This window comes from Devosia sp. (assembly GCF_048261455.1).
Lineage (GTDB): Bacteria > Pseudomonadota > Alphaproteobacteria > Rhizobiales > Devosiaceae > Devosia_A.
Map to the genome: position 1 here is coordinate 56,337 of NZ_JBLXGA010000014.1, position 40,923 is coordinate 97,259.

The window sequence follows — 40,923 nt, forward strand, 5'->3', positions numbered from 1 at the left end:
ATGATGAGCAGCAGATAGAGCTGCGGGATGGCGCCATAGATTTCGAGAAAGCGCTGGCCGAGCAGATCGACCCAGCCACCGAAGAACCCCTGCGTGGCCCCGACGACGATGCCGATGACCGAGGAGACGGAACTGAGGATCAACCCGAACAGTACCGAAATGCGGAAGCCGTAGAGCACGCGCGCGAGGACGTCGCGCCCCTGATCGTCGGTGCCGAGCCAGTGATAGTTGCCGATGTTGCAATTGGCGTCGTCGACGCCGTCCGCGAACAGTCCGCAGCGCACCTCAGCGCTTTGCAGCCAGGAGGGCGCGGAAGGGACGGGGACCGACAGCGCCTCGTCGACGGTGCGATAGGAGTAGCGGATCGGCGGCCACAGCATCCAGCCATTGGCCTCGATCTCGTCGGCGATGAAGGGGTCACGATAGTTGGTGACGGCGAAAAAGCCGCCGAACTTTTCCTCGGGATAGTCGACGAGGACCGGAAAAAGCAGTTCGCCCTTGTAGGAGGCGAGCAGCGGCCGGTCATTGGCGACGAGTTCGGAGACCAGCGTCACCGCGAGGAGGATGAGGAAGATCCACAGGCTCACGACGCCGCGGCGATTGGACGAGAACACCTTGAGGCGGCGCTGGTTGAGCGGCGACAGGCGCGATTTCTTCGTATGCGGCACGCCGCGTCGCGTGTCGGCGGGTTCGGACACCGGCTGTGGGCTGAGGGTCGTCTGCATCAGACCTTCCGGCTCTCGAAATCGATGCGGGGGTCGATCCACATGTACATGAGATCGGAAATCAGCCCGAGCACCAGCCCGACCAGCGAGAAGATGTAGAAGGTGGCAAAGACCACCGCATAGTCGCGGTTGATGATGGATTTGTAGCCCAGGTACCCCAGCCCATCGAGCGAGAACACGGTTTCGATGAGCAGCGAGCCGCCGAAGAACGCGCCAACGAAGGCGGCTGGGAAGCCGGCAATGACCAGCAGCATGGCGTTGCGGAAGACGTGCCCGTAGAGCACGCGCTTTTCGGTGAGCCCCTTGGCGCGGGCGACCGTGACATATTGCTTGCGGATCTCGTCGATGAACGAGTTCTTGATCAGCAGCGTCGAGGTGGCGAAGGCGCCGAGCGCCATGGCGGTGATCGGCAGGATGATGTGCCAGAAATAGTCGAGGATCTGCTGCCACCACGGCAGGGTGGACCAGTTCTCGGAGACGAGCCCGCGCAGCGGGAAGATATCGAGGAAATTGCCGCCTGCGAACAGAACGATCAGCAGCACGGCGACGACGAAATCGGGCAGCGAATAGCCGACAATGACGATGGTCGAGGTGCTGACATCGAAGCGCGATCCGTCACGAACCGCCTTGGCGATGCCGAGCGGGATCGAGATGCCATAGGCGAGCAGCGTCATCCACAGCCCGAGCGTGATCGACACCGGCAGCTTCTGTATGATCAGGTCGATGACCGGAATGCCCTGCGAATAGCTGGTGCCGAAATCGAAGCGCAGGTAGTTCCACACCATGGTGAAGAAGCGCTCGAGCGGCGGCTTGTCGAAGCCGAACTGCTTTTCGATCTGCGCGATGATCTCGGGCCGCATGCCCTGAGCGCCGCGATAGCTGGAGGTATTGCCATCGGACGTCGTCGACTGGACGATGTTCTGGCCGGCAAAATCGCCTTCTTCATTGCCCATGATGGCCGATGAGGAAGACACCGACTGGCCCTGGATCTGCGCAATATAGTTTTCGACCGGGCCGCCGGGCGCGAACTGGGTGATGACGAAGGAAACGACAAGCATCCCGAACATGGTCGGGATGATCAGCAGCAGGCGACGCAGGATATAGGCGCCCAAATGGCGTCTCCACGGGTGGGGCAGGTTTTCCTAGACTAGCACCGTCACACTGTGACCGCTCTGTGACGATTCACCAACAGTTGAATGCCGGATCAGTTGGGGTGAACGAAGCCGATGCCGACGGCGTCTCCGGCGGCAAACACCCGGTCCCGGGCCAGCGGATAGGCGTCGTCGGGCAGATGCTCCAGCATCAGCGGCACCTTGCGCGGCAGCCGGGCGAGCTCGGTGAGATAGGTGCCGTAGTCGAGCACACCCTCGCCGATCTGGACCTCGTCGAGATGCACGGCCGCCTCGTCGCTGAGCCTTATGTCCTTGGCGTGGCACGAGACGATGTGTTCGCCCAGCGCGTCGAAACAGGCGCGGATGAGCGCGGCATTGTCCCAATAGGTCCGCGGCGTCATGATGATGTTGACCGGATCGAGATGTGCCGCGAAGGCCGGCCGATCGATTGCCTTGATGAGCCGCACATAGCTGTCGATGCTGTCGGGCAGCGAGTTCTGCATCATTTCGAGGGCGAACCTGGTGCGCGTCGGCTTGACCAGATCGATCAGATAGCGCGCGGTTTCGACCGCGGCATCGAAGGCCTCGTCGGAGAAATTGGCAGCGACCGGCCGGGCGTGCGCAGTGTCGTCCAGCGAGCCGATATAGGTGACGGCGCAACCGGCGCCGACCGCATCGGCGACCGCCAGCTTGTCCGCCGCATAGGCCAGGTTTGCCTTGCGCTGGGCCTCGTCGCGCGGCACGAGGCTGCGCCAGATGCCGATTTCGGCGAGCAGCACATCGGCATCGGCGAAGGCCCTGGTGAAGGCGGCGAGCGAGGCGGAATCGTCGGCCGTCAGCGTGGCGGGCACATAGGCGGCCGAATAGCCGAAATCGCGATGGGCGCGGGCGAAAGCGACTGGGTCGTCACTGCCGACGGGTAGGCCGTAGCCGCCGAGGCGTACCTTGGACATAGTGGTCATCACACGTGATTGCGCCAGGAGTGCTGCGGATTGTAGTCCAGCATCCGCCTGGCCTTGTTGATCGACAAAAGCGTGCCGTTTTCGCTCAGCGCCGTCTTGTGTTCGACACCGGGGAAGACCTCGGCCATCAGCGAGTCGTTCGAGCGCGACATGACGGTGTCGGCATTGGCGATGATGAAGGGTTCAAAACCCTTGAAGTCGGCCTCGAGGCCGCGCCGCACCGCCTGTGCCCCGTCGCGGGCATCGATATAGCCCCACAGGTTCCATTTGCGCGCATGCGCGTCGGAGTTGAAGCCGGGGAAGGCTGCGTAATCCTCGACATACATGACGTTGGAAAAGCGCAGCCCGACCATCTTCAGCTCGGGGTTCCAGCGGCAATATTGCGCCGCCATGGTCTCGTCGAGCAGCTTGCCGAGCGAATAGGCGCTCTCGGGGCGCGGGAAATACTCCTCATCCACCGGCACATAGGGCGGCGGCGTATCGAAAGGCAGGCCGAGCACGGTTTCCGACGAAGCGAAGACGACATTGGTGATGCCGGCGAGCTTGCAGGCTTCGAAGACATTGTAGCTCGAGGGCACATTATTGGCGAAGGTGCGCGCATTGGCGAACAGGCCCGGCGCCGGAATGGCGGCGAGATGCACCACCGCATCGAAGGGCCCGGATTTTTCGTCGACACCGCCGAGAATGGCCGTAGCGACTTCGCCGAAATTGCTGAGATCGATGCGGACCGTGGGACAGATTTTTTCGGCCGGCAGGGTCTGATCGAGATTGATGACCTCATAGCCATTGGTCACCAGATCCTTGAGCACGGCGCGGCCCAGCTTGCCGCTGCCGCCCGTCACCAGAACTTTCGTCACGCCACATCCTCCCGAATACGTCTTTGGCGGCAAACTAGCATGGTGGCGGAGGAGGTAAACGGGGGCAGGGCGGTTTGGCGGCTCGGGCATGCGATCGGCTGCCGGGCGCATGAACGTTTTCTGAATGCGCGGATCAGGACCGGTTCAAGCCCGGGGGGCGATAAGCGGATCAACAAATGCAATTCGGCACCCCGAAAGGACGCCAAGATGAACATGATCCACGAAAAGCTGCTGGTCGGTGTGCTTGCCGGCCTGATCGTTGCCAGCGCCGGCGCCTTCGCCGTGCAGCCCGCCAAGGCCGCTGGGTATAGTGTCGAAACCCCGGCCCACGTGTCCGGCGTCAAGTGGTGGGATGTGCTGAACGTGCGCAAGTGGCCCGCCTCCTACTCGCAGAAGGTCGGCGCTTTCGATCCCCATGAGAGCGTCTGGGTCGAGCGCTGCATCATCGCCCCGCAGGGCGGCTCGGACTGGTGCCTCGTGGAAAATGGCAATGCCCGCGGCTGGGTGAATGCCAGCTACCTGACCCTCGCCGACGACGACTGGGATATCTGAAACCTGCCGGCCCCGGCGTCTTTTGCCAGGCGCCAGGGAACGGCTGAACCTGCCCATGCATTATCGATTTGAACGACCTCCAAAATGAACAACTCTACGGCCCGCTGCTCCCCAGCGGGCCTTTTTCTTGCGTGCCGTTCGCGCAGGACGAAGGCCTTACGCGGCAGGCCGGCGATGGTGTAAAGCGGCAGCCGAACCTTCTTCCCGCATCAGCGAGACGCCCCCGATGACCGCCAATCCGATTCTTGCCGAGCAGACCCGCGGCAGCACTGTCGAGAACATCCACCGCGGTGCCTATGTGATCTGCGATGCCGACGGGACGGTAATTGCGTCGGCGGGCGATATCGCGCGCCCGGTGTTTCCGCGCTCGGCCATCAAGTCGATGCAGGCGCTGGCCATGGTGACCTCTGGGGCGATCGACAGCCTGGCACTGACCGACGCGGAACTGGCTCTGGCCTGCGCCAGCCACCATGGCGAAGACGTGCATGTCGACGGCGTCGCGGCCTTTCTCGACCATATCGGCCGGGGGCCGGCCGATCTCGAGTGCGGGGCGCATCCGCCGACCAACAGCGCTGCCCGCAAGGCGCTATTGGCGAGCGGCGGGGCGCCGACCGCGCTTCACAACAACTGCTCGGGCAAGCACTCGGGTATGCTGAGCGTCGCCAGGGCGCTGGGGATCGATGCGACCGGCTATGTGGAGCGCGACCACCCGGTGCAGGCGGCCGTGCGCAAGGCCATCGAAACCGTCATCGGTGCGCCGCTCAGCGAAGACCTTTGCGGCCGCGACGGCTGCTCGATCCCCACCTATGCAGCGCCGCTGCAAGGCTTTGCGCAGGGCTTCGCAAGAATGGCGACCGGCAAGGGGCTGCCCGACGATCTGGCGGCCGCCGCAAAACGCATTTTCGACGCCGCCACCAGCCATCCGTTGCTCGTTGCCGGCACCGGCCATCTCGATACACTGGTGATGGAGGCCTTCGGCGGCCGGGCGATGCAGAAGGTCGGCGCCGAGGGCGTGCAGTGCGGCGCGATCCGCGACAAGGGTTGGGGCTATGCGCTGAAATGCGACGACGGCAATATTCCGGCGAGCCAGGCGATGGTGGCGGGACTGCTGCTGCGCCACGCCGATCCCGACGCGGCCCAGCGCGACGTTCTCGAACGCTTCGCCCACCAGCCCCTGACCAATGTGCGCGGTTTCACCGTCGGCGAGATGCGCAGCGCCATCTAGGGGCTTACCCAAGCTTTTGGCGCATGCGAACGTCCTATCTTCGTCGGCCGCGTTGGGACGCGGCGAAAGGGAGGGAAGCCATGCGCCTGTCTGTCAGTCTGTTCGTCCTACCCGTGCTGAGCGGAATCGTCATCGGCGGAGCCGCCAGCGCGGGCGAGCTCTATGAGCCGATCGCGCTTGCCCCGGCCGTTGAGGTGCAGGCGCCGCCGGGGCTCGAGGCCGCCGCCGCCGACCTGATCACGGCAGTTGAGAAGGACGATGTTCCGGCCATCGCCGCGCTGATCGCCGATACCGTATTGACGGTCGATGGTGGGCTGGAACTGGGCCTTCCGCGTTTCACCGAGACGATTGGTCCCTTCGAGAGTGCTGAAGACAAGCTCACCGAACTCGCCTGGCGCACCGGAGGGGGCGTGCAGATGGCGTCGAGCCCCGACGACAAGACGCCCTACGCGATCTATGCCGAGCGCGACTTCATCAAATACGCGCTGACCGATGGGCGGGTGTGGGGCAGCGACCCGATGGTGCCGGACGCGATCTGTACCTATGGCTATCGCAGTTTCGACGTCGACGGCGTGGCGGCGCTGGCCGAGCATATGGGGATTTACAGTTCGTCGTTCTTCTATGTCGACGCGCCGACCCCACTGCACGCGGAAGCCGAGGCCGGCAGCGAGACCATTTTCACACTGGAACCTGACCGGCTCTATGCGCTCGATTACGAGACCGATGCCCTGGGCTACTGGATTGCCGTGCATCTGCCAGAAGGGGGCGTCGGCTTTCTGGATTACGACGTGATCGACATGCAAAAGCCCTTTGCCGTCGGCATCTGCTTTGATGAGACGGACGCCGGCTGGCAGATGGTGGCGCAGGTTTCGACCAGCCAGTGAGTGATGGCGCTCAGGCGTCCTTGGCGCCGTCCTCCAGCATCTGGTTGATCACGCTGCCCTTGGCTGCGCCGGAGAATGGCGTGAAATCGCCCGCACCGATCGCCGTCATGGCTTCGGCGATAGCGGCATGGGTGAGCCGGGCGATCATCGAGCCGGTGGAAATGCGGCGCACGCGGATCTCTGCGAGCCCGGCCACCCCGAGCGCGGCGATCGGCCCGGTGGCCAGCGCATTGACGGGGATCTCGACGGCACTGACCACGCGGCGGAGGGCCTCGGCGCTGCCCGGCACCGGCACATAGACAAGATCCGCGCCGGCCGCCTCGAAGGCCTTGATGCGGGCAATGGCTTCGTCGAGATCATATGCGCCGTTCATCACCCCGTCGGCGCGGGCGCACAGCATGAAGGGCCGCGCCAGCGATCGCGCAGCGTCGGCCGCGGCCGCGATGCGGTCGACCGCCAGTTCAAAGGAATAGGCCGGATGGCCGTCCACCATCTGCGTATCCTCGATCGAACAGCCGGAGAGCCCCGCCTCCGCCGCGAGACGGATGGTCTCGGCGACGCCATCGGGCGCATCGGCGAAGCCGTTCTCGAAATCGCCGGAGACGGGCAGGGCCGTCGCTGCGACGAGCTGCTCGGCATGGCGCAGTGCCTCGTCGCGGCTGACGCTGCCCATGTCCGGACGCCCAAGGGTGAAGGCCAGCGCGGCCGAACTGGTCGCCAGCGCCCGGGCGCCGGAAGCGGCCATCATCCGCGCCGAGCCGGCGTCCCAAGGATTGGGGATGACGAAGCACCCGGACTGGTGCAGCGCCGCAAAACCCGCGTGACGATCGGCAAGCATGGTCTCTCCCCCAGAATCATCTCTGTGCCAGGTTAGCGCAATCTCGGATCAGCCGGTGGCCGTTCCTTCCGACGAAACCGCCGACAATGGACGGCGGACGGGGACGCGGCCTAGGCTGGGGGCATCTGGGGGGAGATCATCATGCGCCTGTTCATCGCCACGCTCGGCACCGAGACCAATACATTCGCGTCCTTTCCGACCGGCATCGACGACTTTCGCAAGTGCCTGTGGGTCGAGGGGGATATTGAGAGCGTGCCGGGTTCGCCCTGGTCGTCGCCGGGCCAGATCTGGCTGAAGAACGGCCGCGCGGCCGGCTGGGACGTGGTGCAGAGCCTCTTCGCCTTCGCCAACCCGGCGGGCAATACGGTGAAGGGTGATTACGAGGCGATGCGCGATCGCATTCTCGATGATCTGAGGGCCGCCGGCGAGGTCGATGCGATCCTCGTTTATCTGCATGGGGCCATGGTGGCCGATGGCTATGACGATTGCGAGGGCGACCTCGTCCGGCGCATGCGCGAGATCGTCGGCAGCAAGACAAGGATCGGCGTTGAGCTCGATCTGCACGGTCATATCGACGAGGTGCTGGTCGATGCGGCGGACCTGATCGTCATCTACAAGACCTACCCGCATATCGACCACGCCGAACGGGCCGAGGACCTGTTCGCGCTGATGCGGCAGCTGCTGGCCGGTGAGATCGACCCGAAGATGGCGCTGTTCGATTGCCGGTCCATGGGGCTGTTCCCGACGACGATGGACGGGCCGATGATCGCGTTTTCGGACGCGATCATCGCGGCAGAGGGCAAGGACGGCATCCTGTCGCTGTCGCTGAACCATGGGTTTCCCTGGGCCGACGTGCCGCTGGCCGGCGCCAAGATGCTGGCCATTGCCGATGGTGACATGAGGATCGCCGAGGCGGCGGCAAAGCACTACGGCGAGTGGTTCTACAAGATCCGCCGAGAGGCGACGCTGCCGTTCACCCCGTTCGAGGACGCGATTGCGGCGGCACGGGAGACGGGCGACCAGCCGCTGCTGATCGCCGACACGGCCGACCAGATCGGCTCGGGCGCGCCCGGCGACACCACCCATGTGCTGCGGGCCTTTATCGACAATGGCATCCTCGATGCCGTCGTGGCGCCGCTGTGGGACCCGATGGCGGTCAAGATCTGCTTCCAGGTCGGGGTGGGGGCCAGGCTGCCCCTCAGGATCGGCGGCAAGTTCGAGCCCTATTCAGGCCCGCCGCTCGATGTCGAGGCGGAGGTGCTGTTTTTGAAGCGCGACGCCTTCCAGACCCATATCGGCGACGAAAAGATCGGCATGGGTGATGTGGCGGTGGTGCGGGTCGAGGGCATCGAGGTGCTGCTGACCGAGCAGCGGACCAACCTGTTCTCGCTGAGCCTGTTCACGCTGCATGGCATCGACTGGGAGGCCAAGCAGGTCATCTCGATCAAGAACCTTTACAAGCACAAGGACCTGTTCGTCGGGCGGGTGCGCGAGCAATTGTTCGTCGCGACGCCGGGGACCTCCAATCCGGACTGGAGCCAGCTTCCGTTCAAGCGGCTGCCACGGCCCATCTGGCCGCTGGATGAGGACCCGCTGGGTCTCGACGCCTAGGGATCTGGTTCAGCCGCCGAGGCTGATGTGGGGGTAGCGGCCGATATCACGGCTGAGATCGGCGCTGACCACCCTGTCGCCATCCATGGCGACCAGGGGGTTGGTGACCCCCGCGCCAAGCACATTGCCGCTGATAGTCACCGGACCCGGTGGCGGATCGGCAGTGACGCTGACGGCGATGCCCGTGGTGCTGGCGGTGACGGCATTGCCGGTGACCGCGAGATTGCGCACCTCGCCCTGACCGGCGCGAATGCCGATGCCGGGGACGGCATCGACGCTGTTGCCGCTGATCGTCGTGTCGATGCTGGCGGCAATGCCGAAGGGCGCGCGGGATGTGCCCTCAGGCGCGGGGCGGATGTTGCGCACCACATTGCCCGTGCAACTGCTCAGCCGGCCATCGCCATTGGCCGAGCCGATCAGGATGCCAGACGCCGCGCCATCGACGACATTGCCCGAGATCACTGCGCCCGAAAATCCGAACTCGGCGACGATGCCCGTGGCGCCCGACTGCCGGCACAGATTGTCCGACACGATGATATTGGCGCCCGAGTTGGTGCGCACCGCCGAGCTGGCGCAATCGGTGATCTGGTTGTCGGCAGCGATGACGTCGTCGGCGAGGAAGATGTGGATGCCATTGCCGTTCTGGCCATTGCCGCCATTGGTGGCGCCGATGCCGGAAATCGTGTTGTCGCTGATGATCGACCCGTCATGGCGTTTGGTGCTGGCCCACACGAGTACGCCGCCATTGCCGCAGCCGGTGATCCGGTTGCTGCTGACGGTCAGCCCGCGGCTGTCGACGGCGAACAGGCCCGCCAGCCCGTGGCCGGACAGCGTGCAGCCGGTGATGCTGGCGCCGGCATCGCGCACGACGATGCCATTGGCCGCGCCGCCCGAAAAATCGCAATTGTCGATGGTGATCTCATTGCTGGCCTCGATTTCGATCAGCCCGCGGTTGACCCCTGCCGGCCCGCCCGGTCCCGCGACGAAGCCGACGCCGGAAAAGCCCGACTGCACGCAGCCCGCGATGCGCGCCAGTGGCAGCTCATTGCTGGCGCTGAGCACGGTGGCGCCGGGAATGCCATGAACGATCACCCGGCTGGGCATTTGCAGATTACCGACGAAATAGGTGCCGGCGGGTAGAAACAGTGGGCGGCTTTCGGCGGCCGCGGCCTGTAGCGCATCCTGGAAGGCGGCACTCTGATCGTCGACGGAGTCGGTAGCGAGGCCCAGCGTCGTCGCATCCAACGATTGCCCATGCGCCATCACCGGCGCGAGCGGCAGCGCGGAAAGGCCCAGCAGCAGATGGCGACGCGAGATCGGCATGCCCAAACATTAGGCGAGTGCCGGTTAACAGGGAATGGGGAGGAGGCACGGCGCTTTCGTTTGGCAGCCCCATATCCCCCGGTTATAGAGGAGCCATCGACCGAATCCCCGAAGCGAGGCCCCATGCTCCTTCCCGACCGGCTCTATCTGGGCACCAGCACGCAGCCCGAATACCTGCGGCTGAAGTATGCCAATCGTCATGGGTTGATCACCGGGGCGACGGGGACGGGCAAGACCGTGTCGCTGCAGATCATGGCCGAAGGGTTTTCGCGGGCGGGCGTGCCGGTGTTCTGCGCCGATATCAAAGGCGACCTGTCGGGCATCGGCGCCATGGGCGAGGCCAAGGATTTTCTGGTCAAGCGCGCCAATGACATCGGCCTCACCGAATACGAACCGGGCGTGTCGCCGACGATCTTCTGGGACCTGTTCGGCCGGCAGGGGCATCCGGTGCGCACCACGGTCTCCGAGATGGGGCCGCTGCTGTTGAGCCGCATCCTCGATCTCAACGATACCCAGGAGGGCGTACTCAACATCGCTTTCCGCTATGCCGACGACAATGAGCTGCTGCTGCTCGACCTCAAGGACCTGCGCGCGCTGCTGATCGCGGTGTCGGAGAACGCCAAGGAGATTTCGCGCGAATACGGCAACGTCGCCGCTGCCAGTGTCGGGGCCGTGCAGCGGGCGCTGCTGGTGCTGGAAGAGCAGGGCGGCGAGCATTTCTTCGGGGAACGGGCGCTCGAGATTTCGGATCTGATGCGCACGACGACCGACGGGCGCGGCTATGTCTCGGTGCTGGCGGCGGACGAACTGATGGCCTCGCCGCGGCTCTATGCGACCTTCCTGCTCTGGCTGCTGTCGGAGCTGTTCGAGGAACTGCCCGAAGTCGGCGACCCGGAAAAGCCGCGACTGGTGTTCTTTTTCGACGAGGCGCACCTGTTGTTCAACGACGCGCCCAAGGCACTGATCGACAAGGTCGAGCAGGTGGTGAAGCTGGTGCGCTCGAAGGGCGTCGGCGTCTATTTCGTCACCCAGAACCCGGCCGACGTGCCCGACACCGTGCTGTCGCAGCTGGCCAACCGGGTGCAGCACGCGCTGCGCGCCTATACGCCGCGCGAGCAGAAGGCGGTGCGTGCCGCCGCAGAGACCTTCCGGCCCAACCCCGACTTCGACACCGAAGAGGTGATCACCCAGCTCGGCGTCGGCGAGGCGTTGGTCTCGGTGCTCGAGGACAAGGGTGTGCCCTCGATGGTCGGCCGCACCATGATGCGCCCGCCCGTGGGGCGGCCTGGGCCGATCACCCCGTCCGAGCGCCAGACGATGATTGCCACCTCACCCGTCGCTGGCATCTATGACCGGCTCGATGATCGCGAGTCCGCCTATGAGGTTCTGGCCGTGCGGGCCGCGGCCCGTCAGGCGGCCGAGGCTGCGGCGGAAGCCGCCAAAGAAGCGGAAAAGCAGGCGCGCGCCCGCGAAAAGGCCGAACGCGCCAGCCGCCCGCGGCGCTCGACCCGCGCCAGCCCGATGGAAGCCGCGATGACCTCGTTCGGCCGCTCGATGGCCAATAGCCTGGGCCGGGCGCTGGTGCGCGGCATTCTGGGCAGCCTGAGCGGGAAGCGCTGATGGACGTCACCAAGACCCGGCCGATGCTGGCCCTGTTCGCCTCCAATGCCGGGCCGGGCGATCCGCAGCGCTCCTCGATCATGTCGCAGGTCGGGACGCTCCTGGCCAAGCGCGGGGCGCGGATTGTCTGCCTCGCCGAACCGCAGCTCGAAACCCTGCCGCTGATCACCAGTGCCCGCGCGGCCGGCGGCGAGGTAACGATTATTGCCGGTGACGACTATGTGCCGCCCTCGGCGCTGAGCGGTGTGCCGCTGGAGCGCCTGCCGGGGCCGGAAGCGCGGCTGTTTCGGATCGCCAGCCTCGCCGATGGCTTTGTCGGTCTGCCGGGTTCGCTGGCGTCCACGGCCACGCTCTATCGGGCCTGGGTCAAGGCCGGTCCCGGCACCAAGCCGATGATCCTGCTCAACCGCAATCGCGCCTTCGAAGTGATCCGCGGTTTCATGGGCGATATCGTCAGCCATTCCGTGCGCCACTCGGAACGCAAGGTGGCGATCACCGAGAATGTCGATGATCTTTGGAACAAGATCGCCTCGGCGCTGAACGCCAAGACCTGACCTCAAAAGCACGAATGGCGGGCGGTTAGTGCGCCGGCTGTGTCCGGGCGTGGCCGAACAGCGGCACGACATTGGAATAGCGCGAGAAATCCGCCTCGATCGGATCGGAGCCGCGCATCGGCGGCACACGGGCGGCGCCATGCTCCAGCCGGGCTTCGACCCGCTCCTGCAGGTAGCGCGGCGACATCGGCTTGACGATCACCTCGTCGATGCCGGCGGCTTCGCTACGGCTGCCCAGGGTCGGGGAGACGGCGGACGTGAGCGCGATCAGCTGGAAATCACTGGCAAAGAGCCCGGGATCGGCGCGCAGAGCGATCGCCACGCGGTCGGCGCTGGCGCTGGCGCAATCATAATCGGCGACCACCATGTCGACGGCAGCGATCCGCATATAGGTCTGCATGGCGGAAAGGCTGTGGAACGTCCGCACCCGAAAATTCGGGTTTGTCGCCAGCACCATGTTCAGCACGGAGCTGAGGGCTGGGTTGGCAACGAGAATGGCAATGGTGCGGGCGGCTGAAGCCATGGGCGGTAAACTCACTATGGTTAATAGATCGTTACCATCGTTCCAACTGCTTCGCCAACCCACTAAAATCAGCGATGTGCGTTTCGTTTCGCCACAACAAAGCCCGCCCACGCAGGGCGCGGACGGGCTGAACAAAGCTAGCGGTTAGTGCTTAGCTGGCAGCGGTATAGAGCTGCTCGACATATTCCCAGTTGATCAGGCTGTCGACGAACGCCTCGAGATACTTCGGACGGGCGTTGCGATAGTCGATGTAATAGGAGTGCTCCCACACGTCGACGCCGAGGATCGGGGTCGCGCCGTGCACCAGCGGGTTCTCGCCGTTCGGGGTCTTCATGACCTCGAGCTTGCCATCCTTGACGGCGAGCCAGGCCCAGCCGGACCCGAACTGGCCGGCACCGGCGGCGGTGAAATCCGCCTTGAACTTGTCGTAGCCACCGAGGTCGGTGTCGATCGCCTTGGCGATCGTCCCGGGCAGCGAGGTGCCGCCGCCATTTGGCTTCATCCAGTTCCAGAAATGCAGGTGGTTGTAATGCTGTCCGGCATTGTTGAAGAGGCCGGCATTCTTGCCGTAGCTCTCTTTCACGATCTCTTCGAGGCTCTTGCCCTCGAGGCCCGAGCCTTCCAGCAGCTTGTTGCCGTTGGTGACATAGGCCTGATGATGCTTGTCGTGGTGGAATTCCAGCGTCTCGGCGCTCATGTAGGGGCCGAGGGCGTCATAGGCGTAGGGAAGAGCGGGAAGTTCAAAAGCCATAATGGGCCTCCTTGTGGAACTCAGGATATGAAGGAACGCTGGGCTGCGTCCGATATAGGCGCTTTGGGCGGCCTCAACAATTGGTGGCGGGAAAGGATTATCCCAATCCGACGCAATCGAGCGCAAAGCTGTAGCTCAGAGCGGTCTCCTTGAGCTGTTCGAAGCGCCCGGACGCGCCGCCGTGGCCGGCGTCCATATGCGTCTTGAGGTAAAGCGCATTGGCGTCCGTCTTGGTTGCACGCAATTTTGCGACCCACTTGGCCGGTTCCCAATAAGTGACGCGCGGATCGGTGAGTCCGGCGAGCGCAAGGATCGGCGGATAGTCCTTCGCCGCTACCTGCTCATAGGGGGCGTAGGCAGCGATGCGCTCGAAATCGTCCTTCGAGGTGATCGGATTGCCCCATTCGGGCCATTCCGGCGGGGTGAGGGGCAGCGTGTCGTCGAGCATGGTGTTGAGCACGTCGACAAACGGCACTTCGGCGATGACCCCGGCCCACAGCTCCGGCCGCAGATTGGCAATGGCGCCCATCAGCATGCCGCCGGCCGAACCGCCCTCGGCAACGATGCGGCCCGGTGCCGTGTATCCCGCCGCGATCAGCGCTTCGGCCGCGGCGATGAAATCGGTGAAGCTGTTGGGCTTCTTGTCGCGCCGCCCGTTGCGATACCAAGCATAGCCCTTTTCCATGCCGCCGCGGATATGCGCCGTGGCGTAGATGACGCCGCGATCGACGAGGCTGAGCTTGGAGACCGAAAAATTGGCGGGCAGCGCAATGCCATAGGCGCCATAACCGTAAAGCAGCACCGGCGCCGTGCCATCGAGCGGCAGCCCGCGCCTATAGAGCAGGGTGACGGGCACCTGCTCGCCATCGGGCGCTTCGGCAAAGATGCGTTTGGTCTCATAATCCTCGGGATTGTGCCCGGACGGTACCTCCTGCTCCTTGAGCAGGGTGCGCTCGCCGGTGGCGAGATCGAGATCATAGACCCGCGACGGCGTCGTGGGCGACGAGTAGCTGAAACGCAGCGTCGTCGTGTCGAATTCGAAGCCTTCGGACATGCCGAGCGAATAGGCCTCTTCATCGAACTTCACCGTCCACTCGCGGCCCGTTTCGAACTCGCGCACGACGATGCGCGGCAGGCCCTCCGACCGTTCGAGCCGGATCAGGTGATCGCGGATGACGATGATGTCGAGGATCAGGACGCCCGGCGTATGCGGCGCGAGGTCGGTCCAGTTCTCTGCGCCCGGCGTCGCGACCGGGGCCGTGACGATCTTTGAATCCTCGGCGCCATCGGCATTGGTGAGGATGTAGAAGACGCCGTCGCGCTCCTCGATGTCATATTCGCGGTCGGTGACGCGGGGCGAGATGCAGACCGGCTTGCCGGGCTTTTTCTGGTCGATGACCCAGACCTCGGAGGTCTGGTGGTCATGGGTATTGATGACGACGTGGCTGTGGCTCAGCGTTTCGTCGACGCCGACGAAAAAGCCGGGGTCAAGCTCTTCGAAGACGATCTCGTCATCGGCCTGCGGCGTGCCCATGACGTGCTTGCGCACGCGCCAGGGACGGTGGCTCTCGTCATATTCGGTGTAATAGATCGCCTTGCTGTCGGGGCTCCACACGCCGCCACCAGCGATGTCCTTGATGGTTTCGCCGGTGTCCTTGCCAGTCTCGAGGTCGCGGAACTGCAAGGTGTAATATTCGGAGCCGCGCCGGTCGGCGCTCCATGCGAGCAGGCGATGCGAGGGGTCGTGATCGCCGCCGCCGAAGCCGAAATAGCCCTCGCCCGCCTCGGCATTGCAATCGAGCAGGATCTGCTCCTCGCCGCCATCGCGCGGGGTGCGGATGAGGATCGGATATTGCTGGCCCTCTTCCATGCGCGAATTATAGGCCCACGGGCCATCGACGGTCGGGACGCCCGTGTCGTCCTCTTTGATGCGGCCACGGATCTCGCGATAAATCTTTTCGGTAAGCTCAGCCTTGGGCGTTTCGAATTCTTCGGCGAAGAAGGCGTTCTCCGCCTCGATATAGTCCCGGATATCGGCCGGCAGCGTCTCGGGCTCCTGCATCACCTGCTGCCAGTTGTCGGCCCGCAGCCAGTGATAGGGATCGGAGCGGATCACTCCGTGATGCGTGACATCGTGCGGGCGGCGTTCGGCGACGGGCGGCTTTGGCATGAGCAATCCTTTTGTTCCGGAGCGCCATGTAGCATCATCAGCCGCGCGCGGCGAGCCGGACGAATAGGCAGAAGAGGTTCGGGAGGGGGCAGGAGAGAGGCGCCGCCGCGACGGATCGCGGCGGCAGCAGGCTTATTCGTTCGCTTCGAACTCGAGCGAAATGCCGTTCATGCAATAGCGCTGGCCGGTCGGCTGCGGACCGTCGGGGAAGATGTGGCCCAGGTGTGCGCCACAGCTGTTGCAATGGGCTTCAACCCGGACCATGCCGTGGCTGCGATCGATCTCTTCGCCGACGGCGCCTTCGATCGGCGCGAAAAAGCTCGGCCAGCCCGAGCCGGATTCATATTTGGTCTTGGCTTCGAACAGTGCGGCGCCGCAGGCGGCACAATGATAGAGCCCGTCGCGCTTTTCGGTATTGTAAGCATGCGACCAGGCGCGCTCCGTCCCATGCTGGCGCATGACCTGATACTGTTCGGGCGTCAGTTCCGCGCGCCACTCGGCGTCGGTCTTCTGAACTTTCAAATCATCTGTCATCGGCGAAGTCTCCTTTGGGGCAGATATATGGTCCCGAACACGTCAGTACAAATGCGACAGGCCTCACAAACTTGTGGCTATCACCCCTGCGGCGATGCGCCCCTCCCGCTTTGCCTTGTGAGTAACCATTGTCACGCTAATGTCTGATCTGCGATTCTAGTGGAGCCTGTAGACCCCGCGTGAACCTGTCCCCGCATACAGTGATTGTGCTGGCTGTGCTGCTGCCTATGTTGACGGCAGCGCTGGCCCCATGGATTCAACGTTTCGTGGGTGGCACCGCGGGCTGGGCGCTGGCCCTTGCACCCATTGCCGGCTTCGTCGGCCTGTGGGGTCTGATCGACCCCGTCTCGCACGGCCGGCCGGTGAATGTGGTGTTCGACTGGGCCCCGAGCTGGGGCATCGATCTCGCCTTTCGCATCGACGGGCTGAGCCTCACCTTCTCGATGACCATTGCCGCGATCGGCGCGCTGATCCTGATCTACACCGGGTCCTACCTGAAGGGGCACCCGCACCAGGGGCGGTTCTTCACCTTCATGCTGCTGTTCATGGGCGCCATGCAGGGGCTGGTGCTCGCCGACAATGTGGTCGGACTCTACATGTTCTGGGAGCTGACCTCGGTCACCTCCTTCCTGCTGATCGGTTTCGACCATTCGCGCCAGGCAGCGCGCCGCGCGGCGACGCAAGCGCTGGTGGTCACCGGCATGGGTGGGCTGGCGCTGCTCGGCGGCGGGCTGATCATGCACCAGCTGTCCGGCACCTGGACGCTGTCCGAAATGCCGAGCTTTGTCGGCGAAGGCCTTTACCCGGCCATCGTGCTGCTGGTGCTGCTCGGTGCCTTCACCAAATCGGCGCAGGTGCCGTTCCACTTCTGGCTGCCCAATGCCATGGAAGCCCCGACGCCGGTCTCGGCCTATCTGCACTCGGCGGCGATGGTGCAGGGCGGCGTCTATCTGACCATGCGGTTCACTCCGCAGCTCGGCGGCGCCGATATCTGGAATGGCACGCTGATGGTCTTCGGCGGCATCACGCTGCTGTGGGGCGCCATCGCCGCGCTGCGCCAGACCGACATGAAGCAGATGCTGGCGCAGACCACGCTGGCGTCGCTGGGTCTGCTGATCCTGCTCGTCGGCATCGGCACCGAATACGCCATCATGGGCGCCATGCTCTACTTCCTCGCCCACGCCGCTTACAAGGCCGGGCTGTTCCTCGTCGTCGGTGCCATCGACCACGAGACCGGGACGCGCGAGATCACCGCCGTCGGCGGGCTGCGCGACAAGCTGACCGTGACCTTCATCGGCGCCATCATGGCGGGTGCGGGCATGCTCGGGCTACCGCCGGTGCTGGCCTTCTTCGCCAAGGAAGAAATGTATATCGCCGGCCTTTCCGGCGATCCCGGGTCGCTGATCGCCCTGATCGTGCTGGTTGTCGGCAATGCGCTGATGGGCGCTATCGGGCTCGCGCTCATCATCAAGCCCTTCATGGGCGCGCTGCTGTCGACGCCGAAGGCTCCGCATGAGGCGCCGATCGCCATGCTGGCCGGCCCGCTGCTGCTCGGTGCTCTGGCCATCGTCGCGGGCCTGTTGCCCGGCGAAGTCGGTCACCTGTTCGTCGCGCCGGGCGCCTCGGCCATCACCGCCCATGAGGTGGAGAGCCACCTGGGCTGGGGCAATGTCGACCTGTTCAGCCTCGCCTTCGGGCTGTCGCTGCTCACCTGGGTGCTGGCCGGGCTGACCTACTGGCGGCTCGACGCCACCCGCAGCCTGCTGCGCCGGCTCTTCAATCAGGTCGGCTATAGCTTCGATCAGGCCTTCGACGCGGTCTATTTCGGCCTCGTCAAGCTGGCCGCCGCCGTGACGCGGACGCTGCACCATGGCCGTCTCGAGGTCTACCTGACGGTAGTCTTTTTCATGCTGGCGCTGGCCGTGGTCATTCCGCTGTGGATGCTCAACGGCATTCCGCGTCTGCCGGCCTTCCCCGATCTCAGGTTCTACGAATGGGGTGTCATGGCCATGGCGGCGATCGGTCTGGTGACCGTGGTTGTGGCGCAGACGCGGCTGTTCGCCATTCTGGCGCTCGGCGTGCAGGGCCTTGCCGTGGCGGCACTCTACCTGCTGTTCGGCGCGCCCGACCTCAGCTTCACCCAGTTCATGGTGGAAATCCTGTCGGTGGTGATCCTGGCGCTGGTGATGACCCGGCTGCAGCTCGAAAGCGCCGACCCGCGGCCGCTGGAAGACTTCCTGCGCGACGGTGCCATCGCCCTGATGTGTGGTCTGTCGCTGACGCTGCTGCTGTTCACCGTGCTCGACGGCACGCTCGACCCCCGGCTGGGCGATTTCTTCAATCTGTATAGCGTCCACGAAGCGCACGGCCACAACATCGTCAACGTCATCCTCGTCGACTTCCGCGGGCTGGATACGCTGGGCGAGATCTCGGTGGTGATGACCGCCGGCATCGCCATCCTGGCGCTGATCCGTGGTGCCCGCAAAATGGTGGTGCCGGGCGATCCCGAGCCGCGTGGCCCGAAACTGTTCACCGATCCCGGCGATGTGCAGGACGACATCAAGGTCGCCGCCGAGAATGCTGACGAGACCAATACCATGACGTCTGCCGCTGCGGCCGCCGCCAAACCCAAGCCGCGCCAGCCCTCGCGCAGCAAGTCTGCGGCAGCCAAGACGGCGATGGGCAAGACGGCGACAGGCAAGTCTGGTGCGACCAAGTCTAGTGCGACGAAGTCGTCGGCGACCAAGGCGAAGCCGGATGGTGACAAGCCGGGACCAAAACCCCGACGCAGCCGAAAGGCGGCCACGACATGAGCACGCTGATCTTCCGCACAATCGCGCCGCTGCTGACGGCGGTGATGCTGGTCTTTTCCGTCTTCGTGCTGCTGCGCGGTCATAACGAGCCGGGTGGTGGCTTCATCGGAGGGCTGGTCGCGGCGTCCTCGATGGCGATGTACGGCATGGCCATGGGCCCAGCCGCCGCGCGCCGTGCGCTGCGCGTCCACCCGCTGGCGATTGCCGGCTGCGGCGTGACCATGGCGGCGCTGGCCGGCATGCTGTCGCTGTTCTTCCGGGTGCCGTTCCTCACCGGGCTGTGGAGCGAGTTCTATATCGGGGACACCAAGGTCGCGCTGTCGACCCCCATGGTCTTCGACATCGGCGTCTATCTGGTGGTGTTCGGCACGATCGCTGCCATCGCCTTGGCGCTGGAAGACGGGGAGAGCGACTGATGGATTTTGCTGTTGCCACCCTCGCGGGCCTGTTCTTTGCAGTTTCGATCTATCTGCTGCTGTCGCGGTCGCTGATCCGCATGCTGCTCGGTATGACGCTGCTGGGCAATGCCGTGAACCTGCTGATCCTTGTGTCGGGCCGGCTGAGCCGCGTCGTGCCGCCGATCGCCATCGGCGATATCGACGTGCCGCTCGACGGCTCCGCCAATCCGCTGCCGCAGGCGCTGATCCTCACGGCGATCGTCATCGGCTTTGCCATGTTCGCCTTCCTGCTGGTGCTCGCCTATCGCGCCTACCAGTCGCTGGAAGCCGACAACACCGACAACATGCGTGTTGCTGAACCAAGGGGCGGCCCCAAGCCGCCGATGAGTTACTGATGCACAGTGTCCGCCCAGATACCGCGACCCTGGCCATCGACTGGATCCTGATCCTGCCGGTGCTGCTGCCCATGTTGGGCGCGGCCGTGCTGCTGATGCTGCGCTCCATGCGCGATTTCCAGTTCGCCTTCACCCTGCTGGTGGTCGCCAGTGTTGCCTGGTGCGATGCGGCGCTGCTGCAGCGCGTGCTGCTGACTGGCCCGCTTTCGATGACCATGGGCAATTGGCTGCCGCCTTTCGGCATCAGCTTCACCGCCGATGCGGTGGGTGCGGGCTTCGCGCTGGCGGCCGCGGTGGTGACCTTCATCGTCCTGATCTATCTGCGCATGGACCTGCCCGAGCGGGCCCGGCACGACGGCGCCTATTCGCTGGTGCTGCTGCTGCTGACCGGTGTGAGCGGCTCGTTCCTGACCGGTGATCTGTTCAACCTCTACGTCTGGTTTGAGGTGATGCTGATCGCCAGCTTCGGCCTGATGGTGCTTGGCGGCCGCAATTTGCAGCTCGACGGCACGGTGAAATACGGCTTCCTCAACTTCCTCGCGACGACATTCTTCCTCGCCGCGTTGGGCCTGCTCTATGGCCTGTTGGGGACGCTCAACATGGCCGATATCGTGCGCCTCGCGCCGATGGCCAACCCGGCTGCAATGGCTGCGGTGGCCGGACTGCTGCTGCTCGCCTTTGGCATGAAGGCAGCCGCCTTCCCGGTGAACGCCTGGCTACCGGCCTCATATCACACGCCGCCGCCGGCGATTTCGGCGCTGCTCGCGGGGCTGCTGACCAAGGTCGGCGTCTATGCGCTGATGCGCAGCCTGGTAATGCTGGTACCGGCAAGCCGTGATTTTCTAGAGCCGGCGATTGCGCTCGTCGCGTTGACCACGCTGGTCATCGGCCCGTTGGGCGCCATTGCCGAAACCCATCTGCGCCGTGCGCTCGGCTTCCTGGTGATCGGTGGCGTCGGCGCCGTGGTGGCGGGTATCGCCATGCCCAATGCCGTGGCGCTCGCGGGCTCCTCGGTCTATGTGCTGCACGCCATGCTGACGATCACCGGGCTTTATCTGGCAGCCGGGCTGATCGAGGAAATGACCGGTACCACCGATACCCGGCGCATGGGCGGGCTGTATGAACGCGCGCCGCTGCTGGCAATCGTGTTCTTCGTGCTGATGCTGGCGGCGGCCGGTGTGCCGCCCTTCCTCGGCTTCTGGCCGAAACTGCTGCTGGTGCAGGGCGGAATCGGCGCCTGGACGGGCGGAGACGGCGGCTGGGCACTGGCGCTGTGGATCGGCATTCTGATCAACGCCTTGCTGACGCTGATTGCGGTGGCGCGGCTTTGGGCGCATGTCTTCTGGCGGCAGGGGCACGAAGGCGCGACCTCGGAAACCCCGAACCCCAACATTCAGCCTTTGGGGCAGACGCAGGTCCGGATGGGACTCGGCGCCGTCGTGGTGCTGACCGGTCTGGTCTTTGTCATGGGACTGATGCCCGAGCCGCTGATGGTGTTTGGCCGGGCCGCGGCGGAGGCTCTGCTCAACCCCGGCGCCTATGTCGATGCCACCGGACTAGCGGAGGTGCATGAATGAACCTTGCAGTCCTCAATATCGCACTGGCCTTCGGTTGGGCTCTGGCGACCGGCAGCTTCACACTGCTCAACCTGTTGTTCGGCGCCGTGATTGGCGGCCTCGGGCTGTGGATGTTGCGCGAGCACGTTTCGAGCCCCAAGCTGTTCCCGCGGCTGCGACGGGTGGCCTCGCTGAGCTTTCTGTTCACCTTCGAGCTGATTGTCAGTGCGCTGCGCATGGCGCGCCTGTCGCTGCGCCTCGATATGGATAGCCACCTGCATCCGGCCTTCATTGCCTTTCCGCTCAAGGCGACGCGCGATGCAGAAATAACGCTGCTCGCCAATCTGATTACCCTGACCCCCGGCACGCTGAGTGTCGCTGTGTCGGACGACAAGCGGTTCCTGTATATTCACGCTATCGACGCGGGGGACCGCGAAACCTTTATCGCCGAGCTTTCCAACGGATTTGAAAAGAAGGTTATGGAGGTGTTCGAGTGAGCGGCGAAGAGGCCATCCACTGGGCCAGCCAGATTTCGCTGGGCCTGCTGTTGCTTGCGATGCTGTTGACCTTCGTCCGGCTGGTGCGCGGACCGAATCTCGGCGACCGCGTGCTGGCGCTCGATCTGCTGACGCTGCTCGCGGTCGGCTTTATTGCGGCCATGGCAGTGCTGACCGGCTTCACGCTGTATATCGATATCGCCATCGCGCTGGCGCTGGCAGGCTTCCTGTCGACCCTGGCGCTGGCCAGATACCTGCTGGCCCGGGCCTCCGACCAGGAGAAGGATAAGACCTGATGGCTGATGTCTTTCGGTACATCGCGGCAGTCGTCATGCTGGCCGGCGCAAGTTTCGCACTGATTGCAGCGATCGGCGTGCTGCGTCTGCCAGACTTATACACGCGGCTTCATGCCGCATCCAAGGCAGGTGTCGTGGGGGCAGGGCTCATCCTGCTGGCGGTCGCTTTGGTAAGTTTTGATGGTCCGGTGATTTTGCGCGCAGTGCTCGGCATCTTGTTTCTACTGCTCTCGACCCCTGTTTCCGCTCACCTTTTGGCGCGCGCAGCATTGCGGGCTGGCGAAGAGCCTGACAAACGTACCGTTGTTGACGAGCTCGACTAGCAAACCTTCGAATATGTTTTTGCTCCGCGTTTATTAATATCAATGAAACTAGGTTGTCATACGAGTTGCTTTTACAAGCAACATTGACTAAAGCCTGAAGACAAGATGCGACGCCTCCCCCCAATCCGCATCTGCCTGTAAGCAAAAGGATGTACAATGACCGAAGTGACAAGCGGCAGCACCTCGACTGACAACGATCTCATCGACCTGAGCGCCGATATCGTCTGCGCCTATGTCAGCCACAACGCGCTGAGCATGACCGATCTGCCCAAACTAATTGCCGATGTGCATACGGCGCTGAAGGGTCTCGAGAACCCGGCCCAGGCCGAGGCTGCCGAGGAACTGAAGCCGGCCGTGCCCGTGCGCAAGTCCGTCGCTCCGGATTTCATCATCTGCCTCGAAGACGGCAAGAAGTTCAAATCCCTCAAGCGCCATCTGCGTACGCATTACAACCTCTCGCCGGAAGAATACCGCGAGAAGTGGGGTCTGCCGTCCGACTATCCGATGGTTGCGCCGAACTATTCCGCGACCCGCTCGCGTCTGGCCAAGGACAATGGCCTGGGCCGCAAGGCCGCCTGATTCAGCTTACATCGCTGATCGACGTTCCGGCCGCCCAGATAATGGGCGGCCGATTTTGTTTGCGGGTAATGCTCCGAGAATGCTCAGCGAGCTGGGCGCAGCAGGCAGACGCCCACCCAGACGAACCAGACAATATAGCCGAGGCCGAACACAGCGCCGCCGACGTCGCCGGCCGCAGGGATGACCGTCGAGAGACCGGCCAAGCCGATCACCAGGCTGAACCCGCCAAGCAGCCGCGGGAAGAGGCCAGTGCGCAGCATGCCGACACCGAGCACCAGAGCCCACACGGCGCCGACGATCTCATTGCCGCCGCCAAAACCGTTCTCCACCGTGTGGAAGATCTCCCACAGCAGCGCAGCCTGATCCGGATCGGCCGGGTAATGGGCCAGCGCCGCGGCATTGCCGACATTGGCCAGCATGCCCGCACCGATGACCAGTGTCGTCCAGACGATGCCGAAGACGAGGCTGGTCTGGCCCAGCGCCGGGGCATGCGGCTTCAGCCGGTCGGCGAGGGCCACGGCCAATATGCCGAGGGCGATGCCGTTGACGACATAGATCACGAAGTTCCACAGCGTCACAATTCCCGGCGACCCGGAAAGAAAAGCGACAATGGTGGCGGGGTCGGCATTTGAACTGCCGTAGCCGGAGGGGGCCAGCAGCGTGGCGAGCAGGGCGAAGCCGAAGATATAGGTGGCCGCGCCGGTGAATGCCGCAAGGGCGCCCCATCGATGCAAGGTGGTCATCACGTTCAGTCTCCTTGGTGTGCGATGGCCATGCCGGCCAATCGGGTTGCGATGCGCCGTGGGTAGTGGCAATCGTGGCCCGGGGGCATGACCGCCGGCATCAACCTGTTGACCGCCGGTTGCACGCTGCGCTTTGGCGCCCCCGCGAAGCCTTTTGGGGGGGCGGAGATGAAGCAGGCAACGGTATCGGCGGGGCTGACCCGCTCCATTCTCGACTATGCGACTGACCAGGGGGCGGATCGGGCCGCGCTGCTCGCTGCAGCAGAGATCGCGGAAAATGCACTGGCGGACCAGGATGCGCGCGTGCCCTTTGGCGCCTATCTGCGCCTGATCCGCACTGCGGCGCAGCTGACGGGTGATCCGGCGCTGTCGCTGAACCATGCGCTCAACACCCGCATCGACAGCCAGAGCGTGGTGGGGCTGATCGTCCACTCCTCGGCGTCGGTGGCCGACGCCATGAACCAGCTCAACCGCTATGCGAAGCTAATGGTCGAGGTCGACGTGATGGAAACAGGGGAGCGGTTCTCGGTCGAAGCCGGCCCGGACGGCGTCTGGATCGTCGACAACCGCCCCGACCCGAATGCCAGTCCCGAGATCACCGAGGGCGCCTTCGGCACGTTTATCGGCGAATTCCGTCGGGAGTTTCCGGACAACCCCTTCGCGCTGCAGATCGAGGTGACCCATGCCGCGCCGGCGCATGCCGAAGATTATGCCCGCCTGCTGGGCTGCCCAGTCAGTTTTGGTGCGCGCCGCAATGCGCTGCAGATCGCGCCGCGCTGGCTGACCCAGACCTTCGACGAGACCTCTCGCTATGTGTTCGGCATCTTCACCGAGCGCGCCGATGCGCTGCTGGCCGAACTGGAACAGGCCGAAAGCCTGCGCGGCCGCATTGAGGCGCTGCTGCTGCCGCGGCTGCACAAGGGGATGATTGCCATCGACGCGGTCGCGGCGGAACTCGGCATGAGCCGCGCGACTCTCTATCGGCGGCTGAAGGATGAAGGTTTGACCTTCGCTGAACTGGTAGACGGACTGCGCGCCCGGCTCGCCTCGGATTATCTCGCGGCCCGCAAGGTGTCGGTGAACGAAACCGCCTACCTGGTCGGCTTTTCGGAAGCCTCGTCCTTCGTCCGTGCCTTCCGCCGCTGGACCGGCAAGACGCCTGCCGAGTATCGCGCCGGCTTGCTCGCCGGCTAGACACCGCGGGCCAGCTACGTAAACATTGGTATGTCTAGGACAGGAGTCCGGCTGAACCCACCACGAAACGCCGAAACCGTTTGCCAGTCAGCGGCTTGCCGGTGAACTCGCAGTCACTTATCCCCGCCTTGCCTCGCAGCTGATATAGGAGAATAATCCTATATCACTGGAGGGTGTCATGCGGACCTGTGTTTCTGACGACCACAACAAGACCGATGGCGCGCGGCGGCGCGCCACCAAGCGGCAAATCCGCAAGGATGCGCGGACACGGCATCTGCTGGCGATCGTTGGCCGGCGGCACGGGGTGGCGCGACGGCAATTGCTCAACCGGCGGCGCTGCCGCAAGCATGTCGCCTTCGCGCGCCAGCTCGGCATGTATCTGATGCATGTCGCGCTTTCGCGCCCCTATTCGGATGTCGGCGCCTTCTTTGGCCGCGACCGCACCACGGTGACCCACGCCTGCGCCCGCATCGAGGATATGCGCGACGACCCGGCGTTCGATGCCGAAGTGGCGCTTATGGAAGAGATGCTGGCGGAGGTGAGCGATGCGCTGTGACCCGGCGAGCCTGCGCTTTGTCGAGGTCCTGCTGGCGGGCGGCGTGGCGGACCGCGACGGTGCGGTGTTTCGCGTCGCGGCAAAGGGGCGCCGGGCTGAATTGCCGGTCGCCATGGTTGAGCGGCTGGTCTCGGATGGCGTGATCGCCGGCGGCGGCGCGCACTGTATGGCCGGGGCGCAGAGCGCCAGCTGGTTGCGGCGGCAGCGGCTGAAGCGCATGGCGCCCGCCGAAAATCCGCATGCGGCCCAGCACCGGGTCGACCGGCTGGATCGCGACGGGGTGCGCCACAACCTGGCCGAAAGCCCGCTGGCCCGGCTGGCGCTGGGGAGCGGGGAGGGCGGTTCGCCCTTTCTCGCGCCGCACCAGATTGAAGCCGGCGAACGCTTTCGGCGGTTGGCCGAGCGGGCGCAGCTGCGCCCCCGCACCACGATGAGCTATTCGCCTGCCCACACCGCCAGCGGGCGAGATGGGCGGGCACCCGAGCCGGCCGACATGGCGATCGACGCAAGGCGCGCGCTGGCGGAAATCCAGGCGGCGCTGCCGCACGATTGCGCCGGGGTGGTGATGGATGTGTGCGGGATGGAAAAGGGCCTGCAGCAGATCGAGAGCGAACGAGGATGGCCCCGGCGCAGCGCCAAGCTGGTACTGCGCATTGCCCTCGAAACCCTCGCCGGGCAGTGGGGACTTACGGCGACGGCAAGGGGCGGCGACAGCCGGCGCCCGCACCGCTGGATGGCAGGGGACCGGCCGGACATGTTCGAGACCTAGCCGGCGACGGCGCGGGCTTCCGAGCGGATGCGGTTGACCATGGCGATCAGGCCATTGGAGCGCTGGGTGGTGAGATGCTCGCGCAGGCCCAGTTCGTCGAAAGCGGCGATGGCGTCGGTTTCGGCGATCTCGGACGCGGGGCGCCCGGAGTAGAGCGCCACCAGCACGGCGACGAGACCACGCACGATCATCGCGTCCGATTCGCCGCGATAGGTGAGGGCGTCCCCCTCGCGTCCGGACACCAGCCAGACCTGGGAGACGCAGCCATGCACTTTGTTGGTCTCGGTCTTTTCCGCCTCATCGAGGGGCGGTAGGGCCTGACCAAGCTCGATCAGATAGCGATAGCGATCTTCCCAGTCGTCGAGGAAGCTGAGGTTTTCGGCGATGTCTTGATAGGCGGCTGGCGTGCTCATGCGCCCTAGATAGGTCATCGGGCCGCGCGCGCCCAGAGCGTGGCGCAAAGAAAAGGCCGCAAGTGCGGGGCAGCGCACCTGCGGCCGACCAGGAGCCGCTTGGAGTAGCGTCGGGGGAAGTGACGCGACCCCTGGCTTCAGCCCATCCGATCCGGTCGCGGTCGGGGGAACGGGACCGGGGCAGTTTGCAACTCCTGCATGGTGGAGTTGCTGGATGGGGAGATCTGGCTGTCGGTGAACCCGGCGAGGACCGCCTTGCCGCCGACGCATTCGAGCGTTGCGCAGTCAGTGCTGAGCAGCTGGTGGGTGACGACCTTGCTGCCCTGTTCGAGCGCCACTGCTCGAATCTCGCTTGCAGCCCGCTGGAGGTCGGCACCGGGATCGGCGCCCTTCGGGGCAAGAAAGACAAAAGCCAGTGTGAGCCAGAACGCACTTCTGAGCAGAAACATCACTACCTCGACCACTCTGGGACGCTTTTGGCGGCCCGTTCGAGAACGCTAACGCGGCGGGATTAAGCCGTGTTTCGGAATGTCCGTAAAATTCGAAACGAATGCGATCGTTCCATCCGACGGGGTGCAACAGATCGTTTACGCTAACGCCAGAAAGCTGCTCCGAAAGGCGGTGAAAGCGGGAACCGCGGCCCGCGAGGGCTTCACCCTTAAGGCTTTCTTGGCGCGTTCGATCCAATGCTCACGGAAACAAGAAACGGGGCGGCGGGACAAAGAGTTTGAGTAATGCGTAGTCTCTGGTCACTGCTGATCGGCATGGGCAAGACGCCACGGCGCCAGGGTGGAAATCGCCCTGAAGCGCTGCGGCGCGAAACCATCTTGATGAACGGCATCATCGTGTTGGCGCTCAGCGGGTTGAGCCTGCCGCCGGCCCTGCTGTTCCTGATCGACGGCCACGCCGTGCCGCTGGCGCTGTGCATGATCGGGCTGACCGCAAGCATGCTGGTGCTGGCGCTGAGCCGCCGCGGCCAGACCGACCGCGCCGGGGCGACGCTGGTCGCCTCGACGCTGACGTCCGGCACGATCCTCACGCTGGCCGATCCCGCCCTGGCAGATTTCGGCCTCGGCATGGCGTTGCTGGCGCCGGTAATGGCCTCACTCTATAGCCGCAACCGCGTGAAGATGCTGGCCTGGTCGGCGCTCGGCGTGGTGACGCTCCTGGCGATTGCCGCAAGCATCGGACTGCTGCCGATTCAACTGGGCACGACGCCCGACATCACGCTGCTTGCAGGTTTCGGGTTCCTCGCCACCGGCGGCACTGTGGCGCTGGCTGCCAGCCGGCTGAACACCGCCTATGAGGCGTGGGAGAAGGCCCAGAGCACCACCTATCGGCACCTGATCGAGCACGCCCAGGATGCCGTGATGCGATTTTCCGCCGATGGCACCGTGGTCTTTGCCTCGCTGACGTCGGAGACCCTGTTCGGTTGCCGCCGGTTTGAGCTGAGCGGCAACGGCCTGGTCGAGCGCATTCATGTGCTGGATCGCCCCGCCTATATGACGGCCTTCGCCGATGCCAATCGCGATGGTGCCTCGCGCCGTGTGGAGGTCCGCATGCGCCGCGACGACCGCGAGATGCCGGCTGCCGCGCCTTCCTACTTCTGGGTCGAGGCGGACATGTCGCCGGTGATCGACCCCGAGGCCGACACCCATGAGGTCGTGGTGCTGTTCCGCGACATCACCGCGCGCCGCGACCGCGAGGATGAGCTCAAGCGCACCCGCCGGCTGGCCGAGGATGCCTCGATTGCCAAGTCGCGCTTCCTCGCGACCATCGGGCATGAGCTGCGCACGCCGCTGAGCGCCATCGTCGGCTTTTCCGACATGATGACCTCGGGCGTCGTCGGCGAACTGTCTCCGCAGCACCGCGAATATGCCAAGCTGATCCACCAGAGCGGCACGCACCTGATCGAGGTGGTCAAGATGCTGCTCGACATGTCGCGCCTCGAGGCTGGCAAGTTCGAGCTGGTCACGGAAAGCTTTGCACCCGATTCGCTGCTGTCGCCGTGCCTGACCATGGTCGACGGCATGGCGCGCGAGCGCTCGATCCGGCTGATGACCGACGTGCCGCGTCCGCTGCCGCCGATCGTTGCGGACGAGCGCGCCTGCCGGCAGATCCTCATCAATCTGGTGTCGAATGCCATCAAGTTTTCGAACGAGCACTCGGTCGTTACCGTCGGCATGAAACGCCAGGGCCGCTACCTGGCGCTGTCGGTGCGCGACCATGGTATCGGCATGGATGAAGAGGCGCTGAGCCACGTCGGCGAGGCTTTCTATCAGGCCAATGACGGTCTCGATCGCCGCTACGAGGGCACGGGCCTCGGGCTGTCGATCGTCAAGGGACTGGTCGAACTGCATCAGGGGACCCTGCTTGCGGAGTCGGTGAAGGGGGAGGGAACAGTTTTCACTGTTCTGCTTCCAGTAAACGGTCCGGAAACCAAGACGGAGGAAACTGGGACCGTAACCCCACTGCACCGGGAGCCGGCTTCGCAGCACATGACCCCATGGCACGACGACGAAAGAAAAAGAGCTCTATGACCGCAGCAAATCTTGCACACCTGCCTTTGCAGGTCGGCGGGGTCGTGCTCGCTTCGGCGGGTCGCGGCGCCCTTTGGCTGATCGCGCGCTACATGCGGGCGCCTCTGACCCACACCGCAATTGCAGCCCTTGTGGGCGCGACGGCGATGGCGGGGTCGAACGCCCTGTTCCTGCAGCAGCACGCGCATCCCGCACCGATGTTCGCCTCGACACCGGGCGCCACGGTCAATCCCAAGATCAAGCCGGTCGTGCCGCTGACGCGCCCGGAGAGCTTCGAGCGCCCCGCGCCCAAGCCCGCCGTCGAGCTCAAGGTGCCTGCGGCGACACCGGCGCCCGCGCTGACCGAAGCCGGACCGATCGGCAACAAGGACGTCATCGAGCTGCAGCGCAAGCTGGCGATGCTCGAGTTCTACACCGGCAAGATCGATGGACTGTATGGCCGCCGCACGGCCGAGGCGATCCGCAAGTTCGAAGCCGCCAGTGGTCTGACGCCGCGCGGCGAGCTGACCCGCGCTGCGCTCGAGGCCATTCTGGCAGCGCCGCTGTCGCTTACCGCCAGCCAGCCGCAGGCACCAGCCCGCGTGCAGACGCCGGCCGTCACTGCCCCCGCAGAGCCGAAGGCCGAGGCCCCGGCGACGCTGTCACCGGCTGCATCGCCGCGCTCGGCCGATGCCGTCGATCCGACAACGCTGGCTGCGCGTCAGCCGCTCGCCACCCCGCAGCCGCTGGTGGCCGGGCCCGAAACCGGCTCGATCGTCGAAACACCCGCAGCCGATCAGCGTCCGACCCTGCTCGGGCGCCCGCTGCCGCGCAGCACCGACGAGGCGCTGAACATGGCCGCCGACACCGCCGGTGACGCGATCGACAGCATCATCGCCAATGTGGATGCGCTGACCAATCCGCCGACCGTGCGCGCCAATAGTTTTGCGACCGCACCCAAGCCGGCGCCGCTGGCACCGGCACCACGGGTTGAGACGCCGCAGGTTGCGGCTGCGCCTGAGGTTGCTGCACCACAAGTTGCAGCACCGCAGGAAAGCGCAACTGCCGCGCCGGAGCGTCAGCAGTTGGCCGCCTTGAGCGAGACACCCGCCGCACCTGCCGAGACCCCACAGACCGTGGCTGCCACGCCGCAGGCCGACACCATCCCGATGGTCGAATCCGACGGCACTGTGGCGGACGATGAGCCAGTCTCGGCAACCGATCCGGTGCTGGTCGCCAAGGTGCAGCGCGGCCTCTCCAGCCTCGGTTTCCTGCATGGCCCGGTCGACGGCGTTGCCGGCTCCGCCACCGCCAAGGCGATCCGCAATTTCGAGACCTACTTCAATTTCAAGACCACCGGGCGGGTGACGCCGGGTCTTTTGGACTTGCTGGTCGAATACGGCGCCTCCATCTAGGGGCATGTTCCGTTCAGACCTCTGGGTCGCCGCCTTCGTGCGGCGTCATAATGACCTTGGCCACATGTGCGTGGTGTCCCGCCGCGGTGATCCGCTGGCGGGACAGATCTTCGTCGAGCTCGATCATCTGAACGGCGAGGTGTCGCTCTATGCGCCCGCCCCGGCCGCGAGCCTGGGCGACAACCCCGAAGAGCGCGTTTTCCAGCTGCGCTTCGACCACACCGATCCGCTGACCGTGCGCAACCGGCTCGACAAGGAGGCCGATTTCGACCCGGACTTCTGGGTTGTCAGCCTCGAGCTGCGCAGCGGCGATATCGGATTGCTGGTGGTCGACTAGGCCCTAGCCGGCTTTCGTGCCCGTCCGGGTGCCGATGCGGGCCAGGGCTTCGATTGCCTGATCGACGACCGGGTTGCGCTCGCGCTTTTGCGGCGGGGGCGGCTGGCGGCGTTCGTTGGCCCGGGGGCGATATTCCGGCTTGGTCATGTCCAGAAGGTTCACATCGCCGCGCCAGGCACTCATCAGGAAGGCGGTGGCGTCGACATTGACCTGTTCGAACAGGGTCGAGAACTGCGCCAACACCGCCGAGCGGTCCTCGTCATGCGAGGTGGCGTGAATCAGCACCTTGAGCCCGTCATGCGCATTGCACCCGAAAGCGCGCAGCACGACGAACAGCGCGGCGCCCGAATTGTCATGCGCGATCTGGCCACAGCGGACCTCGTCGAGCCCGGTGATCTGATGCAGCAGCCGGGTGACTTCGGGCCGGCGGTTTTCGGAAAACAGCTTCATCAGCGCCTTGGTCAGCTCCGGCGTCGCGACCGACAGTTGCTCCAGCGTGCGCTTGATCGGCGTCGGCGGCGTGCTGCGGCGGGCAAAGGCGGTGATCACCTTGATCCGGTCGGCTTCGCGCAGATCGAAGAAAGCGGGCGCCAGGAGCGCGGCATCGAAATCATCGCGGGCGGCGAGCGACCAGGCGACCTGATGATCCATCTGCGCCGAACGGGCGAGGGCGCTGAGATAGGGCCCGCGGGGCACGATGGCCGTATTGGTGGCGAGCGCGCGGTAGACCTTGCGGCTGTTCATCTGGAACAGCCGGGCGAGCACCGTATTGCTGAGATCGCTGCGGCGCGCCAGCGCTGCGCCGAACATCACGTCGTCGGCCGAGATCACCTTGAGCATCGTGCTTTCGGAAATCGTTTGGGCGCTGACGAGGAAATCGGGCAGGTCGTCGCCGATATAGCGCACGACCAGCTCTTCGAGCGCCGGCGACAGAGCCTCGGCCCGGCCCAGCGTCGCGGCGGCCTTGGCGCGGGCCTTGGGCTGGGCGGCCGGGAAGAGCCGCTGCGCGAGGGCGGCGAACTGTTCCATTTCGGCACTGCTGGCCTTGCCGCGGCGCGCAAAGGCGTCGCACGAGGCGCAAAGCAGCGTATTCGTCCGATCGACACCACCGGTCTCGATCAACAGCTGAAAGGTCTCAAAAGGCTGAAAGCCTATCATTGTGCGGTCCAGAGCCGGCGGGAATCGCAGCGGCATTTTCGTAAGAACTCTTTTACGAAATTCGTTAGCGAACTGTTAACCTTGACGAGCCCTTAATGATGTTTGCGGTGGGAATTGCGTCAATCCTCCGCGCCTTGAAGCACGACCTTCCGGACCCGGCCTGGAAGCTGGAGGCCACAGTGGGCAAGCTGATCGAACTGACGGCGCATCACAGGGCTCAACAATCGAACCGGCAGCCACACGGCCCGGCACAGATCCTGTTGTTCACTGGCGTGCGCTACGAACATGATATCGAGACCGCCGAGCGGGGCAGGGGCACCCCTGATGCGCCGCCACGACCGCTCGATCCGCATCCGCGGGCAAAGCGCCGGCGGGGCTGACATGCTGCGTGGACTGCTGGTTGCAGCCGCGGCACTGGCCTGCGCGCTCCCCCATATGGCGCTGGCCCAGCCGGTCGGTGATTTCGGCCGGGTGAAGCCGGGTGTGATGAGCGATGTGATCCTGCCGTCGCTGAAGCGCGGTTCGGCCAACAAGCAGGGGCGCAAGACCTCCGATTTCGCGCTGACCGATGAAGAGGCCGAGATGCACGACCGCATCTTCCGCTTCACCGTCGCGCCGCATGCGCGCTTCTGGTTCGACCCTTATGGCAAGGATGTTCTGCCGCCGCCGCCCGGCAAGCGCGCCAAGCCCCCCGCAGAGTATTACGGCTGGCTACGAAAGACCGACTACGCCTCCTCGCATGTGCGCTTCATGACCATTGCCAATGATGTGGCGCTGGATGTCGATACGCTGCCTGAAACGTTCCGGTCCATCTGCGTCGTGATCGAGATCGATCGCCGCCGCGCGCTCGCGGTCGCCGAGATCGACGGGCTGGATGCGCGCACCTGGCGCGAGGCCGACGAGCGGCTGGCCGAGAACCGCTATGCGATCGACCGGTTCGTGCTGTCGCTCGACTACCGCTATCGCAACTACGACTACGCCCTCGACCATTTCATCGTCGAAACCCCGCACGACGAGGCGGTGTTTGCTGACTCCGCGCTGGCGGGGCTGGAGATCTGGGTGGCCCGCGCCGCGCGTCACGACTTCTGCATCGACCGCTGGGACGGCCGCGATGACGGCGCGCATATCATCCGCCCTCGCGTGCTGATGGGTGCGCCGGACGAAGGCGAATTCCGCAAATGATCAGCCGGCAAGATTGCCGCAGGTAAGCCCCGCCAGCGCACGCTCGTAGCGGGCGCGGTTGACCGGGTTTGGCGGTTCAAGACGCACCACCACCGAGACTGCGTCAGTAGGCGACTCGACGATCAGCAGGCCGGCGGCGATGTCGAGCTTCTGCTCGGCGAGCAGCCGCGTCTGCGCCTGGTTGAAGATGCCCACATCAAGCCGTGTGCCGATGCCGCCGCGATTGGTGGTCGAATAGACCACCGTGCCGGCGCGATTGTAGACCACGACCGACCAGAAGCTTTGCGGCAAGGGGCCGGCGACGCTGCCTGGGCCCTCGGCGAGATCGATCTGGCAGGCGGCATAGGCGAGGCCGGGGTCGAGCCGCAGGGGATTGTCTTCACCCGGGGCGGGAATGGGGAGGATTACCGGGCCATCGGCCGCGCCCAGCTCTGCCAGCCGGTCCCAGGCCACCGTCGGCGCCAAGGCAGGCAGCAGCAGGATCACCGCGATATGGATGATCGCGCCCAGTACGAGGCCCCCAGCGAGCCACAACAGCGACCTGATCACGCGCAGCTCTCCCGGATGATGGCGGGAAGCGCCGCATTGCCGACGCCGCTGAGACTGGCGCTGTCGTAAATGGTGAGCAGCAGCTCGAACGGACCCTCGCCGGTGATCTCGAGCCAGTCGCGCGGACTGAGGGTCTTGGAGATGTAGATTTCAATCGATCCGTCGGGTGCCCGGGCGAGGCGATCACTGTGCAGTTCGACCGGTCCGTCGGGCCTCGCGATGCTGGCGCCGGTTTCCGGCGCGACCGGCGCCAGCGTCCAGAAGCGGGCTACTGGCGTGCGTCCGTCAATCCGGTAGCTGCAGTCGCGGTCGAGCTGGCGGTTGTCGCTGTCAGTGGTGGCGGTGAACAGCATGCCCTCGCTGGCGCCGAGTTCGAGCGCCCCGGCCCGTGAGATGTAGGCGCGGGTGTAGGGGTCGGGATTGGGCACGCCGACATCGCGCCAGGCACTCCACGGGCCGATCTCGATCGTGCCGAAAAACCGGCCGTCGGTAAGCGCGTACCAGCTCAGCCCGAAGCCGATCGCCAGCGCCACGACCAGCATCAAGGTGAAGTTGAGGATGAATCGCAAACCGCTACATCGCCTCGACGGGCGGCGCCGGATCAGGCGTCACGAACGCGGCTTGATCGGTGGCTGCAGGCACGGCGTCGAGCGCCGCGCGCAGGGCATCGGCAACATCGAGCAGCTTGCGCGCCGCTTCGGGCTGAAGCGTCGGCGGCCGCTCGGCGAGATCGTCGGCTGAGCCGTCCTCGGCGTCGGCGATCACGAAGGGTGCCGGCTCGAAATCGACGCCGTCGAGCGGCTTGATCTCGATATTGGTGTGGGCATAGGCCATGAACTTCTGCCACGCGATGGTCGGCAGGGTGCCGCCGGTGAGGTTGTTGGTCGGCCGGTAATCATCATTGCCGAACCACACGGCAGCCACGTAATTCCCCGTCAGCCCGCAGAACCATGCATCGCGATAGGAACTGGTCGTTCCGGTCTTGCCGGCCGCCGGCACGCCCTCGATTTGCGCCCGCCGGCCGGTGCCGCCTTCGACGACGGAGCGCATCATCTGGTTCAGGTATTGCACCGTGCGCTCGCTGAGGACGCGTTCTTGCGGCGTATCGGGATTGGCTTCGTAGATCTGGTCGCCGGTGAGCGTGGTGATCCGGGTGATGCCGAAGGCCGGCGTCTTGTAGCCGTGATTGGCAAAGACCGAATAGGACGAGGCCATGTCGAGGACGCTGACCGAAGCGGCGCCCAGCGCCAGCGAGCGGGTCACCGGGAAGTCATTTGTGATGCCCATGGCATGGGTCAGTTCCGCGATCGGGCCGCGACCCGTGTCGATCGACAGGTTCACCGGTACGGTGTTGATCGAGCGCGCGAAGGCGCTGATCAGGCTCATCCGGCCATAGGTTCCGCCGGTATAGTTGCGCGGGCACCAGTCGCCGATGCAACGAGTGGCGCCGCTGACGACGGTGGCCGGCGTATATTCGGGGTGTTTTTCGAAGGTCGTGGCGTAAACGAAAGGCTTGAACGACGAGCCCGGCTGCCGGTTGGAGACGATGGCGCGATTGAACTGGCTCTTACCGTAGTCGACGCCGCCGACCATGGCCCGGATGGCGCCCGTCGGTTCGGTAACGACCATTGCCGCCTGCGAAACCTTGTACTGTTCGCCTTGCTCGCGCACCACCGAAGTGATGGCATCCTCGGCATAGGTCTGCAGGACGGGATCGATGGTGGTGCGCACCACGAAACTGGCAGAGCGCGAGTCCGCCACCAGCTTCTTGGTCTCCTCGAAGGCGTAGTCGAGGAAGTAGTTCGGCGAGTTCACTTCGTCCGAGCGGTCGACGGGCAGCGCCGGGCTGCGGCGGGCCGCGGTGACCTGACCCTCAGTGAGGAAGCCGGCGTCGACGAGATTGGACAACACCAGATTGGCGCGGCCACGCGCTGCCGCGAGATCGACATGCGGGGCATATTTGGTCGGCGCCTTGAACAGGCCCGCCAGCATCGCCGCTTCGGCGAGGTTCACATCGGTGATCTTCTTGCCGAAGTAAAACTCGGCTGCCGCTGCAGCGCCGAAATTGCCGCCGCCCATATAGGCGCGGTCGAAATAGAGCTTGAGAATCTCGTCCTTGGTGTAGTGCCACTCGAGCCAGACGGCGAGGAAGGCCTCGTTGATCTTGCGCTCGAGCGTGCGCTCGGAACTGAGGAACAGGTTTTTCGCCAGCTGCTGGGTAATGGACGAGCCGCCCTGCAGCGAGCTGTCACCCTGCGCATTCGAGGCCAGCGCGCGTAGCGTGCCGACGACGTCGATACCCCAATGCTCGTAAAAGCGCCGGTCCTCGGTGGCCAGCGCCGCCTTGACGAAATAATCGGGCAGCTTGTTGAGCGGATAGGAATCGTCGGTGCGGATGCCGCGCCGGCCCGCTTCGTTGCCATAGCGGTCGAGGAAGACGACCGAAATGTCTTCGGCTTTGTTGAACTGGCCGGTGGCGGTTGCATCGAAGGCGGGGAGCGCCAGCGCGGTGACCAGCACCATGCCGATGGCGCCAAAAGTCAGGGCATCCGAGAAGATCTCGACGAAGAAGCGCTTTAGCCCCGAGACGCGGAACTTCGAGAAAAAATCCTCGATATTGGTATAGCCGCGGCCCAGTGCCTGCCAGAAATCGTAAAGCGCCGAATCAAGCCACGCATCTGCGGCCAGCATCCGGGTTTTCTTCTTGCGCTTGGCTTTGTTGTAAAAGGGGTCCTGCAAGGACGGCTCCACACGGTGGATATGCAAAATCCGGTTGGCAGGACAATAGCTCAAGCCAAGCACATTTGCACCTGTTCACGCACGTCAACGCGGTGCTGTGAACACCGATTGCCCCCGGGCGGACAAAATGCTGGCGCCCACCCCATGCTATGGTGCACCAGATGACCCGCGGCACACACAATGGAAGAAGCTGAGCTTGGCCTTCTGGGACGAAAAGACACTCGAGGAAATGACCACCGAGGAGTGGGAGGCGCTGTGCGACGGCTGCGGCCGCTGCTGCCTGATGAAGCTCGAGGACGAAGACACGGGCGACATTTATGTCTCGGACGTCCATTGCCGGCTGCTCGATGGCGACAGCTGCAAATGCTCGGACTATCCCAACCGGCTGAGCAAGGTGCCCGACTGCATCAAGCTGACGCCCGAAAAGGTGCGCGAGATCGCCTGGATCCCGGTGACCTGCGCCTATCGCCGTATTGCCGAGGGGCGAGGACTGGCCTGGTGGCATCCGCTGATTTCCGGTGACCCCGAGACGGTGGCCGCGGTCGGCGTTTCGGTGCGCGGGCGCACGGTGTCGGAGCAGTCTGTCAAAGACGGCGAGTGGGAGAGCCATGTCGCCGACTGGCCCAACTGGGAGCCGCCGGACGAGATCTGAGCGCTCTCACGCCAATGTGACCCGGAAAATCGCGGGCAGGGCGCGTGCTGACGTTGTCATGAATGTGGCAGACGAAAGCGCCGCACCGCGGGCGTGAGCGCGCGGCGAGCGGGCGGATGCCCCGATTGCACCACCGTGACGCCGCAAGGCTGAACCGCAGATGAACAGGCGCTTTAGCCTGAATTCACCGCGCGCGCCGTTACTGGGGGCAACACCCACCCCGGCCCCCCAAAACGGAGTTGCATCGCCATGTCGATCGCCAGTGCCTTCGCACAAACATTCGCCGGGCGGATTGCCCTCACCGCCCTTGCTGCCACGATGGCCGTCGCGCCGGTCGCAGCCGCCTCCGCCAACCCCACCGGGACCTGGCAGACCACATCCGGCGACAGCCGCTACACCGTCAGCTATTGCGGCGACGGCACGCAGCTGTGCGCCAAGCTGATCTGGCTGCGGGCCGATGCGCGCACTGCCGAAAATCTCGCCTATCTGAACGAGTATGTGGTGATCGGCGCGGACGCCGCCGCCGCGAACAAGTGGAAGGGGGAGGTGAACTACGCCGGCGACACCTTCTCCGGCAGCCTGACTCTCACGGGTGCGGACTCGATGAAACTGTCAGGCTGCAAGGGGATTTTCTGCACCACGATGAAATTCAGCCGCGTCTAACGGCCGAACGACACAGGCAGCGCCAAGACTGCCAACTCGAACCCGCGCCCTCCGCCGGCGCGGGTTTTTTACTTTTTCCTGCCCCGGTTTCCAATTGTTCTGTACGCGTACTTATCCGTTGCCCTTGCGTAGTCTTGCACAGGTCTCCACTCAACTGATTTTTCACCATCAACACCGCAAAGTGCGCCGCATTGAGTGACGCGCGGCACAGGTGCCGGCGTCGCGACGAATATACGGGGCAATCACTATGGACGACACAACGGCGACTCGAGACCTGGCAGAACGCCTGGATTTCATCGGGCTAGGCGAAGCCGAACTGCAGAGCCTGAGGACAGTCTCGCCGCACATCAAGAAGCATCTGCCCAAATCGCTGTCTGATTTCTATGCCAAGCTGATGCGGGTGCCCGCGGTCAGCAAATTCTTCGAGGAAGGGCAGGCTCAGGTCAATCGCGCGCAATCGCGGCAAAGCGAACACTGGACCGGGATCTCCGAGGGGCGCTTCGATGCCGCCTATCTTGAATCCGCCAAGAAGGTCGGCTTGCGGCACGCCCGGATCGGGCTGGAGCCGCGCTGGTACATTGGCGGCTATGGCGTGATCGTCGAAGGTCTGGTGAAGGGCGTGCTCAGCGAACTGTGCGCTGAGCAGCCGAAAGCCAAGAGCAAGGGGCTGTTTTCGCGCGCCGAGCCGCAACGCATCAACGAAGACGAGCTGGCGGCGGCAATGAGCGCCATGTTCAAGGCCGTTCTGGTCGACGTGGACATGGCCGTGACCGTCTATTTCGACAAGCTGACCGCCGACGCGGCGGAGCGCGACCGTCTGGCCAAGGCCAAGGTGGAGCGCACGGTCGAGCTGACCGGTGCCGCGCTGCAGCGGCTCGCCGACGGCGACCTCACCGGACGCATCACCGAAGACTTCGAGCCCGAGTTCCAGCAGATCAAGGACGACACCAATGCGGTGTTCGAACGGCTGACGAATATCGTCGAGCGGCTGCGCTCGACCTCGCGGTCACTGAAGTCGGCGACGTCGGAAATTCTCACCGGTGCCAATGATCTGTCGGATCGCACGACGCGCCAGGCCGCGACGATCGAGCAGACCTCGGCCGCCATGGAACAGCTGCAGCGCACCGTCGCCGACAATGCCGAACGCGCTGGTACGGCCAGCGACCGGGCCAGTTCCGCCTCGGATCTCGCCGCCGATGGCGGCGCCGTGATGACCAAGGCGAATGCGGCCATGGAGCGCATCACCGCATCCTCGGGCAAGATCTCGAACATCATCGGCATGATCGACGACATTGCCTTCCAGACCAACCTGCTGGCGCTCAACGCCTCGGTCGAGGCGGCACGCGCCGGCGAGGCGGGCAAGGGCTTTGCCGTTGTCGCGATCGAAGTGCGGCGGCTGGCGCAAAGCGCCGCGCAGGCCTCGCAGGACGTCAAGGATCTGATCGACAAGTCGGAGGCCGAAGTGCGCGACGGCACCTCGCTGGTCTCGGATGCGTCCAAGAAACTCGACCGCATTGTCACTTCGGTTCAGGAGACCAGTGCTCTGATGCGTGAGATGGCCAGTGCCAATACCAGCCAGAGCTCGGCGATCAGCGAGGTGACCGTCGCCGTCCGCCAGATGGACGAAATGACCCAGCACAACGCGGCGCTGGTGGAACAGACCAATGCTGCGATCGAGCAGACCGAATCGCAGGCGGCCGAGCTCGATGGGATCGTAGATGTCTTCCGTATGGCTGGAGGCAGCATTCCGCTGCGCATGGCGAGCTAAGGGCACGCGGCTGCATCCTAGAGTCGACGCAGCAGGATGACATTGTCGAGCACCTGAGCCGTCTGACCCTCGGGACCGTGCGCGGTCCGTTCGGCGGCTTCGACCCGCAGCTGTTGCCAGGCCTCAGGCGCGAGTTCGAGACCCGAGAGGGTCTCTTCCAGTTTGGGGAACTCGGTGTCCTGCGCCATCGCGGACCATGGCGCACCGGACCCGTGCTCGATGATCAGCAGGTGTCCGCCGGGCGCCACGGCCTCAGTGGCGCGGCGCAACACTTCGGCGCGTGGGAACGTCACCGGCGACTGCATGAAGCATGAGGTGACGAGGTCGAACTGGCCATCCGGGAAGGTTTCGGCGAGGTCATGCCGTTCGAAGGTGACGCTGTCGGCGACTCCGGCGGCTTCGGCATTCTCGCGGCCATGGGCCAGGGCGAGGTCGGAGAGGTCGACCGCTGTGACCTGCCATCCCTGAGTGGCCAGCCACACCGCATCGTCGCCCTTCCCGCACCCCAGTTCCAGGGCGCGCCCTGGCGTCATTTCCGCCGCATGCTGCGCCACAATCTTGCCCGGCTGTCCGTTGGTCTTGCCCGGACGCCCACGATAGATCTCGTCCCAGACCTCCTGATGGGTCTTTTCGGCTTCGGTCATGGTGACCTCCTTTCATGTAACTAGATTAGTTACGATATGGCGTGCGGCGCGTCAACTCACGAACTTCTAATTGTTACATGTCGGTCCGCGATGCTAAGCACCGGGGGAACAGGAGACCACGCCCGTGCCCAGAGACAGCCGCCTGTCGCGCATGCTGCACCTGCTGATCCACATGGACCGGCACCTCGACCGCCCGACCTCGGAAAAACTGGCGCAGATGCTGCAGACCAATCCTGTCGTGGTGCGACGGATGATGGCGGGGCTACGCGAGAAGGGGCTGGTGACCTCGGAGCGTGGACACGGCGGCGGCTGGCAATTGGCGCGCCGGCTCGATGAGATCACGCTGCGCGACGTTTACGAGGCGATCGGGGCGCCGGCGCTGTTCAACCTGGGCCCCAATGCCGATCAGTCCCAGTGTCTGGTGGAGCAGGCGGTCGATGCCCGGCTCGACGGCGCGCTGGGCGAGGCCGAGGCGCTGGTGATGCGGCGCTTCGGCGAGGTGACCGTCGCCGATCTCGCCGATG

43 protein-coding genes and 1 pseudogene are annotated in these 40,923 nt (G+C 64.8%); 26 read left to right on the forward strand and 18 right to left on the reverse strand.

Annotation, left to right across the window (positions count from 1 at the left end; translation table 11 throughout):
- The 4 genes and pseudogenes from ACN0TK_RS14565 to ACN0TK_RS14580 all read right to left on the reverse strand — a co-directional run.
- Positions 1-725, reverse strand: a pseudogene (locus tag ACN0TK_RS14565) (ABC transporter permease); the annotation flags it as partial.
- Positions 725-1,837, reverse strand: coding sequence for a microcin C ABC transporter permease YejB (locus ACN0TK_RS14570; protein WP_417310248.1), 1,113 nt, complete (start codon positions 1,835-1,837; stop codon positions 725-727). The gene ACN0TK_RS14570 and the pseudogene ACN0TK_RS14565, both read right to left, overlap by 1 nt.
- Before the next feature lie 92 nt (positions 1,838-1,929).
- A complete protein-coding gene (locus ACN0TK_RS14575) occupies positions 1,930-2,790 on the reverse strand; it encodes a sugar phosphate isomerase/epimerase family protein (RefSeq protein ID WP_417310249.1) in 861 nt (286 codons plus the stop codon).
- Positions 2,791-2,798: 8 nt separating this feature from the next.
- Complete coding sequence (locus ACN0TK_RS14580) at positions 2,799-3,656, reverse strand: NAD-dependent epimerase/dehydratase family protein (protein ID WP_417310250.1); 858 nt, start codon at positions 3,654-3,656, stop codon at positions 2,799-2,801.
- A 207-nt stretch (positions 3,657-3,863) separates the two neighbouring features.
- On the opposite strand from ACN0TK_RS14580, the gene ACN0TK_RS14585 reads away from it, so the two are divergent.
- The 3 genes from ACN0TK_RS14585 to ACN0TK_RS14595 all read left to right on the forward strand — a co-directional run bounded on the left by ACN0TK_RS14585 (position 3,864) and on the right by ACN0TK_RS14595 (position 6,317).
- A complete protein-coding gene (locus ACN0TK_RS14585; RefSeq protein WP_417310251.1) occupies positions 3,864-4,208 on the forward strand; it encodes an SH3 domain-containing protein in 345 nt (114 codons plus the stop codon).
- Positions 4,209-4,434: 226 nt separating this feature from the next.
- The gene (locus tag ACN0TK_RS14590; protein ID WP_417310252.1) at positions 4,435-5,433 is read left to right on the forward strand and encodes an asparaginase; all 999 of its coding nucleotides are present in this window, start codon (positions 4,435-4,437) and stop codon (positions 5,431-5,433) included.
- 80 nt (positions 5,434-5,513) lie between these two features.
- Positions 5,514-6,317 (forward strand): hypothetical protein, encoded by an 804-nt coding sequence (locus ACN0TK_RS14595; protein WP_417310253.1) that lies wholly within the window; start codon positions 5,514-5,516, stop codon positions 6,315-6,317.
- A gap of 10 nt (positions 6,318-6,327) precedes the next feature.
- Here ACN0TK_RS14595 and ACN0TK_RS14600 read toward each other — a convergent pair whose 3' ends face one another.
- Positions 6,328-7,155: an isocitrate lyase/PEP mutase family protein gene (locus ACN0TK_RS14600; RefSeq protein ID WP_417310254.1), complete on the reverse strand. Its 828-nt coding sequence runs from the start codon at positions 7,153-7,155 to the stop codon at positions 6,328-6,330.
- Positions 7,156-7,296: 141 nt separating this feature from the next.
- Between ACN0TK_RS14600 and ACN0TK_RS14605 the strand changes: the two genes are divergently transcribed.
- Complete coding sequence (locus tag ACN0TK_RS14605) at positions 7,297-8,766, forward strand: M81 family metallopeptidase (protein WP_417310255.1); 1,470 nt, start codon at positions 7,297-7,299, stop codon at positions 8,764-8,766.
- 9 nt (positions 8,767-8,775) lie between these two features.
- Here the strand turns inward: ACN0TK_RS14605 and ACN0TK_RS14610 are convergent, their stop codons facing one another.
- The gene (locus tag ACN0TK_RS14610; protein WP_417310256.1) at positions 8,776-10,089 is read right to left on the reverse strand and encodes a TIGR03808 family TAT-translocated repetitive protein; all 1,314 of its coding nucleotides are present in this window, start codon (positions 10,087-10,089) and stop codon (positions 8,776-8,778) included.
- A 123-nt stretch (positions 10,090-10,212) separates the two neighbouring features.
- On the opposite strand from ACN0TK_RS14610, the gene ACN0TK_RS14615 reads away from it, so the two are divergent.
- Complete coding sequence (locus tag ACN0TK_RS14615; RefSeq protein WP_417310257.1) at positions 10,213-11,709, forward strand: helicase HerA-like domain-containing protein; 1,497 nt, start codon at positions 10,213-10,215, stop codon at positions 11,707-11,709.
- Positions 11,709-12,263 (forward strand): hypothetical protein, encoded by a 555-nt coding sequence (locus ACN0TK_RS14620; protein WP_417310258.1) that lies wholly within the window; start codon positions 11,709-11,711, stop codon positions 12,261-12,263. Before ACN0TK_RS14615 ends, ACN0TK_RS14620 begins: the two co-directional genes overlap by 1 nt.
- A 25-nt stretch (positions 12,264-12,288) precedes the next feature.
- Here the strand turns inward: ACN0TK_RS14620 and ACN0TK_RS14625 are convergent, their stop codons facing one another.
- The 4 genes from ACN0TK_RS14625 to msrB all read right to left on the reverse strand — a co-directional run bounded on the left by ACN0TK_RS14625 (position 12,289) and on the right by msrB (position 16,241).
- The gene (locus ACN0TK_RS14625; RefSeq protein WP_417310259.1) at positions 12,289-12,786 is read right to left on the reverse strand and encodes a hypothetical protein; all 498 of its coding nucleotides are present in this window, start codon (positions 12,784-12,786) and stop codon (positions 12,289-12,291) included.
- A 151-nt stretch (positions 12,787-12,937) separates the two neighbouring features.
- Positions 12,938-13,537 carry a superoxide dismutase gene (locus tag ACN0TK_RS14630; protein ID WP_417310260.1) on the reverse strand — a complete coding sequence of 200 codons (600 nt, stop codon included), beginning with the start codon at positions 13,535-13,537 and terminating at the stop codon, positions 12,938-12,940.
- 97 nt (positions 13,538-13,634) lie between these two features.
- Positions 13,635-15,707, reverse strand: coding sequence for a S9 family peptidase (locus ACN0TK_RS14635; protein ID WP_417310261.1), 2,073 nt, complete (start codon positions 15,705-15,707; stop codon positions 13,635-13,637).
- Positions 15,708-15,839: 132 nt separating this feature from the next.
- Positions 15,840-16,241, reverse strand: a complete 402-nt coding sequence (gene msrB / locus ACN0TK_RS14640; RefSeq protein WP_417310262.1) for a peptide-methionine (R)-S-oxide reductase MsrB — start codon at positions 16,239-16,241, stop codon at positions 15,840-15,842.
- A 266-nt stretch (positions 16,242-16,507) separates the two neighbouring features.
- Here msrB and mbhE point away from each other — a divergent pair, with 266 nt between their 5' ends.
- The 8 genes from mbhE (at position 16,508) to ACN0TK_RS14680 (ending at position 23,098) form a co-directional block, all read left to right on the forward strand.
- On the forward strand, positions 16,508-19,054 hold the full coding sequence (gene mbhE, locus ACN0TK_RS14645) for a hydrogen gas-evolving membrane-bound hydrogenase subunit E (RefSeq protein WP_417310263.1): 2,547 nt from the start codon (positions 16,508-16,510) through the stop codon (positions 19,052-19,054).
- Positions 19,051-19,470 carry a Na+/H+ antiporter subunit B gene (locus ACN0TK_RS14650; protein ID WP_417310264.1) on the forward strand — a complete coding sequence of 140 codons (420 nt, stop codon included), beginning with the start codon at positions 19,051-19,053 and terminating at the stop codon, positions 19,468-19,470. The genes mbhE and ACN0TK_RS14650 overlap by 4 nt, the downstream gene beginning before the upstream one ends.
- Positions 19,470-19,847, forward strand: a complete 378-nt coding sequence (locus tag ACN0TK_RS14655) for a Na+/H+ antiporter subunit C (RefSeq protein ID WP_417310265.1) — start codon at positions 19,470-19,472, stop codon at positions 19,845-19,847. The genes ACN0TK_RS14650 and ACN0TK_RS14655 overlap by 1 nt, the downstream gene beginning before the upstream one ends.
- The gene (locus ACN0TK_RS14660) at positions 19,847-21,424 is read left to right on the forward strand and encodes a proton-conducting transporter membrane subunit (protein ID WP_417310266.1); all 1,578 of its coding nucleotides are present in this window, start codon (positions 19,847-19,849) and stop codon (positions 21,422-21,424) included. Before ACN0TK_RS14655 ends, ACN0TK_RS14660 begins: the two co-directional genes overlap by 1 nt.
- Positions 21,421-21,900 (forward strand): Na+/H+ antiporter subunit E, encoded by a 480-nt coding sequence (locus tag ACN0TK_RS14665; protein ID WP_417310267.1) that lies wholly within the window; start codon positions 21,421-21,423, stop codon positions 21,898-21,900. Before ACN0TK_RS14660 ends, ACN0TK_RS14665 begins: the two co-directional genes overlap by 4 nt.
- Positions 21,897-22,196: a cation:proton antiporter gene (locus ACN0TK_RS14670; protein WP_417310268.1), complete on the forward strand. Its 300-nt coding sequence runs from the start codon at positions 21,897-21,899 to the stop codon at positions 22,194-22,196. Before ACN0TK_RS14665 ends, ACN0TK_RS14670 begins: the two co-directional genes overlap by 4 nt.
- Positions 22,193-22,519, forward strand: coding sequence for a monovalent cation/H(+) antiporter subunit G (mnhG, locus tag ACN0TK_RS14675; protein ID WP_417310292.1), 327 nt, complete (start codon positions 22,193-22,195; stop codon positions 22,517-22,519). Before ACN0TK_RS14670 ends, mnhG begins: the two co-directional genes overlap by 4 nt.
- Before the next feature lie 156 nt (positions 22,520-22,675).
- Complete coding sequence (locus ACN0TK_RS14680; RefSeq protein WP_417310269.1) at positions 22,676-23,098, forward strand: MucR family transcriptional regulator; 423 nt, start codon at positions 22,676-22,678, stop codon at positions 23,096-23,098.
- An 83-nt stretch (positions 23,099-23,181) separates the two neighbouring features.
- Here the strand turns inward: ACN0TK_RS14680 and ACN0TK_RS14685 are convergent, their stop codons facing one another.
- On the reverse strand, positions 23,182-23,841 hold the full coding sequence (locus ACN0TK_RS14685; RefSeq protein WP_417310270.1) for a DUF4386 family protein: 660 nt from the start codon (positions 23,839-23,841) through the stop codon (positions 23,182-23,184).
- A 168-nt stretch (positions 23,842-24,009) separates the two neighbouring features.
- Here ACN0TK_RS14685 and ACN0TK_RS14690 point away from each other — a divergent pair, with 168 nt between their 5' ends.
- From ACN0TK_RS14690 to ACN0TK_RS14700, 3 genes are all read left to right on the forward strand, one after another.
- Positions 24,010-25,035, forward strand: a complete 1,026-nt coding sequence (locus ACN0TK_RS14690) for an AraC family transcriptional regulator (protein WP_417310271.1) — start codon at positions 24,010-24,012, stop codon at positions 25,033-25,035.
- A 178-nt stretch (positions 25,036-25,213) separates the two neighbouring features.
- Positions 25,214-25,591 carry a helix-turn-helix domain-containing protein gene (locus tag ACN0TK_RS14695; protein ID WP_417310272.1) on the forward strand — a complete coding sequence of 126 codons (378 nt, stop codon included), beginning with the start codon at positions 25,214-25,216 and terminating at the stop codon, positions 25,589-25,591.
- Positions 25,581-26,360: a DUF6456 domain-containing protein gene (locus ACN0TK_RS14700; RefSeq protein WP_417310273.1), complete on the forward strand. Its 780-nt coding sequence runs from the start codon at positions 25,581-25,583 to the stop codon at positions 26,358-26,360. Before ACN0TK_RS14695 ends, ACN0TK_RS14700 begins: the two co-directional genes overlap by 11 nt.
- Here the strand turns inward: ACN0TK_RS14700 and ACN0TK_RS14705 are convergent.
- A complete protein-coding gene (locus ACN0TK_RS14705; protein ID WP_417310274.1) occupies positions 26,357-26,773 on the reverse strand; it encodes a SufE family protein in 417 nt (138 codons plus the stop codon). The two genes, ACN0TK_RS14700 and ACN0TK_RS14705, sit on opposite strands and share 4 nt — an antisense overlap.
- 137 nt (positions 26,774-26,910) lie before the next feature.
- On the reverse strand, positions 26,911-27,222 hold the full coding sequence (locus ACN0TK_RS14710; protein ID WP_417310275.1) for a hypothetical protein: 312 nt from the start codon (positions 27,220-27,222) through the stop codon (positions 26,911-26,913).
- 285 nt (positions 27,223-27,507) lie between these two features.
- Here ACN0TK_RS14710 and ACN0TK_RS14715 point away from each other — a divergent pair, with 285 nt between their 5' ends.
- The 3 genes from ACN0TK_RS14715 to ACN0TK_RS14725 are packed head-to-tail and all read left to right on the forward strand — an operon-like array spanning position 27,508 to position 31,044.
- A complete protein-coding gene (locus ACN0TK_RS14715; protein ID WP_417310276.1) occupies positions 27,508-29,313 on the forward strand; it encodes an ATP-binding protein in 1,806 nt (601 codons plus the stop codon).
- Positions 29,310-30,707: a peptidoglycan-binding protein gene (locus ACN0TK_RS14720; protein WP_417310277.1), complete on the forward strand. Its 1,398-nt coding sequence runs from the start codon at positions 29,310-29,312 to the stop codon at positions 30,705-30,707. Before ACN0TK_RS14715 ends, ACN0TK_RS14720 begins: the two co-directional genes overlap by 4 nt.
- Positions 30,708-30,711: 4 nt before the next feature.
- On the forward strand, positions 30,712-31,044 hold the full coding sequence (locus ACN0TK_RS14725; protein ID WP_417310278.1) for a DUF1491 family protein: 333 nt from the start codon (positions 30,712-30,714) through the stop codon (positions 31,042-31,044).
- A gap of 3 nt (positions 31,045-31,047) precedes the next feature.
- Here the strand turns inward: ACN0TK_RS14725 and ACN0TK_RS14730 are convergent, their stop codons facing one another.
- Positions 31,048-32,202 carry a hypothetical protein gene (locus ACN0TK_RS14730; protein ID WP_417310279.1) on the reverse strand — a complete coding sequence of 385 codons (1,155 nt, stop codon included), beginning with the start codon at positions 32,200-32,202 and terminating at the stop codon, positions 31,048-31,050.
- Between the two features lie 95 nt (positions 32,203-32,297).
- Here ACN0TK_RS14730 and ACN0TK_RS14735 point away from each other — a divergent pair, with 95 nt between their 5' ends.
- Both ACN0TK_RS14735 and ACN0TK_RS14740 read left to right on the forward strand, forming a co-directional pair.
- Positions 32,298-32,582 (forward strand): hypothetical protein, encoded by a 285-nt coding sequence (locus ACN0TK_RS14735; RefSeq protein ID WP_417310280.1) that lies wholly within the window; start codon positions 32,298-32,300, stop codon positions 32,580-32,582.
- The gene (locus ACN0TK_RS14740; RefSeq protein WP_417310281.1) at positions 32,527-33,384 is read left to right on the forward strand and encodes a hypothetical protein; all 858 of its coding nucleotides are present in this window, start codon (positions 32,527-32,529) and stop codon (positions 33,382-33,384) included. The genes ACN0TK_RS14735 and ACN0TK_RS14740 overlap by 56 nt, the downstream gene beginning before the upstream one ends.
- Here ACN0TK_RS14740 and ACN0TK_RS14745 read toward each other — a convergent pair whose 3' ends face one another.
- From ACN0TK_RS14745 to ACN0TK_RS14755, 3 genes are read right to left on the reverse strand one after another with little or no spacing between them, the layout of a single operon-like run.
- On the reverse strand, positions 33,385-33,933 hold the full coding sequence (locus ACN0TK_RS14745; protein WP_417310282.1) for a hypothetical protein: 549 nt from the start codon (positions 33,931-33,933) through the stop codon (positions 33,385-33,387).
- Complete coding sequence (locus ACN0TK_RS14750) at positions 33,930-34,502, reverse strand: DUF1214 domain-containing protein (RefSeq protein ID WP_417310283.1); 573 nt, start codon at positions 34,500-34,502, stop codon at positions 33,930-33,932. Before ACN0TK_RS14750 ends, ACN0TK_RS14745 begins: the two co-directional genes overlap by 4 nt.
- Positions 34,503-34,506: 4 nt before the next feature.
- Positions 34,507-36,672, reverse strand: a complete 2,166-nt coding sequence (locus tag ACN0TK_RS14755) for a transglycosylase domain-containing protein (RefSeq protein ID WP_417310284.1) — start codon at positions 36,670-36,672, stop codon at positions 34,507-34,509.
- 127 nt (positions 36,673-36,799) lie between these two features.
- Here ACN0TK_RS14755 and ACN0TK_RS14760 point away from each other — a divergent pair, with 127 nt between their 5' ends.
- The 3 genes from ACN0TK_RS14760 to ACN0TK_RS14770 all read left to right on the forward strand — a co-directional run bounded on the left by ACN0TK_RS14760 (position 36,800) and on the right by ACN0TK_RS14770 (position 39,755).
- On the forward strand, positions 36,800-37,324 hold the full coding sequence (locus ACN0TK_RS14760; RefSeq protein ID WP_417310285.1) for a YcgN family cysteine cluster protein: 525 nt from the start codon (positions 36,800-36,802) through the stop codon (positions 37,322-37,324).
- A 249-nt stretch (positions 37,325-37,573) separates the two neighbouring features.
- Positions 37,574-37,987 (forward strand): DUF2147 domain-containing protein, encoded by a 414-nt coding sequence (locus ACN0TK_RS14765; protein ID WP_417310286.1) that lies wholly within the window; start codon positions 37,574-37,576, stop codon positions 37,985-37,987.
- A gap of 247 nt (positions 37,988-38,234) precedes the next feature.
- Complete coding sequence (locus ACN0TK_RS14770; protein WP_417310287.1) at positions 38,235-39,755, forward strand: methyl-accepting chemotaxis protein; 1,521 nt, start codon at positions 38,235-38,237, stop codon at positions 39,753-39,755.
- Between the two features lie 17 nt (positions 39,756-39,772).
- Here the strand turns inward: ACN0TK_RS14770 and ACN0TK_RS14775 are convergent, their stop codons facing one another.
- Positions 39,773-40,399 (reverse strand): class I SAM-dependent methyltransferase, encoded by a 627-nt coding sequence (locus ACN0TK_RS14775; RefSeq protein WP_417310288.1) that lies wholly within the window; start codon positions 40,397-40,399, stop codon positions 39,773-39,775.
- A 124-nt stretch (positions 40,400-40,523) separates the two neighbouring features.
- Here ACN0TK_RS14775 and ACN0TK_RS14780 point away from each other — a divergent pair.
- A partial coding sequence (locus ACN0TK_RS14780; protein ID WP_417310289.1) for an Rrf2 family transcriptional regulator occupies positions 40,524-40,923 on the forward strand: 400 nt, incomplete at its 3' end.

Excerpts from the sequence above, each read along its gene's own strand:
- ACN0TK_RS14575 (WP_417310249.1), bottom strand. The coding sequence starts at position 2,790 with ATGTCCAAGGTACGCCTCGGCGGCTACGGCCTACCCGTCGGCAGTGAC.
- ACN0TK_RS14585 (WP_417310251.1), top strand. The coding sequence starts at position 3,864 with ATGAACATGATCCACGAAAAGCTGCTGGTCGGTGTGCTTGCCGGCCTG.
- ACN0TK_RS14590 (WP_417310252.1), top strand. The coding sequence starts at position 4,435 with ATGACCGCCAATCCGATTCTTGCCGAGCAGACCCGCGGCAGCACTGTC.
- ACN0TK_RS14595 (WP_417310253.1), top strand. The coding sequence starts at position 5,514 with ATGCGCCTGTCTGTCAGTCTGTTCGTCCTACCCGTGCTGAGCGGAATC.
- ACN0TK_RS14600 (WP_417310254.1), bottom strand. The coding sequence starts at position 7,155 with ATGCTTGCCGATCGTCACGCGGGTTTTGCGGCGCTGCACCAGTCCGGG.
- ACN0TK_RS14605 (WP_417310255.1), top strand. The coding sequence starts at position 7,297 with ATGCGCCTGTTCATCGCCACGCTCGGCACCGAGACCAATACATTCGCG.
- ACN0TK_RS14610 (WP_417310256.1), bottom strand. The coding sequence starts at position 10,089 with ATGCCGATCTCGCGTCGCCATCTGCTGCTGGGCCTTTCCGCGCTGCCG.
- ACN0TK_RS14615 (WP_417310257.1), top strand. The coding sequence starts at position 10,213 with ATGCTCCTTCCCGACCGGCTCTATCTGGGCACCAGCACGCAGCCCGAA.
- ACN0TK_RS14620 (WP_417310258.1), top strand. The coding sequence starts at position 11,709 with ATGGACGTCACCAAGACCCGGCCGATGCTGGCCCTGTTCGCCTCCAAT.
- ACN0TK_RS14625 (WP_417310259.1), bottom strand. The coding sequence starts at position 12,786 with ATGGCTTCAGCCGCCCGCACCATTGCCATTCTCGTTGCCAACCCAGCC.
- ACN0TK_RS14630 (WP_417310260.1), bottom strand. The coding sequence starts at position 13,537 with ATGGCTTTTGAACTTCCCGCTCTTCCCTACGCCTATGACGCCCTCGGC.
- ACN0TK_RS14635 (WP_417310261.1), bottom strand. The coding sequence starts at position 15,707 with ATGCCAAAGCCGCCCGTCGCCGAACGCCGCCCGCACGATGTCACGCAT.
- msrB (WP_417310262.1), bottom strand. The coding sequence starts at position 16,241 with ATGACAGATGATTTGAAAGTTCAGAAGACCGACGCCGAGTGGCGCGCG.
- ACN0TK_RS14650 (WP_417310264.1), top strand. The coding sequence starts at position 19,051 with ATGAGCACGCTGATCTTCCGCACAATCGCGCCGCTGCTGACGGCGGTG.
- ACN0TK_RS14655 (WP_417310265.1), top strand. The coding sequence starts at position 19,470 with ATGGATTTTGCTGTTGCCACCCTCGCGGGCCTGTTCTTTGCAGTTTCG.
- ACN0TK_RS14660 (WP_417310266.1), top strand. The coding sequence starts at position 19,847 with ATGCACAGTGTCCGCCCAGATACCGCGACCCTGGCCATCGACTGGATC.
- ACN0TK_RS14665 (WP_417310267.1), top strand. The coding sequence starts at position 21,421 with ATGAACCTTGCAGTCCTCAATATCGCACTGGCCTTCGGTTGGGCTCTG.
- ACN0TK_RS14680 (WP_417310269.1), top strand. The coding sequence starts at position 22,676 with ATGACCGAAGTGACAAGCGGCAGCACCTCGACTGACAACGATCTCATC.
- ACN0TK_RS14685 (WP_417310270.1), bottom strand. The coding sequence starts at position 23,841 with ATGACCACCTTGCATCGATGGGGCGCCCTTGCGGCATTCACCGGCGCG.
- ACN0TK_RS14690 (WP_417310271.1), top strand. The coding sequence starts at position 24,010 with ATGAAGCAGGCAACGGTATCGGCGGGGCTGACCCGCTCCATTCTCGAC.
- ACN0TK_RS14695 (WP_417310272.1), top strand. The coding sequence starts at position 25,214 with ATGCGGACCTGTGTTTCTGACGACCACAACAAGACCGATGGCGCGCGG.
- ACN0TK_RS14700 (WP_417310273.1), top strand. The coding sequence starts at position 25,581 with ATGCGCTGTGACCCGGCGAGCCTGCGCTTTGTCGAGGTCCTGCTGGCG.
- ACN0TK_RS14705 (WP_417310274.1), bottom strand. The coding sequence starts at position 26,773 with ATGAGCACGCCAGCCGCCTATCAAGACATCGCCGAAAACCTCAGCTTC.
- ACN0TK_RS14710 (WP_417310275.1), bottom strand. The coding sequence starts at position 27,222 with ATGTTTCTGCTCAGAAGTGCGTTCTGGCTCACACTGGCTTTTGTCTTT.
- ACN0TK_RS14715 (WP_417310276.1), top strand. The coding sequence starts at position 27,508 with ATGCGTAGTCTCTGGTCACTGCTGATCGGCATGGGCAAGACGCCACGG.
- ACN0TK_RS14720 (WP_417310277.1), top strand. The coding sequence starts at position 29,310 with ATGACCGCAGCAAATCTTGCACACCTGCCTTTGCAGGTCGGCGGGGTC.
- ACN0TK_RS14725 (WP_417310278.1), top strand. The coding sequence starts at position 30,712 with ATGTTCCGTTCAGACCTCTGGGTCGCCGCCTTCGTGCGGCGTCATAAT.
- ACN0TK_RS14730 (WP_417310279.1), bottom strand. The coding sequence starts at position 32,202 with ATGATAGGCTTTCAGCCTTTTGAGACCTTTCAGCTGTTGATCGAGACC.
- ACN0TK_RS14735 (WP_417310280.1), top strand. The coding sequence starts at position 32,298 with ATGATGTTTGCGGTGGGAATTGCGTCAATCCTCCGCGCCTTGAAGCAC.
- ACN0TK_RS14740 (WP_417310281.1), top strand. The coding sequence starts at position 32,527 with ATGCGCCGCCACGACCGCTCGATCCGCATCCGCGGGCAAAGCGCCGGC.
- ACN0TK_RS14760 (WP_417310285.1), top strand. The coding sequence starts at position 36,800 with ATGCTGGCGCCCACCCCATGCTATGGTGCACCAGATGACCCGCGGCAC.
- ACN0TK_RS14765 (WP_417310286.1), top strand. The coding sequence starts at position 37,574 with ATGTCGATCGCCAGTGCCTTCGCACAAACATTCGCCGGGCGGATTGCC.
- ACN0TK_RS14770 (WP_417310287.1), top strand. The coding sequence starts at position 38,235 with ATGGACGACACAACGGCGACTCGAGACCTGGCAGAACGCCTGGATTTC.
- ACN0TK_RS14775 (WP_417310288.1), bottom strand. The coding sequence starts at position 40,399 with ATGACCGAAGCCGAAAAGACCCATCAGGAGGTCTGGGACGAGATCTAT.